51 protein-coding genes and 1 rRNA gene (1 of these 52 cut by a window edge) are annotated in these 55,759 nt (G+C 73.4%); 18 read left to right on the top strand and 34 right to left on the bottom strand.

Features of this window, described 5'->3' with window-relative positions:
• The 7 genes from resB to hemL form a co-directional block, all read right to left on the bottom strand.
• Positions 1-511, bottom strand: the beginning of a protein-coding gene (resB, locus tag ACZ7MY_RS29535; protein ID WP_499606350.1) for a cytochrome c biogenesis protein ResB. 1,262 nt of this gene lie to the left of the window's left edge; 511 of the gene's 1,773 nt are visible here — the first part of the coding sequence; the start codon lies at positions 509-511; its stop codon lies off the left edge, out of view.
• Positions 512-514: 3 nt separating this feature from the next.
• A complete protein-coding gene (locus ACZ7MY_RS29530) occupies positions 515-1,273 on the bottom strand; it encodes a cytochrome c biogenesis CcdA family protein (RefSeq protein WP_499606349.1) in 759 nt (252 codons plus the stop codon).
• Position 1,274: 1 nt separating this feature from the next.
• Positions 1,275-1,892 carry a TlpA family protein disulfide reductase gene (locus tag ACZ7MY_RS29525; RefSeq protein WP_499606348.1) on the bottom strand — a complete coding sequence of 206 codons (618 nt, stop codon included), beginning with the start codon at positions 1,890-1,892 and terminating at the stop codon, positions 1,275-1,277.
• A gap of 87 nt (positions 1,893-1,979) precedes the next feature.
• Entirely contained in the window at positions 1,980-2,552 is a 573-nt protein-coding gene (locus ACZ7MY_RS29520; protein ID WP_499606347.1) for a type 1 glutamine amidotransferase domain-containing protein, read from the bottom strand.
• A gap of 90 nt (positions 2,553-2,642) precedes the next feature.
• Positions 2,643-3,965: a polysaccharide deacetylase family protein gene (locus ACZ7MY_RS29515; RefSeq protein WP_499606346.1), complete on the bottom strand. Its 1,323-nt coding sequence runs from the start codon at positions 3,963-3,965 to the stop codon at positions 2,643-2,645.
• A gap of 259 nt (positions 3,966-4,224) precedes the next feature.
• Positions 4,225-4,899 (bottom strand): histidine phosphatase family protein, encoded by a 675-nt coding sequence (locus tag ACZ7MY_RS29510; RefSeq protein ID WP_499606345.1) that lies wholly within the window; start codon positions 4,897-4,899, stop codon positions 4,225-4,227.
• The gene (hemL, locus tag ACZ7MY_RS29505) at positions 4,896-6,209 is read right to left on the bottom strand and encodes a glutamate-1-semialdehyde 2,1-aminomutase (RefSeq protein WP_499606344.1); all 1,314 of its coding nucleotides are present in this window, start codon (positions 6,207-6,209) and stop codon (positions 4,896-4,898) included. Before hemL ends, ACZ7MY_RS29510 begins: the two co-directional genes overlap by 4 nt.
• Positions 6,210-6,315: 106 nt before the next feature.
• Between hemL and ACZ7MY_RS29500 the strand changes: the two genes are divergently transcribed.
• The gene (locus ACZ7MY_RS29500; RefSeq protein ID WP_499606343.1) at positions 6,316-6,894 is read left to right on the top strand and encodes a hypothetical protein; all 579 of its coding nucleotides are present in this window, start codon (positions 6,316-6,318) and stop codon (positions 6,892-6,894) included.
• Positions 6,895-6,926: 32 nt separating this feature from the next.
• Here ACZ7MY_RS29500 and ACZ7MY_RS29495 read toward each other — a convergent pair whose 3' ends face one another.
• Positions 6,927-7,223, bottom strand: a complete 297-nt coding sequence (locus tag ACZ7MY_RS29495; RefSeq protein WP_499606342.1) for a hypothetical protein — start codon at positions 7,221-7,223, stop codon at positions 6,927-6,929.
• A 556-nt stretch (positions 7,224-7,779) separates the two neighbouring features.
• On the opposite strand from ACZ7MY_RS29495, the gene ACZ7MY_RS29490 reads away from it, so the two are divergent.
• The 3 genes from ACZ7MY_RS29490 to ACZ7MY_RS29480 all read left to right on the top strand — a co-directional run bounded on the left by ACZ7MY_RS29490 (position 7,780) and on the right by ACZ7MY_RS29480 (position 9,239).
• The gene (locus ACZ7MY_RS29490) at positions 7,780-8,007 is read left to right on the top strand and encodes a hypothetical protein (protein WP_499606341.1); all 228 of its coding nucleotides are present in this window, start codon (positions 7,780-7,782) and stop codon (positions 8,005-8,007) included.
• A gap of 79 nt (positions 8,008-8,086) precedes the next feature.
• The gene (locus ACZ7MY_RS29485) at positions 8,087-8,809 is read left to right on the top strand and encodes a hypothetical protein (RefSeq protein WP_499606340.1); all 723 of its coding nucleotides are present in this window, start codon (positions 8,087-8,089) and stop codon (positions 8,807-8,809) included.
• On the top strand, positions 8,799-9,239 hold the full coding sequence (locus tag ACZ7MY_RS29480) for a protein-tyrosine phosphatase family protein (RefSeq protein WP_499606339.1): 441 nt from the start codon (positions 8,799-8,801) through the stop codon (positions 9,237-9,239). Before ACZ7MY_RS29485 ends, ACZ7MY_RS29480 begins: the two co-directional genes overlap by 11 nt.
• Before the next feature lie 154 nt (positions 9,240-9,393).
• Here the strand turns inward: ACZ7MY_RS29480 and ACZ7MY_RS29475 are convergent, their stop codons facing one another.
• Positions 9,394-10,758 carry a M1 family metallopeptidase gene (locus tag ACZ7MY_RS29475; RefSeq protein ID WP_499606338.1) on the bottom strand — a complete coding sequence of 455 codons (1,365 nt, stop codon included), beginning with the start codon at positions 10,756-10,758 and terminating at the stop codon, positions 9,394-9,396.
• Positions 10,755-14,672 carry a Pls/PosA family non-ribosomal peptide synthetase gene (locus ACZ7MY_RS29470; protein ID WP_499606337.1) on the bottom strand — a complete coding sequence of 1,306 codons (3,918 nt, stop codon included), beginning with the start codon at positions 14,670-14,672 and terminating at the stop codon, positions 10,755-10,757. The genes ACZ7MY_RS29475 and ACZ7MY_RS29470 overlap by 4 nt, the downstream gene beginning before the upstream one ends.
• 660 nt (positions 14,673-15,332) lie before the next feature.
• On the opposite strand from ACZ7MY_RS29470, the gene ACZ7MY_RS29465 reads away from it, so the two are divergent.
• Both ACZ7MY_RS29465 and ACZ7MY_RS29460 read left to right on the top strand, forming a co-directional pair.
• Positions 15,333-16,235: an MEDS domain-containing protein gene (locus tag ACZ7MY_RS29465; RefSeq protein WP_499606336.1), complete on the top strand. Its 903-nt coding sequence runs from the start codon at positions 15,333-15,335 to the stop codon at positions 16,233-16,235.
• Positions 16,235-16,663 carry an ATP-binding protein gene (locus ACZ7MY_RS29460; RefSeq protein ID WP_499606334.1) on the top strand — a complete coding sequence of 143 codons (429 nt, stop codon included), beginning with the start codon at positions 16,235-16,237 and terminating at the stop codon, positions 16,661-16,663. The genes ACZ7MY_RS29465 and ACZ7MY_RS29460 overlap by 1 nt, the downstream gene beginning before the upstream one ends.
• A gap of 31 nt (positions 16,664-16,694) precedes the next feature.
• On the opposite strand, the gene ACZ7MY_RS29455 is transcribed toward ACZ7MY_RS29460, so the two are convergent.
• Positions 16,695-17,426 (bottom strand): DUF429 domain-containing protein, encoded by a 732-nt coding sequence (locus tag ACZ7MY_RS29455; RefSeq protein ID WP_499606332.1) that lies wholly within the window; start codon positions 17,424-17,426, stop codon positions 16,695-16,697.
• A gap of 115 nt (positions 17,427-17,541) precedes the next feature.
• On the opposite strand from ACZ7MY_RS29455, the gene ACZ7MY_RS29450 reads away from it, so the two are divergent.
• On the top strand, positions 17,542-18,117 hold the full coding sequence (locus ACZ7MY_RS29450; protein ID WP_499606330.1) for a hypothetical protein: 576 nt from the start codon (positions 17,542-17,544) through the stop codon (positions 18,115-18,117).
• 53 nt (positions 18,118-18,170) lie between these two features.
• Here the strand turns inward: ACZ7MY_RS29450 and ACZ7MY_RS29445 are convergent, their stop codons facing one another.
• A complete protein-coding gene (locus ACZ7MY_RS29445) occupies positions 18,171-19,166 on the bottom strand; it encodes a phosphotransferase family protein (protein ID WP_499606328.1) in 996 nt (331 codons plus the stop codon).
• Positions 19,167-19,199: 33 nt separating this feature from the next.
• Complete coding sequence (locus ACZ7MY_RS29440; RefSeq protein WP_499606326.1) at positions 19,200-19,685, bottom strand: hypothetical protein; 486 nt, start codon at positions 19,683-19,685, stop codon at positions 19,200-19,202.
• A gap of 220 nt (positions 19,686-19,905) precedes the next feature.
• Between ACZ7MY_RS29440 and ACZ7MY_RS29435 the strand changes: the two genes are divergently transcribed.
• Positions 19,906-20,649, top strand: a complete 744-nt coding sequence (locus ACZ7MY_RS29435; RefSeq protein WP_499606324.1) for a hypothetical protein — start codon at positions 19,906-19,908, stop codon at positions 20,647-20,649.
• 58 nt (positions 20,650-20,707) lie between these two features.
• On the opposite strand, the gene ACZ7MY_RS29430 is transcribed toward ACZ7MY_RS29435, so the two are convergent.
• Positions 20,708-21,694 (bottom strand): 2-hydroxyacid dehydrogenase, encoded by a 987-nt coding sequence (locus ACZ7MY_RS29430; protein WP_499606323.1) that lies wholly within the window; start codon positions 21,692-21,694, stop codon positions 20,708-20,710.
• Between the two features lie 246 nt (positions 21,695-21,940).
• Between ACZ7MY_RS29430 and ACZ7MY_RS29425 the strand changes: the two genes are divergently transcribed.
• Entirely contained in the window at positions 21,941-22,696 is a 756-nt protein-coding gene (locus ACZ7MY_RS29425; RefSeq protein WP_499606322.1) for an SDR family NAD(P)-dependent oxidoreductase, read from the top strand.
• Positions 22,697-22,855: 159 nt separating this feature from the next.
• Here ACZ7MY_RS29425 and ACZ7MY_RS29420 read toward each other — a convergent pair whose 3' ends face one another.
• The gene (locus tag ACZ7MY_RS29420) at positions 22,856-24,049 is read right to left on the bottom strand and encodes an RtcB family protein (RefSeq protein WP_499606320.1); all 1,194 of its coding nucleotides are present in this window, start codon (positions 24,047-24,049) and stop codon (positions 22,856-22,858) included.
• A 217-nt stretch (positions 24,050-24,266) separates the two neighbouring features.
• On the opposite strand from ACZ7MY_RS29420, the gene ACZ7MY_RS29415 reads away from it, so the two are divergent.
• The 3 genes from ACZ7MY_RS29415 (at position 24,267) to ACZ7MY_RS29405 (ending at position 27,291) form a co-directional block, all read left to right on the top strand.
• Positions 24,267-25,073 carry a hypothetical protein gene (locus tag ACZ7MY_RS29415; RefSeq protein ID WP_499606318.1) on the top strand — a complete coding sequence of 269 codons (807 nt, stop codon included), beginning with the start codon at positions 24,267-24,269 and terminating at the stop codon, positions 25,071-25,073.
• A 65-nt stretch (positions 25,074-25,138) separates the two neighbouring features.
• Complete coding sequence (locus tag ACZ7MY_RS29410) at positions 25,139-25,843, top strand: DUF3558 family protein (RefSeq protein WP_499606317.1); 705 nt, start codon at positions 25,139-25,141, stop codon at positions 25,841-25,843.
• 119 nt (positions 25,844-25,962) lie between these two features.
• Complete coding sequence (locus ACZ7MY_RS29405) at positions 25,963-27,291, top strand: DUF2637 domain-containing protein (protein ID WP_499606315.1); 1,329 nt, start codon at positions 25,963-25,965, stop codon at positions 27,289-27,291.
• Positions 27,292-27,549: 258 nt separating this feature from the next.
• On the opposite strand, the gene ACZ7MY_RS29400 is transcribed toward ACZ7MY_RS29405, so the two are convergent.
• Both ACZ7MY_RS29400 and lysS read right to left on the bottom strand, forming a co-directional pair.
• Positions 27,550-30,180: an MXAN_6230/SCO0854 family RING domain-containing protein gene (locus ACZ7MY_RS29400; RefSeq protein ID WP_499606313.1), complete on the bottom strand. Its 2,631-nt coding sequence runs from the start codon at positions 30,178-30,180 to the stop codon at positions 27,550-27,552.
• Between the two features lie 331 nt (positions 30,181-30,511).
• Positions 30,512-32,179, bottom strand: coding sequence for a lysine--tRNA ligase (gene lysS / locus ACZ7MY_RS29395; RefSeq protein WP_499606311.1), 1,668 nt, complete (start codon positions 32,177-32,179; stop codon positions 30,512-30,514).
• A gap of 128 nt (positions 32,180-32,307) precedes the next feature.
• Between lysS and argS the strand changes: the two genes are divergently transcribed.
• Entirely contained in the window at positions 32,308-34,056 is a 1,749-nt protein-coding gene (gene argS / locus ACZ7MY_RS29390; RefSeq protein WP_499606310.1) for an arginine--tRNA ligase, read from the top strand.
• A 91-nt stretch (positions 34,057-34,147) separates the two neighbouring features.
• A complete protein-coding gene (locus tag ACZ7MY_RS29385; protein WP_499606309.1) occupies positions 34,148-34,960 on the top strand; it encodes a DUF4253 domain-containing protein in 813 nt (270 codons plus the stop codon).
• 82 nt (positions 34,961-35,042) lie between these two features.
• Here ACZ7MY_RS29385 and ACZ7MY_RS29380 read toward each other — a convergent pair whose 3' ends face one another.
• The 8 genes from ACZ7MY_RS29380 to ACZ7MY_RS29345 all read right to left on the bottom strand — a co-directional run bounded on the left by ACZ7MY_RS29380 (position 35,043) and on the right by ACZ7MY_RS29345 (position 43,319).
• Positions 35,043-35,366 carry a hypothetical protein gene (locus tag ACZ7MY_RS29380; RefSeq protein WP_499606308.1) on the bottom strand — a complete coding sequence of 108 codons (324 nt, stop codon included), beginning with the start codon at positions 35,364-35,366 and terminating at the stop codon, positions 35,043-35,045.
• 633 nt (positions 35,367-35,999) lie between these two features.
• Positions 36,000-37,004 carry a porphobilinogen synthase gene (gene hemB / locus ACZ7MY_RS29375; RefSeq protein ID WP_499606307.1) on the bottom strand — a complete coding sequence of 335 codons (1,005 nt, stop codon included), beginning with the start codon at positions 37,002-37,004 and terminating at the stop codon, positions 36,000-36,002.
• 190 nt (positions 37,005-37,194) lie between these two features.
• Positions 37,195-38,913 (bottom strand): bifunctional uroporphyrinogen-III C-methyltransferase/uroporphyrinogen-III synthase, encoded by a 1,719-nt coding sequence (locus tag ACZ7MY_RS29370; RefSeq protein ID WP_499606305.1) that lies wholly within the window; start codon positions 38,911-38,913, stop codon positions 37,195-37,197.
• The gene (hemC, locus tag ACZ7MY_RS29365; RefSeq protein WP_499606304.1) at positions 38,910-39,887 is read right to left on the bottom strand and encodes a hydroxymethylbilane synthase; all 978 of its coding nucleotides are present in this window, start codon (positions 39,885-39,887) and stop codon (positions 38,910-38,912) included. Before hemC ends, ACZ7MY_RS29370 begins: the two co-directional genes overlap by 4 nt.
• Positions 39,884-41,308 carry a glutamyl-tRNA reductase gene (locus ACZ7MY_RS29360; RefSeq protein WP_499606303.1) on the bottom strand — a complete coding sequence of 475 codons (1,425 nt, stop codon included), beginning with the start codon at positions 41,306-41,308 and terminating at the stop codon, positions 39,884-39,886. The genes hemC and ACZ7MY_RS29360 overlap by 4 nt, the downstream gene beginning before the upstream one ends.
• Positions 41,305-42,075 (bottom strand): redox-sensing transcriptional repressor Rex, encoded by a 771-nt coding sequence (locus tag ACZ7MY_RS29355; RefSeq protein ID WP_499606301.1) that lies wholly within the window; start codon positions 42,073-42,075, stop codon positions 41,305-41,307. The genes ACZ7MY_RS29360 and ACZ7MY_RS29355 overlap by 4 nt, the downstream gene beginning before the upstream one ends.
• 131 nt (positions 42,076-42,206) lie before the next feature.
• A complete protein-coding gene (locus ACZ7MY_RS29350; protein WP_499606300.1) occupies positions 42,207-42,929 on the bottom strand; it encodes a 3'-5' exonuclease in 723 nt (240 codons plus the stop codon).
• Positions 42,930-43,022: 93 nt separating this feature from the next.
• Positions 43,023-43,319, bottom strand: coding sequence for a glutaredoxin family protein (locus ACZ7MY_RS29345; protein ID WP_499606299.1), 297 nt, complete (start codon positions 43,317-43,319; stop codon positions 43,023-43,025).
• 109 nt (positions 43,320-43,428) lie between these two features.
• On the opposite strand from ACZ7MY_RS29345, the gene ACZ7MY_RS29340 reads away from it, so the two are divergent.
• The 3 genes from ACZ7MY_RS29340 (at position 43,429) to ACZ7MY_RS29330 (ending at position 46,868) form a co-directional block, all read left to right on the top strand.
• Positions 43,429-44,358 carry an HAD family hydrolase gene (locus ACZ7MY_RS29340; protein ID WP_499606297.1) on the top strand — a complete coding sequence of 310 codons (930 nt, stop codon included), beginning with the start codon at positions 43,429-43,431 and terminating at the stop codon, positions 44,356-44,358.
• Positions 44,359-44,666: 308 nt separating this feature from the next.
• Complete coding sequence (locus ACZ7MY_RS29335) at positions 44,667-45,461, top strand: ECF subfamily RNA polymerase sigma factor, BldN family (protein ID WP_499606295.1); 795 nt, start codon at positions 44,667-44,669, stop codon at positions 45,459-45,461.
• Positions 45,462-45,677: 216 nt separating this feature from the next.
• On the top strand, positions 45,678-46,868 hold the full coding sequence (locus ACZ7MY_RS29330; protein WP_499606294.1) for a DUF5667 domain-containing protein: 1,191 nt from the start codon (positions 45,678-45,680) through the stop codon (positions 46,866-46,868).
• A 125-nt stretch (positions 46,869-46,993) separates the two neighbouring features.
• On the opposite strand, the gene ACZ7MY_RS29325 is transcribed toward ACZ7MY_RS29330, so the two are convergent.
• The 5 genes from ACZ7MY_RS29325 to ACZ7MY_RS29305 form a co-directional block, all read right to left on the bottom strand.
• Positions 46,994-48,154, bottom strand: coding sequence for a lysophospholipid acyltransferase family protein (locus ACZ7MY_RS29325; protein ID WP_499606292.1), 1,161 nt, complete (start codon positions 48,152-48,154; stop codon positions 46,994-46,996).
• Between the two features lie 26 nt (positions 48,155-48,180).
• Positions 48,181-49,233: an NAD-dependent epimerase/dehydratase family protein gene (locus ACZ7MY_RS29320; protein ID WP_499606291.1), complete on the bottom strand. Its 1,053-nt coding sequence runs from the start codon at positions 49,231-49,233 to the stop codon at positions 48,181-48,183.
• Positions 49,234-49,416: 183 nt separating this feature from the next.
• Entirely contained in the window at positions 49,417-49,515 is a 99-nt protein-coding gene (locus ACZ7MY_RS29315; RefSeq protein ID WP_003948845.1) for a 30S ribosomal protein bS22, read from the bottom strand.
• A gap of 107 nt (positions 49,516-49,622) precedes the next feature.
• Positions 49,623-49,835, bottom strand: coding sequence for a helix-turn-helix domain-containing protein (locus tag ACZ7MY_RS29310; RefSeq protein ID WP_018558718.1), 213 nt, complete (start codon positions 49,833-49,835; stop codon positions 49,623-49,625).
• A gap of 128 nt (positions 49,836-49,963) precedes the next feature.
• Positions 49,964-50,779: a phosphatase gene (locus tag ACZ7MY_RS29305; RefSeq protein WP_499606290.1), complete on the bottom strand. Its 816-nt coding sequence runs from the start codon at positions 50,777-50,779 to the stop codon at positions 49,964-49,966.
• Positions 50,780-50,923: 144 nt separating this feature from the next.
• Between ACZ7MY_RS29305 and ACZ7MY_RS29300 the strand changes: the two genes are divergently transcribed.
• The gene (locus tag ACZ7MY_RS29300; RefSeq protein WP_499606288.1) at positions 50,924-52,477 is read left to right on the top strand and encodes a GMC family oxidoreductase; all 1,554 of its coding nucleotides are present in this window, start codon (positions 50,924-50,926) and stop codon (positions 52,475-52,477) included.
• Positions 52,478-52,527: 50 nt separating this feature from the next.
• On the opposite strand, the gene ACZ7MY_RS29295 is transcribed toward ACZ7MY_RS29300, so the two are convergent.
• The 4 genes from ACZ7MY_RS29295 to rrf all read right to left on the bottom strand — a co-directional run.
• Positions 52,528-53,703, bottom strand: a complete 1,176-nt coding sequence (locus ACZ7MY_RS29295) for an acetoin utilization protein AcuC (protein WP_499606287.1) — start codon at positions 53,701-53,703, stop codon at positions 52,528-52,530.
• On the bottom strand, positions 53,654-54,877 hold the full coding sequence (locus ACZ7MY_RS29290; protein WP_499606286.1) for an MFS transporter: 1,224 nt from the start codon (positions 54,875-54,877) through the stop codon (positions 53,654-53,656). The genes ACZ7MY_RS29295 and ACZ7MY_RS29290 overlap by 50 nt, the downstream gene beginning before the upstream one ends.
• A gap of 43 nt (positions 54,878-54,920) precedes the next feature.
• On the bottom strand, positions 54,921-55,568 hold the full coding sequence (locus tag ACZ7MY_RS29285; protein WP_499606285.1) for an HAD family hydrolase: 648 nt from the start codon (positions 55,566-55,568) through the stop codon (positions 54,921-54,923).
• Positions 55,569-55,667: 99 nt separating this feature from the next.
• Positions 55,668-55,759: ribosomal RNA gene (rrf, locus tag ACZ7MY_RS29280) — 5S ribosomal RNA — on the bottom strand; the annotation flags it as partial.

Below are 55,759 nucleotides of genomic sequence, written 5' to 3'. Positions count from 1 at the left end.
GGCGCGGCGCCGCCGGGGGCTTGGCGCGCAGCTGGCCGACGAACTGCCAGCTGCGCGGGACGATGCAGCCGGCGAGCGAGACGAACAGCAGGATGTAGATCGCCGAGAACCACACCGAGCTGTAGACGTTGAACAGCCCGAGCTTCTCGTAGAGCGGCGTCAGCGTGGTGTGGGCGGCCTTGAAGTCCTGCGCCTTGATCTCGTCGACGCTTGTCTGCGGCACCAGCGAGCCGGGGACGGCGGCCAGCGACAGCAGGAAGAGCAGGATCAGCGCGACCCGCATCGAGGTGAGCTGACGCCACGTCCAGCGCCCCCAACCCACGGCCTCGCGGCCGGTCCAGGCGATGGCGCCGGCCGTGCCGGGCCCGCGGACACCTCCGAAGGAGCCGGGGACGGCCTGGCCCAGGTCCTCGACGGGCGCGGTCGACAGCTGGGCGCCGGCCGCGCCGAGGTCGGCGGCACTGTCCGCCGCCGCGCCGGGGGACGTCCCCGCGGTGTCTTTGGAGCTCATGGATCAGATCCCTGGAGTGAAGCCGGACGACCAGATCTGCATCTGGTAGACGATGTGGTCCCACACGCCGGTGACGAGCAGCAGGCCCACGGCGACGAGCATGCCACCACCGATCCGCATCACCCACACGTAGTGGCGCTTGACCCAGCCGAACGCGCCGAGCGCACGGCGGAAGGCGACGGCGGCCAGTATGAACGGCAGGCCGAGGCCGAGGCAGTAGACGGCGGTGAGCAGAGCCCCGCGGCCCGCGCTGGCCTCGTTGAAGGCGAGCGTGTTGACGGCGGCCAGGGTCGGGCCGATGCACGGGGTCCAGCCGATGCCGAACAGCAGGCCGAGCAGCGGCGCCCCCACCAGGCCCATGGTGGGCCTGCGGTGGAAGCGGAACTCGCGCTGGGTGATACCGCCGACCAGGCCCATGAACGCCAGGCCCATGACGATGGTGAGTGCGCCGAGCACCTTGGTGATGACCGCCTTGTGCTCCTGCAGCGTCCAGCCGAAGTTGCCGAACAGCGCGCCGCCGGAGACGAAGACGGCGGTGAAGCCGAGCACGAACAGCGACGCGCCGGCGAGCATCCGGCCGCGCCGGGCCTCGGCGAGGTCCGTGCCGGTGACGCCGGTCACGTACGACAGGTAGCCGGGGACGAGCGGCAGCACGCACGGCGAGAAGAACGAGACCAGGCCGCCCAGGAGGGCGATCGGCACGGCGGCGATCAGGGCGCCGTTCATCACGGTCTGGTTGGCGCCGGCGGCGAGTGCGCTCACGTCACTTCTCCGCGATCACCGGGTCGAGGACCTCGTGCAGTTCGTCGGCGCCGAGCTCCTTCAGGGCGCGCACCGCGATCTTCCCCTGGCGGTCGATGATCAGCGTGGAGGGGATGGCCTGCGGGTTGACGCTGCCCTTGGGGAAGCGCAGCACCAGGTCGCCGGACGGGTCGTAGAAGCTCGGGAAGGGGATGGCGAACTCCTTCTCGAAGGCCTTGGCCTGGGCGGTCTGCAGGTCCCGGGTGTTGATGCCGAGGAACTGCACGCCCTGGGACTCGGTCTCCTTCGCCACCTTGGCCAGGTGGGGCGCCTCGGCCCGGCAGGGCGGGCACCACGAACCCCAGATGTTGAGGACGACGACCTTGCCCTTGTGGTCGGCGAGGCTGAGCGGGGCGCCCTCGACGGACTTCCCGCTCAGCTCCGGTGCGGCCACCCGGTGCCCCCGGTCGACGGTGGAGATCTCACCGGTGCCGCCGACGTAGTTGGTCCCGGAGCCGGTGCCGTTGGAGGACGCGGTGGAGGTGGAGCAGGCCGTGACGGCCAGCGCGAACGCGGCTGCCCCGGCGAGTGCCGCGGCACCGCGGAGCGGACGGCGTCGGAGGGCGCGCGTAGGACTCATGTGAAAAGTTTCGCATGAGGCCTGGGGCGATCTTGCGCACCCCCGACAGCTTTGCCGAAAGCGGCAAATGCCCCAAGTAAGCGACGGCTAATCGGCGCTCCCGGCCGTTTGCGCGAACTCCTCCACCAGGGCGTCCCGGAAGGCCTTGAGGTCACCGGGCCCACGGCTGGTGACCAGCACGTTCGGGCCGTCGCAGTCGACCACGACCTCCTGGTCGAGCCAGGTGCCGCCGGCGTTGGTGACGTCGGTGCACACGCTGGGCCAGGAGGTGAGGGTGCGTCCGTGCACGACGCCGGCCTCCACGAGCAGCCACGGCGCGTGGCAGATCGCCGCGACCGGGCGGCCCTCGGTGAAGAAGTCCCTGGTGAAGCTCACGGCGTCGGCGTCCGTCCGCAGCAGGTCGGGGCCCGCCAGGCCGCCGGGGAGGACCAGTGCGTCGAAGTCCGCGGCGATCACTTCCCCGAGCGTGTCGTCGACGGGGAAGGTGGCGGCCCGGTCGAGGTGCTCGAAGGCCTGGACCCGGCCGTGGCGGGTGGAGATCAGCCGGGGCGTGCCGCCCGCCTCGCGTACGGCCTCCCACGGGCCGGTGAGTTCGGCCTGCTCGACGCCCTCCGGCGCCACCAGGAAGGCGATCTTCCTCCCGTGCAGGGTCGCGGGCATGGCTTCCGTCCTCCTCGGTCCGGCGCTGCGGGGCGTTCCCGCCCACCACCTCGCCTGCCCGCCGCTATCGGGACGAAACGGATGGACGGGCTAAGAGGGAGAGGAGGGGGCGGAAGGAGAGAGGGAGGAGGAGGGGGACCCGGAGGAAGGAGACCTGGAGGAACGTTCCTGCGCGAGGAAGCGGCGCCAGCCGCCCGCCGGGCGCTGCCCCGGCCCGAGGGTGCGCAGCTTGGCCAGGACCTTCGGTTCCTGCGCGTCCATCCAGTCCACGAACTGGCGGAAGGACACCAGCCGTACGTCCCGGTGGCCGGCCATGCGCCGCAGCGCGTCCTCGACGGCGTCCATGTAGATCCCGCCGTTCCACTGCTCGAAGTGGTTGCCGATGAACAGCGGCGCGCGGTTGCTCCCGTACGCCCGGCTGAAGCCCGCCAGGTAGGCGTCGCGGGCCTGCCGCTTCCAGGCCGGGTAGTGGGCGGGGTTGCCGCGGGTGGAGTTCACCGACTGGTTGGCCAGCATGTTGTAGTCCATCGACAGCACCTCGAAGGAGCGGCCGGGGAAGGGCACCGCCTGCAGCGGCAGGTCCCACAGCCCGTGGCTCTTGCCCGGCCACACCTGCAGACCGCCCGGCCCGCTGGCGTCGTACCGCCAGCCCAGGCGGGCGGCGGTGGGCAGCAGCGAACGCTGGCCCAGCAGGCAGGGGGTGCGGCCGCCGACGAGCTCCTTGCGGTAGTCGAAGGGCAGCGGCGGCAGGTCGGTGAAGCCGGTGTGGGTGCGCCAGTTCTCCACGAAGCCCACGGCCTGGTCGATCTCGCTGCGCCAGTCGGCCGGGCTCCAGCGGCCCACCGAGCCGGATCCCGCGCAGAAGTGGCCGTTGAAGTGCGTGCCTATCTCGTGGCCCTCCAGCCACGCCAGCCGCAGCTGTTCGAGGGTGGCGCGGACGTGGGCGTCGGTGAGGTACCCGATGTCGGAGGCGCCGACGGGGTTGCGCGGCGGCTTGTAGAGCCTCTTCTTCGATTTCGGGAGCAGGTAGACGCCCGAGAGGAAGAAGGTCATCTTCGCGTCGTGCTCGACCGCGAGCTTCCGGAACCGTGCGAAGAGGCCGTTGTCCAGCTCGCCCGCCCCGTCCCAGGAGAAGATCACGAACTGCGGCGGCGTCTGCCCCGGTTCCAGGCGCTCCACCACGGGCTGGTGGGGCTGCGGCCCGGTGTCGGCCGTGGAGCCGTCGCCTATCGTCCGCACCGACGGGGACGGGGAGGGCCGCCCGTGCGTGCTGCTCGCGGAGGGCGACGACGACGGCGTGGACGCCCCGCCGGCGTGCCGTCCGCCCGCGCCCTCCCCGGCACAGCCCGCCAGCCCGGCGGCGGCCGCTCCGGCCGCCAGGCCCAGCACTCCTCGTCGGCTGATGTCCCGCATTCCGCGCCCCAATTCCCGTACCTCGCCTCGGCCTCACCGCGCTAGATGCCGTACGCGCGCGACGGGTTCCTTCCCGGCGGGCGGTATTTCACCGGGACGGGCACGGATCGGGCCGCGCGACGGCGGGCGTCACGGTAGGTGCCGGAAGGAGCCCGTTTCCGTGACCTGAGCCTGCGGGAGGAAGGCTTCGTCCCGACGCGTCCGGCCCGCGCCGGCAGGCTCCCCCGGCCGTTGGCCCGGGGAGCCCGACGGGCGCTGCCTACGCGCCGAAGCCCTTGCTGCCGCCCTTGACCGGCTTCGCCCCGGCCAGCAGGTGTGCCGGGACCAGGTCGCGGGCGGGCTCGGCGTAGCCCACGGAGACGATCCGGTCGTCCTCGAAGGTGAAGGACGTCAGGCTCGCCAGCGTGCACTGCCGCTTGCGCGGGTCGTGCCACAGGCGCCGCTGTTCGACGGCGCTGCGCACGATCCAGATCGGCAGCTGGTGGCTGACGCACACCGCCTCGTGGCCGCGAGCCGCGTCCCGGGCCGCCTCCAGCGCGGCCGTCATGCGGACGACCTGGTCCGCGTACGGCTCGCCCCAGCTCGGCCGGAGCGGGTTGACCAGGTGCTTCCAGTTGGCGGGACGCTTGAGCGCGCCGTCGCCGACGCCGAAGGTCTTGCCCTGGAAGACGTTGTCCGCCTCGATCAGCCGCTCGTCACTCGCGACGTCCAGACCGAGCAGCGCGGCGATCGGCGCCGCGGTCTCCTGGGCGCGCTCCAGCGGGGAGGCCACGACGTGGCGGATGTCGCGGCCCGCGAGGTGTTCGGCGACCCGGTCGGCCATCTTCCGTCCCAGGTCGGACAGGTGGTAGCCGGGCAGGCGCCCGTAGAGGACGCCGGTGGGGTTCTCCACCTCGCCGTGCCGCATCAGGTGGACGACCGTGATCTCGCTCATGCCGTGGCCTCCGCGGCGGCGCGGGCGGCGGCCGGCAGGGCGGCGGCGACGCGTTCGAGGGCGGCCGAGTCGTGCGCCGACGACACGAACCACGACTCGAAGGCGGAGGGTGGCAGGTACACGCCCTGGGAGAGCATCGAGTGGAAGAAGGCGGTGAAGCGGAACGCCTCCTGCTTCCTGGCCTCGTCGTAGTCGGTGACCGGCCGCTCGGTGAAGAACACCGAGAACATGTTGCCCGCGGTCTGCAGGCTGTGCGCCACGCCCTCCTTGGCGAGCGCGGCGGAGACCAGGCCCGACACCTCCGCGGCGACGGAGTCGACCGTCCCGTACACCGCGTCGTCCAGCAGCCGCAGCTGGGCGAGGCCCGCGGCGGTGGCCACCGGGTTACCGGAGAGCGTGCCCGCCTGGTAGACGGGGCCGGCGGGCGCGAGGTGCGCCATCACGTCGGCACGGCCGCCGAACGCCGCGGCGGGGAAGCCGCCGCCCATCACCTTGCCGAAGGTCATCAGGTCGGGGCGGACGCCGTCGATGCCGTACCAACCGGCCTTCGAGACGCGGAAGCCCGTCATGACCTCGTCGGAGACGTACAGCGCGCCGTTCTCCCGGCAGAGGTCGGCCAGGCCCTGGTTGAAGCCCTCCGCCGGCGGCACGACGCCCATGTTGCCGGGCGACGCCTCGGTGATCACGCAGGCGATCTCGCCGGGGTGCGCGGCGAACGCGGCCCGTACCGACTCCAGGTCGTTGTAGGGGAGCACGATGGTGTCGCCGGCCTGCGCGCCCGTCACCCCGGGGGTGTCGGGCAACCCGAAAGTGGCAACGCCGGAACCCGCGGCGGCCAGCAGCGCGTCCACATGACCGTGGTAACACCCCGCGAACTTGATCACCTTGGCCCGGCCGGTGAACCCGCGCGCCAGCCGGATCGCCGACATGGTGGCCTCGGTGCCGGAGGAGACCAGCCGCACCTGCTCCACCGGCGCGACGCGCGCCACGATCTCCTCGGCGAGTTCCACCTCGCCCTCACCGGGCGTGCCGAAGGACGTACCCCGCGCAACCGCCGCCTGCACGGCGGCGATCACCTCGGGGTGGGCGTGGCCGAGGATCATCGGCCCCCACGAGCAGACGAGGTCGACGTATTCGCGACCATCCGCGTCCTTCAGGTAGGGACCGGATCCGGACACCATGAACCGGGGCGTACCGCCCACCGCACGAAAGGCGCGTACCGGGCTGTTCACCCCACCAGGGGTCACGGCGGCTGCTCGATCGAACAAGGTCTGAGAAACTGGCGCTTCGTAGGCGTACGGATAGCTCACAAGCACATGCTCTCAAATGCCGGGCGTTGCGCGACGAGGTATCGACCGTGCATCTGAGACGATGATCGGGTTGCGCGGTTGGGTCTGCGGATGGTCGGGTAGTGGAATGCAGCGCGGTGGCGAACGCGGTGACGTGGGCGGCGGGGCGGACGACCCCGACGCGGAGCACGCCCGCCCCACCGGTCGGCGCCGCCGGCCGCCGAAAGAGCGCGACATGGCCGTTGAGAAAAGCGGGAGCAGGGGTGGCCGAGTGGGGGTGACCTACAAGTACTTCGGCGCACCCGATGGTGCGACCGCCGCGCGGGTCCCCATCTCGATGCGGCCCGAGGAACTGGGCGGCGACGAGCTGGGCCAGGGCATGTACACGAAGGTCAAGCCGGAGACGATGGCCGCGATGGTGCTGACCGGGATCGAGGGCATACCCCCGGCGAAGGTCCCGCCGCTGGAACTCGTCGTGCTCCATCCCGACTACGCCGTCGTCAAACTGCCCCACTCCGTCGTCGAGCCGTTGCGCAAGGCCGACGAGGAGGCCCTCGGCGCCGCCGCCTTCATCTGGTCCACCGTCCCCGACCGCCGTGGCCCCCGGGACGCGTTCGTGATCTACAAGATGCTGCACGAGTGGCAGGACTTCGCCCAGCGCTGCCACGAGAGCGGGCACCAGCTGTACTGCCTGGTGTGGCCGTGACGGGCGCCGGGCGGACGCGGGTTCACTGAGGGTTACAGCACCACCACGACGACGCCGTCGTCGTAGCGGTCGCCGTAGCCGTAGCCGCCGTAACCTCCGAAGCCGTAGCCGTAGCCGCAGTCGTTGGGGAAGTGGTGGTTGTAACGCCACCCGTAACCCCAGTCGCCGTAGCCCCGGCAGCCGTCCCCGTGGGAGACGACGGACTGGTGCGAGGCGGGAGCCGCCTGCTGCGGCGCCGCGCCGGCCGCACCGGCTCCGACGAGGGCGAGGATCGGTGCCGCCAGTGCCGCTGCGGCGACCCGGCGGATGGTCATGCTCTGGACGCGCATGGTCGTTCCCTTCGAGGTGCGGAAACGTCGGCGCCGGTCGCGTACGACCGTGCGCGGGTCGCACCGACGGTGCGCGTGGCACTGGTGCGACGGAAGGTGCGCCCGGGCCTCGGGTGGCGGACGCACCATCACGGACCTGAACTGTCGGACGGGGTGCGGCTCCTAGGAGTCACCCTCTGACATGAACCTTAGGTTCCATTACTCCCCGCAGTCAATACATAGGGTGAAATCCCCTAATTTCGGACGTCATTCATGCGGTAGGAACTTCTCCACTCACGAAGGGTGACGAAGTCGGTGACGGTCCGCCGCCCACCGGTCACCCGGGGGCGCCCCCGGGGCCGGGCCGTTCGGAACGTGCCGGCGACACGGGGCGAGGGCGGGGCGCCGTCCACCGGGGCCGAACTCACCGGAACCGCAGGCGCGTTGGACCGCCCGCCCGGCCCCGTCGGCCACAGCCCGCCCGCCCCCGGCGTGGCGGCGATCGCCGGAGGCGCAGGGCCCGGACATACTGGACCAGCTACCCGATAAAGGACATGACCCACCCGGAGGCACCACGATGCCGGTGTACGAGATGCGCGCGGAGTACGACACCGAGGACGGCGGCCCGGCCGGCGACAGCCCGCTGCGGGCGTGGCACATGGTCGAGGACGGCGCCGCGACGGGGCTGTGCGGGCGGGAGCTCTCCCCCGCGGCGGCCGTGCAGGCGGAGGACGTGTGGGGGACGCCGCAGGCGCAGCCGTTCTGCCACAGTTGCGGCGCGCTGTATCTGCGTCACACCGCCTGAGGCGGCGGAGGATAGCCGCTCGAACGCTTGTCCCGCATGCGGAACCGCGAGATTCCGGAGCGGGTGGAATCATGTGCGGATGCTGCTCACCGAGATCGACGCCGTCAATTGGAATGCCATTCCCACGCCGCGGCCGCGCCCTCGGACCGAGGACGCCCGGGACGGCCTGAGGGCACTCGCCGCCGCGCGCGACCTCGACTCGGTCGCCTCCGCGGTGGAGGCTCTGACCAGTAGTTCCCTGCTGCGTGGACGTACCGGGGAGGTGCTTCCCGGTGCCGTCGTCGCGGCTCCGTTCCTGCTGGACATCGCCGAGCACGGCCATCCGCACGCACGGGAGTCGGCGGTCGTCCTGCTCGACCGCGCGATGCGGTCCGCGCCGCTCGCCGAATTCAGCCGTTTCCGCACGGCGGCCGGACATGACGCGCCGTTGTGCTGCGCGATAGCCGAACTGGTCCGCGCCCGGGGGGATTCCCTGGCGGAATACGGGAGGTCCGGGAAATACCTCCTCAAAGCGAGCGACGCCCATTGGCGTTTCGACATCCGTGAGGCCTCCGGCGCGTCCGGCGACGTCGTCGCCCTCGGCACCCTGCAGGGCGGGCTGCCCGCGCCGTCCTCCACCGGCGAACTCCATCACGTCGGCTCGGTGACCGAGGTCGCCGCCGTGCGGGTCGAGTGCCCGCCTGTGGACGCCACCGCCGAGGCCTGCCTGCGGCTGTCCGGCCTACGGGCGGACGCCGCGGACGACGGCGGCCTGACCGGCGCCGTGCTCTACCCCGCTGCGTGCGGCGACCATGAGCGCTGAGCCCGCCGTCGGCTGGGAGCCGGGCGCACCGGGGGTGCTGCGACTGCCGTCGGGCCGGCTGGTGCGCGGACGGGGTCTGCGGCATCCGCTGCCCGCCGGGCCGCTCCCCGGGTTCGGGCTGTACCTGCTGGGCCACGAACCCCCGGAGACGGCCTGGGAGGCCCGCTGGGTGCGCTGGCCGGACTTCCGGCTGCCTGCGAACCGGGCCGCCGCCGCGGAGGCACTGCGCGGGGCGTGGCGCCGGGCGGCGGACGAGCGGGTGGAGGTCGCCTGCCACGGCGGGGTCGGCCGTACGGGGACGGCCCTGGCGTGCCTCGCGGTGCTGGACGGGGTGCCGTCCGGGGAGGCCGTCGCCTACGTGCGCGAGCACTACGCCCGGCGCGCGGTGGAGACGCCCTGGCAGCGCCGCTACGTGTCGCGCTTCGGCTGACGGCGCGGGCCGGCGCCCGGACCGCGTCGGACACCGGTCGTGGTGGTGCGCGGACCCGTGCGCGGCGCTCGCGCCCACGGCTTCGCGCGGCCGGCCCGAGGGCGGCCGGCCCGAGGGCGGGCGGCCGTCCCTCCCCCGGCCTCCGGCACGTCGCTCACGCTCCCCCGGCCGGCAGGCGGGGCAGCCGCGTCCCGTGCAGCCACGGGTGGAAGACCAGGGCCTCCAGCGGCCGGTCGGTGTGCTCCTGCGCCAGGGCGGTGAACTGCCCGGTGGTCACGGTCCCGTGGCGGTGGGCGGCGGTCCAGGCCCGCAGCAACCGGAAGAACGCCGGGTCGCCCATGACCGTGCGCAGCGCGTGCAGGGTCAGGGCACCGCGCTTGTAGACCCGGTCGTCGAACATGCGCCGGACACCGGGGTCCGCGAGCCGCAGGTCCTGGGGCTGGGCGGCGAGCCTGGCGTGGGCGCGGGCCGCGTTGCGGGCAGCGGTCATCTCGCCGCAGGCTTCCGCCCACAGCCACTCCGCGTACGCGGCGAAGCCCTCGTTGAGCCAGATGTGCCGCCAGTCGGCGAGGGCGAGGCTGTTGCCGAACCACTGGTGGGCGAGTTCGTGGGCGACGAGCCGTTCGGAACCGCGACGCCCGTCCAGGTGGTTGCGGCCGAACACGGACAGCCCGTGCGCCTCGACCGGCACCTCCAGCTCCTCGTCGACCACCACGACCCCGTACTCGTCGAAGGGGTAGGGCCCGAAGAGCTCGGTGAACAGCTCCACCATCCGCGGCTGGCGCCCGAAGTCGTGGGCGAAGTCCGCGGTCAGGCGCGGCGGTACGGCGGCCGGCTGGGGCAGCGGACCGCCGAGGTGGTCGATCAGCTCGTACTGGCCGATCTGCACGGTCGCCAGGTACGGCGGCATCGGCCGCGGCTGGTCGTACACCCAGGTCGTCGTGGAGGCGCCCACCCGGTACGACTCCAGGCCGCCGTTGGCGACGACGGTGTACGGCGAGGGCGCGGTCACCGTGATCCGGTAGCCCGCGCGGTCGCCGAGGTGGTCGTTGCAGGGGAACCAGGACGGGGCGCCGATCGGCTGGCTGGCGACGAGCGCGCCGTCCTCCAGCTGCTCCCAGCCGAGCTCCCCCCAGTCGCGGGAGCGGACGGGCCTCGGGTTGCCGACGTAGCGGACCTCGACCGCGAACGGGCCCTCGGGCAGCGCCTTCGCGGGCCTGACGCGGAGCTTCCCCGCGCGGTGGGTGTAGCGGGCGGGGCGCCCGTCGACCAGGACCCGGTCCAGGCGGAACGCCCCCAGGTCGAGGCTGAACGCGGAGAGGGCCCGGTCCGCCACCGCGGAGATCCGGGCCCGGCCCGACAGGCGGTTGGCCGCCGGGCGGTAGTCCAGTTCCAGGTCGTAGTGGGTGACCCGGTAGCCGCCGTTGCCGTGCTCGGGGAAGTAGGGGTCCGCGGACACCTCCGCCCCGGGCGTGGCGGGGACGACGGCCCCGCCACGCACGCGCTTGCCGTTGCTCACCCTGTGCGGGCCCCCTCTGTGTGCCAGGCGGAGATCGGGTTGCCGAGCCAGCGGGTGCCCTCGGGCACGCCCTCGCCCCGCATGACGAGCGAGGCCGGGCCGATGGCGCTCCGGGCCCCGACCGTCGCGCCGGGCAGCACGATGCCGTGCGGGCCCAGGCTCGCGCCCTCCCCGAGGACGACCTCGTCCATCCGCAGGATCCGATCGTGGAACAGGTGTGTCTGTACCACGCAGCCGCGGCCGACGGTCGCGCCGTCCCCGACCCGGACCAGGTCCGCCTCCGGCAGCCAGTACGTCTCGCACCATACGCCGCGCCCGATCCGCGCCCCCATGCACCTCAGCCACAGGTTCATCAGCGGGGTGCCGCCGACCGCGCCGACCAGCCACGGCACGGCCAGCACCTCGACGAAGGTGTCGGCCAGCTCGTTGCGCCACACGAACGAGCTCCACAGCGGGCGTTCGCCCGCCCGCACCCGCCCGACCAGCAGCCACTTCATCACCACGGCCACCGCGCACGCGGCCGCCCCGGCGCCCGCGAGCAGCGCCCCGCCGGCGGCGAACGCCACGGGCACCCCGTACCGGCCCGCGACCGCCGCGTACCCGGCGAGCACCAGCACCACCAGCGCTACCGCGCACATCACGGGCACGATCCGGCACAGCTCGACGGCCGCGCGGGCCAGCACGAGCCGCCGGGGCGGCGCGAAGGTGCGGCTGCGGTCGCCCTCCTCGGGGACCCGGGGCAGCCGCATCGGCGGCATGCCCAGGTACGAGCTGCCCGCCTTGGCGCCCTTGGGCGTCGCCGAGAGCACGCCGACCAGGCCGTTCTTCGGCACCGAGCGGCCGGGGGCGGTCATGCCGGAGTTGCCGAGGAAGGCCTTCTTGCCGATCCGGGCCTCCGCGATGCGCATCCGGCCGCCGCCCAGCTCGTAGCTGCCCACCATGGTGTCGTCGGCGAGGAAGGCCCCGTCGCCGACGGTGGTCATCGTGGGCAGCGCCAGGACGGTGGACGCCTCCACGTGGCGGCCGACCTTCATGCCGAGCGCCCGCAGCCACACCGGCGTCAGCAGGCTGGCGTAGAACGGGAACAGGTGCGCGCGGGCCCGGTCCATCAGGCGGGCCGTCGTCCACGCCTGCCAGGCCACGCGGCCGTGCACGGGGTGGTGACCCTCGCGCAGCCCGACGCCCAGCAGGCGCACCCCGGCCAGTACCAGCAGGGCGTACGTCAGCAGCCAGGCGAGCGTGGCCAGGGGGACGGCCGCGAGCGCGGCGGTCAGCGGCGCGGCGCCGGTGCCGTGGAGGAACCAGGCCGTCACCAGCAGGGCGGGCAGCGCCGACACCGCGGGCAGCAGCTCCAGGAGGAAGGCGGTCACCTCGTACGCCGCCGCCCAGCGCAGCCGCCGTGGCGGCCGGGCGTCGCCGCCGCGGTGCGGGGCCTTGCCGGTGCGGACGGCGGGCACGCCGCCCCAGCGCTGCCCGGCCCGGACCGCGCCGACGACGCCGGAGCCGGGGGCGATCTCGGCGCGCTTGCCGATCCGGGCGCCGGGCAGCAGGGTGCTGCGCGAGCCGACCGTGGCGCCCGCCCCGACGCGGATCTTGCCGATGTGCAGCAGGTCGCCGTCGAGCCAGTGCCCGGACAGGTCGACCTCGGGCTCGACGGCGCTGCCCTTGCCGAGCTTGAGCATGCCGGTCACCGGCGGCAGCGAGTGCAGGTCGGCGCCGTCGCCGACCTTGGCGCCCAGCGCGCGGGCGTAGTGGCTCAGCCAGGCACCGGTGAGGTTGACGGCGCCGCTGACCTGCGCCAGGCGTTCGGCGGCCCACAGGCGCAGGTGCACCGCCCCGCCGCGCGGATAGGTGCCGGGGCGCACCCCGCGCAGCAGCAGCCGGGCGCCGCCGGCGGAGATCGCGACCCGGGCGGCGGGGCTGATGAGCAGCGCCCAGCCGGCCAGCACCCACCACCAGGAGACGGCCGGGACCCACGGCAGCGGGCCGGCCAGGAGCAGCGCGTTGCCGATGGCGGCGGCCACGACGCCCCAGCGCAGACCGGCCAGGACGAGCAGCGGCAGCATCAGCGCCAGCTGGGCGGTGGCGGCCCGCCGGGGCACCGGCCGTACCGGGCGCGCGGCGGTGCGGCGCGCGTCGGCCTCGTCCAGGCGGGCGGCGAGCGCCCCGAGGGTGGGGTGCTGGTAGATGTCGCCGACGGCGGCCGCGGGGTAGCGGGTGCGCAGCTGGGAGACGAGGCGGGCGGCGGTCAGGCTGCCGCCGCCGAGCGCGAAGAAGTCGGCGTCGGGCCCGGTGACCGGGGCGCCGAGGATCTCGCCCCACATCCCGGCGAGCAGTCCCTGGGTGCCGGCGAGGTCCGCGGCGGGTACGTCCAGCCCCGGCAGCGGCCAGGGCAGCGCGTTCCGGTCGACCTTGCCCGAGGTCCGGGTGGGCAGGGTGTCCACGACGGCGACCAGCGGGACGAGCGCCGCGGGCAGCGCCTCGCGGAGCCGGGCGAGCGCGTCGGCCTGGTCGAAGTCCTCGGTGACCGCGACGTAGCCGACCAGGATCTGGTTGCCGCCCTTGGTGGTGCGCACGGCGGCGGCCGCGCCGGCCACGGCGGGCAGCGCCTGCAGGGCCGCGTCGATCTCGCCCAGTTCGATGCGCCGGCCGCCGAGCTTGACCTGCTCGTCGGCACGGCCGACGAAGACCAGGCCCTCCCGGTCCGCGCGGACCAGGTCGCCGCTGCGGTAGGCGCGGTCCCAGCCGAGGGCGGGCAGCGGGGCGTACTTCTCGGCGTCCTTGGCGGGGTCCAGGTAGCGGGCGAGTCCGACGCCGCCGATGACCAGCTCGCCGGTCGCGCCCATGGGCAGCGGTTCACCGTGGGCGTCCACTACGGCCAGTTCCCAGCCGTCCAGGGGCAGCCCGATGCGGACCGGGCCCTCGCCGGTGAGCTGGGCGGCGCAGGCGACGACGGTGGCCTCGGTCGGGCCGTAGGTGTTCCACACCTCGCGGCCCTCGACGGCCATCCGCTCGGCCAGTTCCGGCGGGCAGGCCTCACCGCCGAAGATCAGCAGACGGACGTCGTCCAGCGCCTCGACGGGCCACAGCGCGGCCAGCGTCGGCACGGTGGAGACGACGGTGATGCCCTGCTCGACCAGCCACGGGCCGAGGTCCAGGCCGGTGCGGACGAGGGAGCGGGGCGCCGGCACCAGGCAGGCGCCGTGCCGCCACGCCAGCCACATCTCCTCGCAGGACGCGTCGAAGGCCACCGAGAGCCCGGCCAGCACCCGGTCGCCGGGGCCCAGCGGCTCCTCGGCGAGGAAGAGCCGGGCCTCGGCGTCGACGAACGCGGCGGCCGAGCGGTGGGTGACCGCGACGCCCTTGGGCCTGCCGGTGGAGCCGGAGGTGAAGATGATCCACGCGTCGTCGTCCGGGCCGGGGCGGCGGCCGACGGTGCCGTGGGGCTCGGCGTACGGGGTGATGGTGAGGTGCTCGCCGATGACCGCGCACACCTGCGCCTCGGAGAAGACCAGACGGGCGCGTTCCTCGGGGTCCTCGGCGTCGACCGGGACGTAGGCGGCGCCCGCGGAGAGCACGCCGAGCACGGCCACGTACAGGTCGGCGGTGCCCGAGGGGACCCGTACGCCGACCCGGTCGCCGGCGCCGATGCCGGCCTCCGCCAGGCGGCGGCGCAGGCGCTCGGTCGCGGCGGCGAGGGTGCGGTAGCTCAGCGTCGTGGTGCCGTCGTCGACGGCGGGCGCGGTGGGGTGTGCCCGGGCGGTGGCGGCCAGGACCCCGAGCAGGGTGCGCTCGGGGGCGGCGTCGCCGGCCCGGAAGAGCGCCGGAGCGGGGCCGGGTGCGCACAGGACACCGGTGACGCCCGCGGGCGCGGGCTCCTCCCGGAGCGGGAGGGGCGACTCGACGAGCGTCATGCGGCGCTGCCCGGCTCGGGCGAGCCGGGGGTGGGTGGCGCGGCGGCGGACGTGCGGGGCATCTTGTTCCGGTCGCTCAGGGCCAGAGACGGACGCATGTCAAACCCTCCAAAGGCTCAGGACCACTGCGGTGCCGGGTGGCTTCGGCCGGCCGGCCGGGGACCACGGCGTCCCTGCGCGCGGGCTCGTCCCCGCGTTCGGCGTACGCCCGGTGTCCCGTACCGCGGCCGTCCCGGACGGACGGGCGACGGGTCCTCCCACCTGGCGTCACATATGGCGGACAGGCAGTTTACCGGGGCTTAATCCCCGCGGCCTGTCGAAAAGAGGGCAAGTGGTCCCTCTCACAGCCGTGCCGGGCCTCGGCGGGGCGCCGGAAACCGCCTCCTCGCGCGTCCGGTCCGGCCGTCCCGGCACGCACGGGACCACCGGCGGGGAGCGGCGCATCCCCCGCGCGGCGCATCCGGGACGCCCCCGGGACGGCCGGACCGGGCCCGGTGATCACCCGCCCGTCACATCGCGTTGACGGACGGGCGCTTACGGGCAGCTCCGGCGTACCCGCGGTCGTTCCCCGCGCGATCCCGGGCAGAGTCGGTCCCGCCTGGCGGTCCCGCCCCGCGCGCTCCTAGCCTCGGCAGCTCGGAAACCTGGGGGTGAGCACGGATGCCTGCCGCGGATGTGCGGGTCGTGCCGGTGCAGCGGATGCGCTCCGGCGACCACGCGTTCGTCAGTTACGACGGCGACGACACACGCTGGGACGTCCTGGCCGCCTTCGCCCGGCTCGGCCTGGCCGCGGGCGAACGGGTCATGGTCTTCGCCGCCCCCGGCGTGCCGGACCGGGAGGTGCTGGCGCACCTGGGGCCGGCCGACGACGCCGGGCGGGCCGGGGACGCCGACGTGTGGGTGCGGTCGGCGCGGCGGCGCGGACAGCTCGTGCTGAGCAGCATGCGCGAACTGGTGAGCCCGGACCGCGATTTCACCGCCGTACGGCAGCAGGGCCGGCTCGCCGAGGAGACCGACCGCGCCGTCCGCGACGGGTACGCGGGCCTGCGCGCGTACATCGACATGCACTGGGTGCGCGACATGGGCGCGCCCATCGACGCGATGGTGCACCGCGAGACGCACGCCGAGCACCTCTTCGCCGGACGCCCGTACGCGGAGGTCTGCGCCTACGACCGCCGGTGGTTCACCGGGGACGTGCTCGACGCGATGGCGCAGGCGCACCCCCGCAACCTGCTGACCCGGCTCGGCGCGCTCCACGCGACGCGCGCCGAGGGCCTGCTGCGGCTGCTCGGCGAGGCCGACCTCAGCACGCGGCAACGGTTCCGCGGCGCGGTCGGGGACGCGCTGCGCCGCACCGCGGAGGGCGGGCGGCTCGTGCTGGCCCTGCGCGACCTGCACTTCCTCGACGTGGGATGCGCGGCGGAGCTGCTGACGCTGGTGGCCGCCGCCGGGGAGCGGGGGGTGCGGGTGGAGGTCCGCTGCTCGGCCTTCCACCTGACGCTGCTGCGCAGGCTGGGCGCGCCGTCCCTGCCGGGGCTGACGCTGATCGAGGTGAGCGGCTGATGCTGGACGAGCTGCGCGAACCGTCCGCCGGCGACCCGGCTGCCGGCGGCTGTTGGCTGGAGCACGACTTCGCGGAGGGCGACCTGCCCCGGCTGCGGGTGCTGACCGAGGAGTTCGCGACGTGGGCGGGCCTCCCGGCCGCGCGCCGCGGGGAGTTCGTCCTGGCGGTGAACGAGGTGGCCTCCAACGCGATCGTCCACGGCGGCGGCCGCGGCCGCCTGATGCTGCGCCGGGCCGACGGCGAGGCGCAGTGCCGGGTCGTCGACCACGGCCCCGGCTTCGACGCCGCGGTCATCCCGGAACTGCTCCCGGGCCTCGACTCCCGCCCCGGACGCGGCCTGTGGCTCGCCCGCCTGGTCACCGACCGCCTCACCATCGGTCCGGGACCGGTCGGCGCGGTCGTCACCCTGGCCATCCGCCTCCACTGAACCGGCCGTGCCCGCAGCGGGACGGCGGACGCTACGGGAGGTCGGGCAGCGTGGCCGCGTGGGGGACGTGGATCCAGCCCTCGACGCCGGCCGCACGGACCTGCTCGGGACCGGACGGGGCGCGGGTGAGCCCCCGCTGGACGGCGCGGGCGGCCAGGGCGGCGATCAAGGCGTCGAAGGCGTGCTCGCTGCCGTCGTACGCGGCGCGTTCGGCCGGCCCGCAGCGCAGCCAGGGCGCGGCCGCGAGGAGTGCCGCGGAGGAACGCTCGGGTCCCAGGCCCCACCGTCTGCGGGACGCCGCCGGATACACCTCGGCGATCCGGCCGGAGCCGTCGCGGGCCACCGGCCGCCCCCGGGCGGCGAGTTCGTCGGCGAGGTGGGCCCAGCGGGCGGCGGTGGCGCCGAGCCGGTCGAAGGCGACGGACAGCGGCCACCGGCCGCCGAGTTCCTCGTGGGTGAGGATGTCGGTGCGGCGGTGGCGCAGGGTCGCCCGGTGGGCGGTGCTGTCGGTGCCCCGCCCCGGCCAGGGCGTACCCGCCGCGTGCGCGGCGACGGCCTCGACGAAGGGGATCGGCCAGCCGAAGGGGCAGTCCACCCCGGCCCGTTCCCCCGGTTCCAGGCCGCACAGCAGGTCCACCAGCACGTCGTCGGCGCAGCCGAGCAGCGGCGGGGCGACGGCGGCCGTGCCGTCCCCGGGCCAGGTGACGACCGCGACCGCGGTCGTCCGGGGGCTCGCGGCGAGGTCGATGCCGAGGGTGCGCACGCTCCCATCATCCCCGCCGCGCGGCGGGCGCCGCGCGGGCGCGGGCTGAACGTTCCGGTGCCGGGGTGCGTATCCCCTGGCGTACCGCACTGCAGCCGACGGTGAGGACCGGCCGATGAACACTCAGAGCAACGTCCCCTTCCAGGGCCTCCAAGCGCTCCCCGACGGCGAGGCGGAACTGCCCCTCGTCGTGCACCTGCGGTGGGAGGACCTCGCGGCGCTGGGCCGTGAGGCGAGCCGGCTGGCGGTGCGGCTGCAGCGGCCCGTGAGCCTCGACGAGGCGGCCGGGCACCACCTGCGGACCCGGTTCGGGGTGAGCCACGCGCCCGACAAGGACGAGCACCCGAAGACGGAGGCCACCCGCGCGGTCACCGCGGCGGTGCCCTCCGCCGCCCCGATGGCGATCGCCCCGGGCACCGCCCAGCAGTCCGGCGGCGCCCACGCGGCCCCCACCCCGCACACCGCCCCGGCGCACACCTCCGGCCACGCGGCCGGCCACACCTCCGCCCACACCTCCGCCCACGCGGCCGGCCACGCCTCGGCCCACACCGCCTCCCCCGCCTCCGCCCCGTCGTCCCTCCCGGCGTCCGGCCCGGGGCTGACGCCCGGTCAGCCGGCGGACCCGTCGGGCAGGGTGGCACCGCTCGGCGGCCGGAACGTGGTGGAACAGCCCACGAGCGCCGCGGGGTAGCTCCCGCCGAAGGGGGCTCGGCCCAGGCGGTGTCCGCCGCTTCGGCCGGGGATTCAGGCCCCGGACACCTCGTCCCGCGTCACGGTCCCGAGTTCCGCGAGCCACCCGCCGAGGACGCCGCGGACGTGGTCGGCATGGTCGGCGGGGTAGCCCCGCGGACCGCACTCGACGACGAGGATCAGGCCCAGGTAGACCCGGTAGAGGGCCAGCCGGTGCAGCGTGGAGGGCCCGAAGTCCAGGGTGCCGCCCGCCTCCCGGTAGCCGGCGACGAGGTCGCTGCCGGGGCCGGCGTCACCGCCGAGGGCCAGGGAGACCAGTTCGGCCACCGGGTCGCCCCAGAAGGCCCGCTCGTGGTCGATGAGTCCGGTGACGGCGGAGCCGTCGTCGGCGACGAAGACGTTGCCGGGCCACAGGTCGAAGTGGACCAGCCGCGGCTCGGTCACCTCCGCGAGGACGTCCGCGCCCTCCGCGACGAGCGCGCGGACCTCGCCGGGGGCGACGCCGAGCGGGATGCCCCGGCGCCCGGCCTCCTCCAGCATCGCGTCCACCATGGCGGCGAACGCCGTCGGCCAGTCGGCCGCCGACAGTCCGGCCTCGGGGGCCGGGTAGCCGTACCGGCCGTCCTCCGGGGCGAGCGTGTGCAGCCGCGCCACGATCCGGCCGAGTTCACGGCGCAGCGCTGCCTGCCGGTCCGCGGGGATGCGGTCGGCCGCCTTGTCCCAGGCGGTGCCGGGCAGGACCGACAGCGCCATGAAGTCCGGCGCCGCGTGCAGCAGTTCCGGCAGCGGCACGTCGCCGAGGGCGGCGATGCGGCGGTGCGCCATGACCTCGGTGGCCATGATGCCGCGCTCGTAGCGCAGCACGTCGGCGTCCGGCGGCGGGGCGATCTTCACCACCGCGGGACGCCCGTCGTCGAGCCGCACCCGGTAGGCGGCGTTGAACCAGCCGTCGGTCAGCTCGGCCTCCACGCTGCAGTCCAGCCCCGCCGACTCCCGCAGCAGGGCGGCAAGTTGGTCGGCGGACAGCTCACGCTTGGTCAGGCTCCTCATGCCCCCGCATGCTAGGAGAGCGCTCCCACGCTGTCACCGGTCGTGCCGGACGGCGATCCGGTCCGCGCCCGGTTCGTACCACAGGACGGCCATCGCCTCGCCGCCTCCCTCCGGGCACAGGAAGACGGTCCTGTCCAGGCGGCGGCCGATCGCCCGGAGGAAGCCGCAGAAGGCGTCCAGCCCTTCCTGGTCCCGCAGTTCGTACAGGTCGACGTCGAAGTCGATCACCTCGTCGGACAGGAAGCGGAAGACCGCGTGGAACCCGGGTCCCGGGCCGACGCGTACGCACAGGTTCGGCACCTCGCCGTCGGCCGGCCGGGCCAGGACCCGCGCGGCCGTGGGCAGGGGCAGGACGCGGCCGCCCTCGTCGTACGCGTACCACCAGCCACGGTCGACGACCAGGTCGAGCAGGGCCTGCCACCCGGCCACCCCGACGCCAGGGATGTACAGGTCAGGCAGCCGGCCCATGTCGGCCGGGTCGAAGACGTCGGCCACGTCGTCCCACAGCGGGTCCGTCATGACGCCATCCTGGGGCGCCGCGCGGCCCCGGCGCACCCGTATTCCGGGGGCGTGCGGCTACACCCGTCACGCCGGGTGCCGCAACCCCTACACGCCTGGTCTGTTCCCGGGCCACTTTCATATGGCAATCTCATCTTCACGTCGTACGCTCAGGCCCCACGTCCCCCACGTTCACCTCCTCTGCCCCAGGTTCCTCAGGATCGACGAAGAGAAGACCGCCGTGGCGTCCCTGCCCCTCACCCTGGCGGCTCGTCTGCTGCCCACCGCCATCCTCGCCATCGTCGGCTGGACGATGGCCTCCTCGTCCCACGAGGAGGCCGGCCGCACGTCGGCGAACGGATCCCAGACCGGCTCCGCCGCACCGTCCGGGTCGGACTCCGGCTCGGGCCCGGACTCCGGTTCCGGCTCCGGCGGTTCCGACTCCGGATCGGACGGCTCGAAAGACGTGCCCGCCACCTACTCCAAGCCGCCCGCGCCGTGCACCGCGATCAAGACCGCGACCATCAAGAAGCTGGTGCCGGAGGCCAAGACGGCGGGCAAGCAGCTGTCCCTCACCGACCCCTCGCACCGCACCGGCTGCTCGTGGAACGCCCTGAAGGGCTTCGACTACCGCTGGCTCGACGTGACCTTCGAGGTGTCCACGACCAGCGGCGGCCAGGACGGCGAGTCGGCGGCGAAGGCCTCGTACAAGCGCCTGAAGAAGTCGATCGCGGCCCCCGGCATCGGTGACGAGGCGTCCCTGTCGGTCGAGTTGTCCACCGAGGACAAGCAGCAGACCCGCGAGGCGGTCGTGGTGTTCCGCAAGGGCAACGCGGTCGTGACCGTCACCTACAACGGCAGCGACTTCGAGAACAAGAAGGCGCCGGACGACTCCGAGGTCCGCGACGCCGCCCTGGCGGTGGCCAAGGACGCGCTCGCCGGTCTCGGCCCGGGCACCAACGTGGAGGGCGACCAGAGCGCCTGAGGCGTGCCGCGGCCCGGTCAGGCCTCCGCGGCGGTCACGACGTCCCGCGGCCTCCCGGTCAGGCCTCCGCGGCGGTCACGACGTCCCGCGGCGGACGGCCGTCGAGGAAGTCCACGACGTTGCGGACGGCGGCCTGCGCGATCCGCACCAGGGTGTCCCGCGTCGCCCCGCCCGCGTGCGGCGACAGGACGACGTTCGGCGCCCGCAGCAGGCGCGTCCCGGCGGCCGGGGGCTCGGGGTCGAAGACGTCGAGCCCGGCACCGGCCAGGCGCCCGGCCTCCAGGGCGTCGGCGAGCGCGTCCTGGTCGACGACCGCGCCCCGGGCGGTGTTGACCAGGAAGGCCGTGGGCTTGAGCAGCGCCAGGCGTGGGGCGTCGAGCAGGTGCCGGGTCGCGTCGCTCAGCGGGACGTGGACGGAGACGTAGTCGCCACCCGCCAGCAGTTCCTCCAGCGGCACGCCGCGGGCCCCGAGCAGCCGCTCGGTCGCGGCCGGCACGGGCCCGCGCGAGGTGTAGAGGACGGTCATCCCGAAGGCGGCGGCCCGCCGGGCCACGGCCTGCCCGATCGCCCCGAAGCCGATCACCCCGAGGACCCGGCCGTCCAGCCCGGTCAGCGAGCGCTGCAGGTCCGGCAGGGGCCACTCGCCGCGCGAGAGCGCCTCGTGCCCGGGGACGATCCGCTTGGCGAGGGCGAGCATCAGCGCGAAGGCCTGCTCCGCGACGCTCTGCGTCTCCACCCCGCTGGAGCCGATGGTGCACACGGGCACGCCCCGGGCCCGGGCGGCGGCGACGTCCACGTGCTCGTGGCCGTGACTGGTGCACTGGACGAGTTCCAGGACGGGCGCACGGGCCAGGTGCCCGGCCGTCACGGGGGCCAGCGCCGTCATGATCACACGGGCCGCGGCCAGCGCGTCCGGGTCCTCGTCCGCGGACTCGACGACGGTGACGGCAGCCCGCCCCTCGAGGAGCCCGGCCAGGGCGGCCCCGATGCGACGGCCCCCGACGTGCGGCGCGACCACCGCGAGGACGTTCTTCGGTCCATCCATGCGCCGTCACTCCGTCCGTTCGCCGGTCCGCTCGCGCGGACCGCCGGCGGGGCGGTCGCACCCGGCGGTGCCGGGACCGCCACGCCGATGGGCGCCCGAGGTGTCCGTGCTCCGGTCCACCCGGCGGACCGCACCGAGAGGGCGCGGCGCCACCGCGCCTATGCTGCAAGCGTAGGCGGGCACTTGCCCCTCCCGACCCCCTGACCTCGGACCTCCGACCCCCGACCGGCGAAAGGCAGCACGACCATGAGCCCCCGTACCGCAGTCGTGACCGGCGCGAGCAGCGGCATCGGCGCCGCCACCGCCCGCAGGCTGGCCGAAGCCGGCTACCACGTCGTGCTCACCGCCCGCCGTGCCGACCGCCTGGAAGCGCTCGCCGAGGAGATCACCGCCGCGGGCCACTCGGCGGCCGCCGTCGCCCTGGACGTCACCGACCGCGACGCAGTCGACGCGCTCGCCGCCTCGCTCGACCGGGTGGACGTCCTGTTCGCCAACGCCGGCGGCGCCCTCGGCGCGGACCCGGTCGCCACCGCCGACCCCGCGGAATGGCGCACGATGTACGAGGTCAACGTCCTCGGCGTGCTCCACACCGTCCAGGCCTTCCTGCCCGGGCTGATCGCGTCCGGTGACGGCACCGTGGTCGTGCTCTCCTCCACGGCCGCCCTCACCCCGTACGAGGGCGGCGGCGGCTACGTGGCGGCCAAGCACGGCACCCACGCCCTCGCCGGCACCCTCCGTCTGGAGCTGCTGGGCGAGCCGGTCCGCGTGATCGAGATCGCCCCCGGCATGGTGAAGTCCGAGGGCTTCGCCCTGACCCGCTTCCACGGGGACGAGGAGAAGGCCGCCGCCGTCTACGCGGGCGTGGCCGAGCCCCTCACCTCCGACGACGTCGCCGACACCGTCACCTGGGCGGTGACCCGCCCGTCCCACGTCAACGTCGACCTGCTGGTCGTCCGCCCCCGCGCCCAGGCCGCCCAGCACCGGGTGCACCGGGAGCCGTAGGGGTGACGGGGTCCGCGAGGGAGGCGAACGGCGCCGCCGGCGCGCGGGACCCGGACTCGGTGCCGTTCCGGTACCCCCCGAAGGAACGGCGCGGCCGGGTGCGGACCACGTGGTCCGCACCCGGCCGAACGGCGCACGACACGGGCCGCCCCCGCCCGCTCAGCCCTTGACGCAGACGACCTGCTTGAGCTTGGCGACGACCTCCACGAGGTCCCGCTGCTGCTCGATCACCTTCTCGATCGGCTTGTACGCGCCCGGGATCTCGTCCACCACGCCCGAGTCCTTGCGGCACTCGACGCCCTTGGTCTGCTCCTCCAGGTCCCGCGTGGAGAACCGCTTCTTCGCCGCGTTGCGGCTCATCCGGCGGCCCGCGCCGTGCGAGGCGGAGTTGAAGGAGTCGCTGTTGCCGAGGCCGCGGACGATGTACGAACCCGTGCCCATGGAGCCCGGGATGATGCCGTGGTCGCCGCTGCCGGCCCGGATCGCGCCCTTGCGGGTGACGAGCAGGTCCATGCCGTCGTAACGCTCCTCCGCCACGTAGTTGTGGTGGCAGGAGATGACCTGGTCGAAGGTGACCCTGGCCTTGCGGAACTCGCGCCGCAGCACCTCCTGGAACAGGGCCATCATGATCGCGCGGTTGCGCTTCGCGTAGTCCTGCGCCCAGAACAGGTCGCGCCGGTAGGCCGCCATCTGCGGGGTGTCCGCGATGAAGACTGCCAGGTCGCGGTCGACCAGGCCCTGGTTGTGCGGCAGTTTCTGGGCCTCGCCGATGTGGTGCTCGGCGAGTTCCTTGCCGATGTTCCGCGAGCCGGAGTGCAGCATCAGCCAGACCGCGCCGTCCTCGTCGAGGCAGACCTCGATGAAGTGGTTGCCGGAGCCGAGCGTGCCCATCTGCTTCGTCGCGCGCTCCTGGCGGAACCTGACGGGCTCGGCGAGGTCGTCGAAGCCGTCCCAGAAGCGGTCCCATCCGGCCGCGGACAGGCCGTACAGCCGGGCGGGGTCGACGGCGTCGTCGTGCATGCCGCGGCCGACCGGGATGGCCTGCTCGATCTTGGAGCGGAGCCGCGAGAGGTCGCCGGGCAGGTCGTTGGCGGTCAGCGAGGTCCGCACCGCGCTCATGCCGCAGCCGATGTCCACGCCGACCGCCGCCGGGCAGACCGCGCCGTGCATCGCGATCACCGAGCCCACCGTGGCGCCCTTGCCGAAGTGGACGTCGGGCATGACCGCGAGCCCCTTGATCCACGGCAGCGAGGAGACGTTGCGCAGCTGCTGCATGGCGACGTCCTCGACCGCGGACGGGTCGGTCCACATGCGGATCGGCACCCGCACTCCGGGCACTTGTGTGTACGACATCTCGATCCCCCCTGGGACGGACGGTGGAATCCATCAGGACGACGCGAACAACACGTCGCGATGGAAAGCGAAATAAAGGACGAAGTCAGCCATACAGACCGGTGATCCGGCGACGGCCGCAGCGTGTGCGGTAGACATTGTGTCTACCCGTCGCCCACCCCCGCCAAGGGATTTACGCGGGCGCCGGACCGATCGCCGGAGGAAGGGGCCACCTCAAGTGCAGCCAACGGGAGACCGTGTCCACCGGGTCCGTGGCCTGGTGGCCGCGGCGTGCACGACCGCGCTCGCCGTCGCCGCACTGGCGGGGTGCACCGGGTCGGGCGGCACCGGGGACGGCGCGCGCAACGGCGACACCCCGGACGGCAGGCAGTCCAGCCCGGCGGCCCCTCCCGGCCGCTACCGGGTGCTGCCCGAGCCGTGCGGTTCGATCGCCCCGGACACGCTGGCGAAGTTCGTGCCGGAGGCGGACGACGACGCGGGCGAGGCGACCGTGACGTTCGACACGGACCGCAAGGTCGGCTGCAAGTGGACCGGCCGCACCGACCTCGGCAACCGCTACCTCCACATCGACCTCGAGCGGGTCGTGTCGTACGACACATCCGTCAGCGACGAGAACCAGGCCACGGCGGACTACGACAGCCGGGTCGCGGAGGCCCACATCCCGGCCGCCACGGCGCCCGCCGACGCCGCCGCCTCCGCCTCGGCCACCGCGAGCCCGCCCGGCTCACCCAGTGGCGACCCGGCGCCCTCCGACACCCCCTCGCCCTCCGTCACGGCCACCGGCGACATCTCGCCGCGCACCCTCGACGACCTCGGCGACGGCGCCTTCCTCGACGACGTCCTCAAGAACCAGGGCTCCGGACTCCACCGCGACATCACCGTGGTCTTCCGCATGGCGAACGTCCTGGTCACCGTCGAACTCTCCCAGTGGTCCACGGACAAATCGGTCGAACCACCCAGCGAGGAGCTGCAGCTGGGCGCCCGGAAGGTGGCCGCGGAGCTGGCAGATCAACTCGACGAATGAGACGAAGCGCGTAGTCTGGCCGTTTGTGCCATGACATGACACGCAACGAAATGAGCGAAGGATCCATGCACCGATCAGCCCCGCACCTCGCCCGCCTGCTCGTGGGCGCGGCCGTGCCGGTGATGCTCGTCGCCGGCTGCTCCTCCGGCTCGGACTCGTCGAAGGACGACGCGCGGAAGGCGGCCACCGCCTCCGCACCCGCGTCGAAGTCCGCGTCACCGTCGGCCCGCGCCGTCGCCGCGAAGTTCGCCGAACTCCCCGACCCCTGCGAGGTCATCGGCGCCAAGACGGTCACGTCGCTCGTCCCCAAGGCGAAGAAGCCCGCGGGCACCCCCGCCCACTCCGCCGAGCGCGACGAGCGCGGCGGCTGCTCGTGGAACGGCCTGGACGGCTACCAGTACCGGTGGCTGGACGTCTCGCTCCAGCGCTACGACACGGTCGCGGGCCTCGGCTCGGCCGAGGAGCAGGCGAAGCGGCGCTACGCCGAGCAGGTCGCCGAGGCCGGCCGGGCGAAGGGCGCGAAGAGCGCTCCGGTCACGGTGGACGGCGTGTGGGACGCGGGCACCGCGGTCACCTCGACGGTCAAGAAGGACAAGGAGGAGTACCGGGACGTCACGGTCGTCGCCCGCACCGGGAACGCCGTGCTGGTGCTCACCTACAACGGCGCGGGCCTCGAGGACGCGAAGACCCCGGCCGGGTCCGGGCTGAAGGCCCGCGCGCTCAAGGCGGCCAAGGAGGCGGCCACCGCGGTCGCGGCGGCGAACGCGTAACAACTGCGGGATCCGCTGTACCGATACACCCCGTTTGGGCAACCTGCCCGTTGCCCCGTGTGGCAGGCTGGGCGGGCCAGTTTCCGAGCCTGGGAGGGTCGCGGGTGTCCGCGATACGCATGAACCGGACGCAACGCATCCTGGTCGGTGTGGTGGTCGCCGGAGCGGTGATCATCGCAGCGATCGGCTTCGCGGGCTCGTACGCGGCGGTGCGCGAACTCGCGCTCGCCAAGGGATTCGGCTGGTTCGCCAACGTCTTCCCGGTCGGTGTCGACGCGGGGATCGTGGTCCTGCTCGCGCTGGACCTGCTGCTGACCTGGCTGCGCATCCCCTTCCCGCTGCTGCGCCAGACCGCGTGGCTGCTGACGGCGGCGACGATCGCCTTCAACGGCGCGGCGGCCTGGCCGGACCCGCTGGGCGTCGGGATGCACGGCATCATCCCGATCCTCTTCGTCGTCTCCGTGGAGGCGGCCCGGCACGCGATCGGCCGGATCGCCGACATCACGGCCGACAAGCACATGGAGTCGGTCCGGCTCGCCCGCTGGCTGCTGGCCCCGTTCGCGACCTTCCGCCTCTGGCGGCGCATGAAGCTGTGGGAGCTGCGCAGCTACGACGAGGTCATCCGGGTCGAGCAGGAACGTCTCGTCTACCGCGCCCGGCTGCGCGCCCGCTACGGCCGGGCCTGGCGCCGCAAGGCCCCCGTCGAGTCCCTGATGCCGCTGAAGCTCGCCCGGTACGGGGTCCCCATGGAGCAGACCGCGGCCATCGGCCTCGCCGCCGCCGGCATCGACCTCCCGGCTCCGGCCCCCGCCCCTGCCCCTGCCGCGGCCCCGGCCAGCCTCACGGCGGCAGGAACCGAGCCGCGGCTACGGCCCGCGCAAGCAGTGGCTCCTGCCGTCGTAGTGCCCGATCCCGAGTCCAGGGCCGCCCGGGCCATGACGCCCGCACAGGCACCGACGCAGGCAGATGTGGCGGAAAAGCCGAGCAAGTGGTTCGCCGCTCCTGAGCCCGTGCAGTACCGGGGCGGCTACGCCCCGAACAGCGAGCCTTCTGCATATCCGCCGCCACAGCATCAGGCCTTCGCCAATGGACGGATGCAGCAGGCCCCGGTACCGCAGCCGCGCGCTCCCGAGCCGGAGCCCACTCCGGAGCCAATGCCCGTGCCGGTCCAGGAGCAGGCGCCGGAGCCGTCCGTACAGGTGCCGAACGGCGCAGGTGGGACGCGTCCTCTCGGCGAGGGCATAACGGACGCGATGCCGTCGGACGAGGACCTGTACCGGGTGTTCCGGCAGTCGATAGAGGGCGAGGGCATGCCCACACCCGGTGCTTTCGCCGCGAACATCGAGGCCGTGTACGGGGTCCGCTACTCCGGTCGCGAACTGAGCACCATCCACGACCGGCTCACGGCCCGTCTCAACAGTCAGCTGATGGAAGACCACATCGCGTAAGGCTGACGGAGTCTGGGCTGTTCGGCGCCCGATGATTGGTCTGCAGCCCCAGCCCTTTGATGAGGCCTGCCGAATCACGTGCCGGCAGGCCTCACGGCGAGGACCCCGTGTTCCCCACGGCCTTCCATACGCTGGACGAGCCGAACGCGCACTCGCCCAGGCACATGGGAAGGCCCCTCTTGCGGCCGGGCGGACAAGAGTGCGCCGGGTCGGCAACGCCCGCCCCGCGTACGACCGTAGAGACCGCGACTCAGCGCCTCACCCGGCCGCCGGGGCCGGGGTCGGGGTCAGGGCGGCGACGACGTCCGCCGCCGACCGCAGCCGCACCCGCGCCGCGTCCAGCCCCGCCGGGTGCAGCGCGAACACCTCAGCGCCCTCGGCCGGTTCGAGGTCCCCCCGGAGCAGCCAGGCCAGCCGCACCCGTCCGAGCTCCGCGGGCACGTCGACGTCGCCGTCCGCGTCCGGCGACCCGATCCGCGCCGCGAACCCCGCCACAAGCTCCCCGGCGCGGCGCCGGTACGCCGTCACCGAGCCGTCCGCGTGCCGCAGCAGCACGGTCGCCGCACGGGCGGCCGCCTGCCACACGGCCAGTTCACCCAGGCCCACGCGGGCCCCGGAGGCGAACTGGGCGGTCAGGGCCTTGCCGAGCAGGGCGAGGTCGTCCCCGTGCCGCGCGACCGAGTGGTGCGTGCCGGTGACGCCCCTCGTGATGTCCAGCCAGCGCATCGTGCGGTTCACCACGTCGACCACCAGCGGCACGCTCGCCGAGGCCCGGCCGGTCAGGTCGTAGCGCTGTTCCACGGCGCGTGCGTCGAAGACCGGCCCCCGGTCCCCGGGCAGGTCGCGGACCATGAGTCCGGCGAACGCCTCGGCCAGCGCCTCGAACGGGACGCTGTTGAACGAGAAGACCACCGCGACCACATGGCGGACCCCTGCGGCCGCGAGCGCGTCCAGGTCGAGGTCCACGAACTCCGCCGCGCCCTGCGGCGCCGGGGCGCTGGTGAGGTCGCCCGAGTGCACGGCGGCGTCCGCCCCGAACCGCAGGCGCGTGTAGTCGCAGTGGCCGACCGCGTTCCACTCGGCGTCGAACATGGCCGTGGACAGGTCCAGGTCGGTCCGGCCGGACTCCTCGCTCTCCATCCAGTGCAGGAACAGCCGCAGGGTCCGCCCGTCCGGGACGGGCAGTTCGCTGCCGCGCGGCAGCGTCACCAGGGCGCGCGAGGCCGTGCGCTCGGTGAACGGCGCGATCACGCCGTCCAGGCCCGCGTCCACGACGGCGACGTCGGCGGCCTCCCCCTGCGCCGCCCGCCGCAGCACCTCGGCCTCCAGCAGGGCGACGGCCCGCGCGACGACGTCCGCCCCGATCGGCAGCCGGTCGTCCTCCACCAAGTGCGCCCTGGCGGTACCGCCCTTGGGGAAGAACACCCGGGTGGGGACCGCGTGGGGGCGGCTGCGCAGCTCGCCGAGCGCGGACAGCAGCACGGCGGGCGAGACCCGGGTCACCGCCGGCTCCAGGGCCGCCAGGACGGTGTCTGCGTCCTCGGCGTCATCGGCGACCGACAACCGCAGCAGGTGGTCGAGGCGGCGCACGAACTCGCCCGGCCGCTGCGCCAGCAGTACGACGGCCGCCGGCACGTCCATGGCGTGCAGCGCGGCCTCGACCCGGCCCGCCCAGCCGCGCACGCGGACCGTGGTGCCGGTCGCGTCGACCCGCGCGTCCGCGCCGGCCGCCGTCCGCAGGGTCGCGGTGAGCGCGTCGCCGTCCGCGAGCCGGGTGTCGCGCAGCGCCGCGACGGCCAGTGCCGCCCGGGGGAAGCGGTCCGCGTACTCGAAGGGGTGCAGCAGTTCGGCGACCCGCAGCCACGCGTGCCGGTGCCGGCGCATGTCCTGCACGGCGAGGTCGGGGGCCACGCCCTCCAGCGCCCCGAGCAGGGCGCGCCGCAGCGGCCGGGGCACCGAGACGAAGCGCGGCAGGTCGACCAGGCCGGGGTCGCCGCCGGAACGCACGGAGAGCAGCCGCAGGATGTCGGTCGCCGTGTCGATGCGGGCGGTCACGGCGGGGACCGTCGTCCCGTGGGCGGCGGCGTCCGCCAGCAGCCAGGCCAGGACGCGGGCCTTGGTCTCGCGGCCGGGGACGTGCTCCGGCAGCCAGGAGACGTCCGCCCGGTCGCGGGTCTCCAGCAGCGCCGCCAGATCGTCGGCGTCCTGCGGGCTCAGGGCGCCGGGCCTGGCGAGGAGCCCGTGGAGCTCGCGCAGCGCGTCCGCGTCCCGGGCGGCGAGGTCGCCGCCGTGGTGCAGGACGCGCAGCCGCTCGGGCAGGGCGCGCCGGCGGCCGCCGAAGCGGCGCGGCCGGCGGGGCCGCAGGAAGGGGTCGTCGGCCTTGATACGGCGGTGGCAGACGGGGCACGCGGAGAAGTCCGCGCCGTCGAAGCAGCTCCGGCACACCAGGTGCGCGCAGGGCGAGACGGCGTGGACGGTACCGTCCGTGCCGCACAGGACACACGGCTGCTCCGGGTGCTGGAAGAGCAGGGTCAGCACGCGGTCGACGTAGAACGCGAAGGTGTCGGCCGGCGTGCTCATGGGGAAGTCGCGGAACAACGGCACGTGCGACCGGTCCGCGCCGAGCGCCTCGTCGATGTCGTCCAGCAGCGCGCGGCCCGCGGCGGCCAGCGCGGTCTCGCCGCGCCCGGCGAGCGCTTCGCGCAGCGCGGGGGACATCAGGTAGCCGCGGTCCAGGAGGTCGGCCTCCAGCAGCGCCGCACCGGCAGCACTGCCGAGCGACCCGCCCGCCGGGGCGGAGGGCAGGTAGACGGCTCCGCGGCGGGCGAGCATGACGGCCGCGAGCGGACGCGGAGCGGTCGTGGCGGGTGCGGTCGTGGTCGTGAACATCGCTGTGTCTCCCCCTGGTTGACCTCAGGGCGGGAAGTGGGCGCGCTGAAATCCATCGCAAGAATGCGACTTCGCAGTGAGAAGGAAGCACGCCCAGGAGCCGCCCCGGGTCCGGTCCGGTCGCCGGACCGGTGACGCCGGTTGCGCGCGCGGGGCGGGAAGGGGGTGCACTCGGTTCATTTGGAGTGAAGAGAAGGAAGCACACCGGGAGCCGCCCCGCGCCCGACGACCATAACGCGCCGCGCGCCACGACGCGTTCGAATATTCGCCCCGGAACGCGCGACGGCGGCGGGTGGCATGGCCACCCGCCGCCGTCGTGTACGAGCCGGGGTCAGCTGCCCGCGAGCAGCTCCCGCACCCGGTCCTGGCCCACGGCCAGCAGCAGGGTGGGCAGCCGCGGTCCGGTGTCCCGGCCGACCAGCAGCTTGTAGAGCAGGGCGAAGAAGGACCGCTGGGCGACCTTCATCTCCGGGGTCGGCTTGGCGTCGGGCGCGAAGCCGGCCTGGATCTTCGGCACGCCGTAGACCAGGGTGGTCAGCCCGTCCAGCGACCAGTGCTCGGGCAGCCCGTCCACCAGCAGCTTCAGGGCCTCCCGCTCCTCGCCGGACAGGGCCGCGAGGGACTCCGCGTCGGGCTCGGTGCGCACCCGGGTACGGGCCTCCGGCTCGACGTGGGTGTTCACCCAGCGCTCGGCGCAGTCCAGCCGCGGCCGGGCCTCGTCCAGGGAGGCCAGCGGCCGCTCCTGGTCGAGGTCGCGCAGGATGCGCAGCGTCTGCTCCTCGTCCCCGGTCGTGATGTCCACGACGGAGGCGAGGGTGCGGTACGGCAGCTTGCGCGGGGTGGTCGGCAGCTCGCCGCCCGCGGTGCGCGCGGCCCGCGAGTGCACCGCGAGGTCCACCGGCGCGGCCGCGCCCTCGGCGACCTTGCGCTCCAGCGCGTCCCACTCGTCGTAGGTGCGGGAGATCTCGTCGCCGAAGGAGATGTTGAACGCCTGGTTGGGCCGGCGGCGGGCGTACAGCCAGCGCAGCAGCTGCGGCTCCATGATCTGCAGGGCGTCGGCCGCGATCGGCACGCCGCCCTTGGAGCTGGACATCTTGGCCATGCCGCTGATGCCGACGAAGGCGTACATCGGGCCGATGGGCGGCTCGGCGCCGAAGATCTCGCGCACCAGCTGCTGGCCGACCATCCACGAGGAGCCGGGCGACTGGTGGTCGACGCCGGAGGGCTCGAAGTCCACGCCCTTGAAGGCCCAGCGCATCGGCCAGTCGACCTTCCACACCAGCTTGCCGCGGTCGAACTCGCTCAGCCGGACCGTCTCGCGGTTGCCGCAGGCCTGGCACTCGTAGGTCAGCTCGGTGGTGTCGTCGTCGTAGGCGACGACGGTGGTGAGGTCCTTGTCGCAGGCCGTGCAGTACGGCTTGTACGGGAAGTACTCGGGGGCCTGCGCGAGCGTGGCCTCCTCGTCGTCCTGCTCCTCGCCGCCGGCCTTCTTCTTCGTCCGGTAGCGGCCGAGCACCTCGTCGATCCGCCGGCGCTCGCGCATCGCGTGCAGGATCTGCTCGCGGTAGGTGCCGGAGGTGTACTCGACGGTCTGGCTGATCTCGGTGACCTCGACGCCGAGCGCCGCCAGCGCCTCGCGGAAGGGCGCCTTGAAGTGGTCGGACCAGCTCTCGTACGCGCTGCCCTCGGGCGCCGGGACGGCGGTCAGCGGCTTGCCGATGTGCTCGGCGTACGACGGGTCGTAGCCCGCCGGCACCTTGCGGTAGCGGTCGAAGTCGTCCCAGGACAGGATGTGCTCGCAGGGCACGCCGCGCCGCTTGATCTCGTCGGCGACCAGGTGCGGGACCATGATCTCGCGCAGATTGCCCAGGTGGATCGGCCCGGACGGGCTGATCCCGGAGGCGACGGTGATTTTCTTGCCCGGAGCCCGCCGCTCGGCTTCCGCGATGACGTCGTCCGCGAAGCGGGCGACCCAGTCGGCCTCGGTGCTCTGAGCCACTGTCTCGACTTCCTTCCACCTGTGCAGCGGGTAGCGCGGTACCCGGCAATTGTCCCAGAGAAAAATGAGTGGTAGCGCGTGGGATACTGAGGGTTGATCTCCGATCCCTCTCAGGAAGCACCCATCCCATGGCCTCGGTCAACTCGCTTTCCGCCACGATCCAGCAGCGCGTCGCTGACGCCCTCGGTGCCGACCCGCTGCTGCGACGTAGCGACCGGGCCGACTTCCAGGCCAACGGTGTGCTGGGCCTCGCCAAGCTCCACCAGGCGAACCCGCGCGAGCTGGCCGCCGAGGTCGTGGCCGCCCTCCCGAAGGACGACGGCCTCATCGCCGACGTCGAGGTCTCGGGCCCCGGCTTCCTGAACATCACCGTCTCCGACGCCGCGATCACCCGGACGCTGGCCGCCCGGGCCGCCGACGACCGGCTCGGCGTGCCCGCCAAGGCGGACCCCGGCGTCACGGTGATCGACTACGCGCAGCCGAACGTGGCCAAGGAGATGCACGTCGGCCACCTGCGGTCCTCGGTGATCGGCGACGCGCTCGTCAAGATCCTGGAGTTCGAGGGCGAGACGGTGGTCCGGCGGCACCACATCGGCGACTGGGGCACCCAGTTCGGCATGCTCATCCAGTACCTGGTCGAGCACCCGCACGAGCTGGACCACGGGACGTCCGAGGCCGGCGAGGAGGCGGGCGAGGCCTCCATGTCGCGCCTCAACCGGCTCTACAAGGCCTCCCGGACGGTCTTCGACTCCGACGACGACTTCAAGACCCGGTCGCGCAAGCGGGTCGTGGACCTCCAGGCGGGCGAGCCGGAGACGCTGGCGATGTGGCAGCGCTTCGTGGACGAGTCGAAGATCTACTTCAACTCGGTCTACGACAAGCTGGACATCGAGATCCGCGACGAGGACGTCGTCGGCGAGTCCGGCTACAACGACATGCTCGTCGAGACCTGCAAGCTGCTGGAGGAGTCCGGCGTCGCCGTGCGCTCCGAGGGCGCGCTGTGCGTGTTCTTCGACGACGTCAAGGGCAAGGACGGCGAGCCGGTCCCGCTGATCGTGCAGAAGGCCGACGGCGGCTTCGGCTACGCCGCGACCGACCTGTCCGCGATCCGCAACCGCACCGCCGACCTGCACGCGAACACGCTGCTGTACGTGGTGGACTCCCGGCAGGCCCTGCACTTCAAGATGGTCTTCGAGACGGCCAAGCGGGCCGGCTGGCTGACCGACGAGGTCAAGGCGCTCCACATCCCGTTCGGCACGCTGCTCGGCAAGGACGGCAAGCCGTACAAGACCCGGTCCGGTGAGACCTTCCGGCTGGTCGACCTGCTGGACGAGGCCGTGGAGCGGGCCGCGACCGTCATCCGGGACAAGTCCCCCGATCTGACGGACGAGGAGGTCGCCGACCGGGCCAAGGAGGTCGGCATCGGCGCGATCAAGTACGCCGACCTGTCCACCTCGCTCGGCCGGGACTACGTCTTCGACCTCGACCGGATGGTCTCGCTCAACGGCGACACGAGCGTGTACCTGCAGTACGCGTTCGCGCGTACCCAGTCGATCCAGCGCAAGTCGGGCGGCGCACAGCCGGTCGCCCACCCCGAGCTGCCGCTGGCCCCGGCCGAGCGGGCGCTCGGTCTGCTGCTGGACGGGTTCGCGGAGACCCTGGCGGGCGTCTCGGAGACGTACGAGCCGCACAAGCTGGCCTCGTACCTGTACGCGCTGGCCTCGGCGTTCACGACGTTCTACGACCAGTGCCCGGTCGTGAAGCCCGAGCCGGCCCCGGACGTCAAGGAGAACCGCCTCTTCCTCTGCGACCTGACCGCCCGCACCCTGCGGCAGGGCATGGCGCTGCTCGGCATCCGCACGCCCGAGCGCCTCTGACGCGCCCCGCGTCCGTACGTCGGCGGCCCCGGCAGGAGTCATCACTCCCCCGGGGCCGCCGCTGTCGGTGGGCACCCCTAGATTCACGGCCATGGCGATGCTCCCCAACCAGCTCCCGAAGCTCGCGCAGGACCCGGCCGGCCGGTCCCTGGGCCTCGACCTCCCGCCCGGCACGCTCGTCGACGCCACGCGCGACGGCCGCAGCCACGAACCGCTGCTCTGGCACGCGGAAGGGCCCGCCGAACCCGCCTCCTGGGAACGGCTGCTCCCCGCGCGGATGACGGCGGGTCTGCTCCCGGTGCTGCTCTCCATGGACGGGGCGCTGCCCACCACCAGGGACCTGGACCCCGGGGCGATGTCCTACCCCGGCGACCACGACGCCGACGAGGTCCTCGCCGGCTTCTGGGAGGGCGAGTGGGAGGAGGATCCCGGCGAGGACGACGGCGACCTGGTCGCCCCGTTCGGCCGGACGTGGCCCGGCCTCGCGCCCGCGCGGGAGTTCGAGGCCGACCCGGACGTCAGGGCGGCCGAGGTCGCCGCGTCCGTGGTCGAGGCGGGATGGATCAAGGACCCCCGAGCGGCCCTCGTCCCCGCCCGGCGCAGCGCCGACGTCCCCGCCGCCATCGGCTGGACGGGGCCGTGCAACCACGAGTACGACGTGGCCCGGCTCTGTTCGGTGCTGCGCTCCTGGGAGGAGCGCTTCGGCGTGCGCGTCGTGGCCGTCGGCTTCGACGTGCTCTTCGTCTCCGTGGCCGCGCCGCCGGCCACCGTGGCGGAGGCTGAGGCCGTGGCCGCCGAGCACTTCGCCTTCTGCCCGGACAACGTCACCCAGGGCGACGGCTCGCTGCGCGCGTACGCCGGGTCCCTGGTGGACGCCCCCGTCTGGTCCTTCTGGTGGGACTAGGCCGGCTTCCGGCCGGGCCCGAGGTACGGGTGTCCTTCCCCGCGGTGGAAGGACACCCCCGAGACAACCCGGTCAGGACCGCTCAGCGGTGGAAGTGCCAGCGGTGGTCGTGACGGTGGTGGCGGTGGTGCCAGCGCGGGTGGTGCCGGTGGTGGCGGTGGTGCCAGCGGCCGTCGCGCCCGCCGCGGCGGTACTCGCGTCCGTCACGGCCCCGGTCACGGCGGAACTCACGGCCGCCCCGGCCGCGGTCACCGTCGTACCGGTACTCGCCGCCCCGGTCGTTTGTCGCCTGGGTCGTCTGCGACACCGCCGCCGTGGGCGGCGTTGCGGCGCCGGCAGCGCCGGCGCCGCCCAGCAGGACGGCGGCAGCGACGCCCAGCGCGGCGGCGAATCGGGGAATCCGCATCGCGGTTCTCCTTTCACGGCGGAGGCCCTTGTGCCTCCGCCTGCTGTGGACTTGCTGTGAATTTCCCACCTACTTAGGCCGTTAAGTCCGAATCGACACCAACGCCACTTGATGTAATGAAATGCCGGAGGACCTGGAACCGCGCCGTCCGCATCCGCGTCCTGCGCGCGATCATCTGTGGGCACCGCGTCCGGGCAGGGCGGGAAGAACGCCGCCCTGCCACCTTCGGCAGGTGACCGTCCCGGCTGCAGACCCGGCCGGGCATGATCACTCCACTGCCGCCGGTCACACCCGGCCGGCGGGCCCACGGCTGCGCGACGGCCGCGCCCACGCTGAGGGGGCGTCACGTCCCGTGCCCTCCGCGCCCCGACAGGGCCCCGGACCCGAAGAGCCGCGACCCTTGGGAACGGACGAAGGGCCCGCCCCTCACGGGGGCGGGCCCTTCCACATCCGTCCGCGGTGCTCAGCCGCGCCCGTGCACACGCACGGACGGGCCGGAGATCGTCGCCGGTCCCGCGACGGGCCGGACTCGCGTGCCCGGTACTGGTGTTCGCCGGACGCGGCACCACGCCGCGCCGTGGGCGTCCGGTGCGCGGTGGCGACCGGTACCCGCGAGCCGGGCGGCCGCAGACGTCAGAGCTGCGAGGCCACCTCGGTCGCCCAGTAGGTGAGGATCAGCTGCGCACCGGCGCGGCGGATCCCGGTCAGGGTCTCCATGATGGCGCGCTCGCGGTCGATCCAGCCGCGCTCGGCGGCCGCCTCGACCATCGCGTACTCACCGCTGACCTGGTACGCCGCGACCGGCACGTCGACGGCCTCGGCGACCTTCGCCACCACGTCCAGGTACGGCAGCGCCGGCTTCACCATCACCATGTCGGCGCCCTCGGCGATGTCCAGCGCCAGCTCGCGCAGCGACTCGCGCAGGTTCGCCGGGTCCTGCTGGTACGTCTTGCGGTCGCCCTTCAGCGAGGAGCCCACGGCCTCGCGGAACGGCCCGTAGAACGCCGAGGCGTACTTCGCCGTGTAGGCCAGCATGGAGACGTCCTGGTGACCGGCGGCGTCCAGCGCCTGCCGCACCACGCCCACCTGACCGTCCATCATGCCGCTCGGGCCCAGCACGTGCACGCCCGCGTCGGCCTGCACCCGCGCCATCTCGGCGTAGCGCTCCAGGGTCGCGTCGTTGTCCACCCGGCCCTCGGCGTCCAGCACTCCGCAGTGGCCGTGGTCGGTGTGCTCGTCCAGGCACAGGTCGGACATGACCACCAGCGCGTCCCCGACCTCGCTGATCACGTCCCGGATCGCCACCTGCAGGATCCCGTCCGGGTCCGTGCCGGGCGTGCCGACGGCGTCCTTCTTCTCGTCCAGCGGCACCCCGTAGAGCATGATCCCGCCGACGCCCGCCTCGGCCGCCTCGACGGCCGCCTTGCGGAGGGTGTCTCGGGTGTGCTGGACGACGCCGGGCATGGCCGTGATCGGCACGGGCTCGTGCACGCCCTCACGGACGAAGGCGGGCAGGATCAGCTCGGCGGGGTGCAGCCGGGTCTCCGCGACGAGGCGGCGCATCGCGGGCGTCGTGCGCAGCCGGCGGGGCCTCGTACCGGGGAACTGACCGTGTCCGCTTCCGCTTCCGCTCGTCATCGCGCCGCGCCTTTCTCCGTCCCGGGCCGTTTTCCGCGTTCCACGGTACGCCCGTGGGCGCCGTGCTCATGCCGACCCGTTGTCGGCCCGGCACTGGTCCCGGAACGCAGCAGCCCCCGGCCCCGGAACGCAGCGGCCCCCGGCTCCGGGAGGGAGCCGGGGGCACGGAGCGAACGGGGCCGGGGTGGCCTCAGACGCGGGCCCTGCGACGGGAGCCGGGACGCCGCTCGCTGGGCCGCGTGACGGGGTCTCCCGCGGCGATCGCCGTCTCGCGCCGCCGGACGCCGAAGTCCGCCAGCGCCTGCGCCAGCGCGTGGACGGACGGCTCCGGGGCCATCACGTCCACCCGCAGCCCGTGCTCCTCCGCGGTCTTCGCGGTGGCCGGGCCGATGCAGGCGATCACCGTCACGTTGTGCGGCTTGCCCGCGATGCCGACGAGGTTGCGCACCGTGCTGCTCGAGGTGAACAGCACCGCGTCGAACCCGCCGCCCTTGATCGCCTCACGGGTCTCCGCCGGCGGCGGGGAGGCCCGCACGGTCCGGTAGGCGGTGACGTCGTCGACCTCCCAGCCGAGCTCCACGAGCCCGGCCACGAGCGTCTCCGTCGCGATGTCGGCGCGCGGCATGAAGACCCGGTCGATCGGGTCGAAGACGGGGTCGTAGGGCGGCCAGTCCTCCAGCAGGCCCGCGGCGGACTGCTCGCCGCTGGGCACCAGGTCCGGCTTCACGCCGAAGTCCACCAGCGCCGCGGCCGTCTGCTCGCCCACCGCCGCGACCTTGATCCCGGCGAAGGCGCGCGCGTCGAGCCCGTACTCCTCGAACTTCTCACGGACGGCCTTGACGGCGTTCACCGAGGTGAAGGCGATCCACTCGTACCGCCCGGTGACCAGGCCCTTCACCGCGCGCTCCATCTGCTGCGGGGTGCGGGGCGGCTCCACCGCGATCGTGGGCACCTCGTGCGGCACGGCGCCGTAGGAGCGCAGCTGGTCGGAGAGCGAGGCGGCCTGCTCCTTGGTGCGCGGGACGAGCACCTTCCAGCCGAACAGCGGCTTGGTCTCGAACCAGGAGAGCAGGTCGCGCCGCGTGGTCGGCTCGCCGACCACGGCTATCGCCGCGATCGGGCCCTCCGGCGTGGGCAGCGCCTTCGTGGCCTTCAACTCGGCCGCGATCGTCGACAGGGTCGCCGTCCAGGTGCGCTGGCGGGTCGTCGTGCCGGCGACCGTCACGGTCAGCGGGGTGTCCGGCTTGCGGCCCCCGGAGACCAGCTCCGCCGCGTTGGCGGCGACCGTCTGCAGGGTGGTGGAGACGACCAGGGTCGCGTCGCTCGCGCCCGCCTCGTTCCAGCACCGCCCCGACGCGGTCGCGGCCTCCACGAAGCGCACGTCGCCGCTGAGCGGCACACCCGCGTACGCGGGCACGCCCACGGCCGCGGCCACGCCCGGCACGACCTCGAAGGGAATGCCGGCCTGCGCGCAGGCGAGCATCTCGCCGGCGGCCGCGGAGTCGAGTCCGGGGTCGCCGGCGATCGCACGGACCACCCGCTTGCCGGTGCGCGCGGAGGCCATGAAAAGCTTGGCGGCAGCGGCCGAGGGGCTCAACTCCCCTTCGGCGTCGCCCGGCTGTGCCGTGTCCACGCCCGGCCGGGCATGGGTCGTCACGACGTCCAGCACGTGCTGGTCACCGATCAGGACGTCGGCGTGGGCGAGCGCCTCGACGGCGCGCAGGGTCAGCAGCCCGGGGTCACCGGGCCCGGCACCGAGGAAGGTGACGTGCCCGAGGACGGAACCCGGGGTTCCCGTGCCCGCGGTCCCGGTGCGGCCCGCGGTGGCCGTCCGGCCTGCCGGTCCTGCCGGCCCGGCCGCGGTGGCGTCTGCGGTCGTGTTGGTCGCTGCGGCGGCGGTGGGGCTCAAAGTTCGCGCTCCCCCATAAGACCGGCCGCGCCCTTGGCGAGCATCTCGTCGGCGAGCTCGCGGCCGAGGGCCACGGCTTCGTCCCGGGATGCGGGGGTCGGACCGGTGATGGACATCTGCACCAGCGAGGAGCCGTCGGTGGTCCCGACGACACCGCGCAGGCGCAGCTCGGTGATGGGCTCGCCGACGCCTTCGAAGGCAGGCTCGGCCAGCGCGCCCACGGGCGCGGAGCAGCCGGCCTCGAGGGCGGCGAGCAGTGCGCGCTCGGCGGTCACGGCGGCCCGGGTGAACGGGTCGTCGAGCTCGGCGAGCACGGAGACGAGCCCTGCGTCGTCCGCAGGGCATTCGACGGCCAGCGCTCCCTGTCCGGGAGCGGGCAGCACGACGTCGGCGGAGATCAGCTCGGTGGCCTCCGCGAGGCGCCCCAGCCGGCTGAGCCCGGCGGCGGCGAGCACGACGGCGTCGAGGTCGCCCGAGGCAACGTATCCGATGCGCGTGTCGACGTTGCCGCGGATCGGCACGGTCTCGACGCGCACCCCCATCGAGCGGGCCCAGGCGTTGAGCTGCGCCATGCGGCGCGGCGAGCCGGTGCCGATGCGGGCTCCCCGGGGGGAGGCGGCCAGCTGCTCGAAGGTGAGGCCGTCGCGCGCGATCAGCGCGTCGCGCGGGTCCTCACGGAGCGGGACCGCGGCGAGGGTCAGGCCCTCGGGGTCGGCGGTCGGCAGGTCCTTGAGGGAGTGGACGGCGAAGTCGATCTCGCCGCTCAGCAGCGCGTCGCGCAGGGCGGAGACGAAGACGCCGGTGCCGCCGATCTGCGCCAGGTGCTCGCGCGAGACGTCGCCGTAGGTGGTGATCTCCACCAGTTCCACGTCACGGCCGGTGATCCGGCGGACCTGCTCGGCCACCATGCCGGACTGCGCCATCGCCAGCGCGCTGCGCCGGGTTCCCAGTTTCAGTGCGGTTGGGCTCGTCATGCCCGCCCTCGATTCGAGTCACTCGTTGCTGAAGCAGCCGACGCCACCGGCGGTACGGCCGAGGCGGCGGAGGGGATCACCGGCGTGCGCGGTGAGTCGGCCCTGCTGACCGCGGCGACCGCCTGGGGGTCCAGGTCGAAGAGTTCGCGCAGCGCGTCGGCGTACCCGGCGCCGCCGGGCTCTCCCGCGAGCTGCTTGACCCGCACAGTAGGCGCGTGCAGGAGCTTGTCGACGACGCGGCGCACGGTCTGGGTGACCTCCGCGCGCTGCCGTTCGTCCAGGTCGGGGAGGCGGCCGTCGAGGCGCGCCAGTTCGGTGGCGACCACGTCGGCGGCCATGGCGCGCAGCGCGACGACGGTCGGCGTGATGTGCGCGGCGCGCTGGGCGGCGCCGAAGGCGGCCACCTCAGCCGAAACGATCTTTCGCACCTCGTCGACGTCCGCGGCCATCGGGGCGTCGGCGGCGGCCTCGGCGATGGTCTCCAGGTCGATGACGTGGGCGCCGTCCAGGGAGTGCACCAGCGGGTCGATGTCGCGCGGCAGGGCGAGGTCGAGCATCCCGATGGGCGCCACCGGCTTGCCGCCGGAGCGCAGGGCCCGGGAAAGCGTGGCGCGGGCCACGGTGTCGGCGGTGAGCACCAGCCCGGTCGCCCCCGTGCAGGAGACGACGATGTCCGCGGACGACAGCTCGCCGGCCAGGTCCTCCAGGTACGCGGCACGGCCGCCGACGCTCTCGGCGAGGCGCTCGGCACGCTCGTGGGTGCGGTTGACGACCACGATCTCGCCCGCCCCCGCGCGGGCGAGGGTGGCCGCGGCCAGCGAGCTCATCGATCCGGCGCCGACGACCAGGGCGCGCTTGCCCTTGCCCCACTCCTCGAAGGGGACGCCGCCGACCGCCTGGGCCATCTGCTCCAGGCCGAAGGTCACCAGCGACTGCCCGGCCCGGTCGATGCCGGTCTCGGAATGCGCGCGCTTGCCGACCCGCAGCGCCTGCTGGAACAGGTCGTTCAGGGAGCGGCCCGCGGTGTGCAGTTCCTGGCCGAGGCTCAGGGTGTCCTTGATCTGGCCGAGGATCTGGCCCTCGCCGACGACCATGGAGTCCAGGCCGCAGGCGACCGAGAACAGGTGGTGGACGGCCCGGTCCTCGTAGTGCACGTACAGGTGCGGGGTCAGCTCGTCGAGACCGACGCCGCTGTGCGTGGCGAGCAGGGTGGACAGCTCGGCGACGCCGGCGTGGAACTTGTCCACGTCCGCGTACAGCTCGATGCGGTTGCAGGTGGACAGCACCGCGGCCTCGCCCGCGGGCTCGGCGGCCATCACGTCCAGCAGCAGCTTGCCCTTGGTGTCCTCACCCAGCGCCGCGCGCTCCAGGACGCTGACGGGGGCGGTGCGGTGACTCAGTCCGACGACGAGGAGGCTCATGCCGGCATCACGGCGGGGACGTCCCCGTCAGGTCCCGGACGGCGACCGCCGTCACGGCCCGCCTTGGCCGCCGCCGGGGGCGCCGCGAGGCTGCCCTCCAGCTCCTCGCCGGCCTTCCGCTGTTCGTGGAAGGCGAGGATCTGCAGCTCGATGGAGAGGTCGACCTTGCGGACGTCGACCCCGTCGGGGACGGTCAGCACGGTCGGGGCGAAGTTGAGGATCGAGGTGACCCCGGCGCCCACCAGGCGGTCGCAGACCTCCTGCGCGGCCCCGGCCGGCGTGGTGATCACGCCGATGGACACCTGGTTGTCCTCGACGATGCCCTCCAGCTCGTCCGCGTGCCGTACGGGCAGCCCGGCGATGAGCCGGCCGGTGAGCTGGACGTCCGCGTCGATGAGCGCGGCGATGCGGAAACCGCGGGAGGCGAAGCCGCCGTACCCGGCGAGCGCGGCCCCGAGGTTTCCCATGCCGACGATGACGACGGGCCAGTCCTGGGTGAGGCCCAGCTCACGGGAGATCTGGTACACGAGGTACTCGACGTCGTAGCCGACGCCGCGGGTTCCGTAGGAACCGAGGTAGGAGAAGTCCTTGCGCAGCTTGGCGGAGTTCACCCCGGCGGCGGCCGCGAGTTCCTCCGAGGAAACGGTGGGCACCGATCGCTCGGACAACGCGGTCAGGGCCCGCAAGTACAGCGGGAGCCTGGCGACGGTGGCCTCGGGAATCCCTCGGCTGCGGGTCGCCGGTCGGTGAGTTCGGCCAGTTGCCACGATGCTCCTGCGGGTAGAGCTGGGCTGCGAGCGGCACCCTTCGTCGGGACCGCCCCGTGCACGCCAGGCTATGTCTTTGTGAACGCGTGCACAAAGATGGTGTCCGATTTGCCCGGGGGAAGTGACCGGCATCACGCACCCCCATTACGGACATAAGAAACCTTCTGCTGCGACGGAACGTTCCACGCCGGCGCCCGCTCCGCACTCCGGCGTCCCACCCACAGCGCGTCCGCCCCGGCCAACTGCGGCCACTCGACCGCCCCCGCGCGCGCCAGCGCCTTCTCCGCCTGCGCGGGTCCACCCGGGTGGTCCAGGACGTACGAGGCGAACAACCGGGCCGTGGCGCGGGCGTCGCCGAGCGCCGTGTGCGCGGTCCAGCCGGTCAGCCCGGCCGCCTCGGCGCACGCCAGCAGGCTCAGCCCGCCCGGCGCGGGTTCGCGCAGCGCGGCCATCCGCATGGTGCACAGTTCCGGCACGACGGGGAACTCCACCCCGAGCCGGGCGTACTCCGCCGCCAGGAACGCGCGGTCGCAGCCGACGTTGTGCCCCACCAGCACCCTGCCGCGCAGCAGCCCCAGCAGCCTCGGGGCGATCTGCCCGAACAGGGGGGCGCCGACCGCCTCGACGTGGCGGGACTCGATGCCGTGGATGTGGGTGGGCCCGACCGGCCCCTCGGGGTCCACGAGGGTGGAGAACTCGCCCTCGTACCCGAAGTCGCGGTCCAGCAGGACCACGGCCAGTTCGACCACCCTGTGGCGCCGCGAACTGGCACCGGTGGCCTCGAGATCGACCACGGCGAAGCCGCCGCGCGTCTGAAGCCTGCCCGGGAGCACGCAGTCACCGTCCTTACTCACGCACCCCCGCTGTACACAAAACGCCTTGATGGTAATCGAGCACACGCGTCCAGAGGAACACGCGCAAATCGCCCACCTGTCGCACCAGGGCCCTCAGGCGCCCAGCCCGCGCCGCAGCCTGGCCTCGTCGACACGCCAGAAGGTGTGCTGCTCACCGTCGATGAGGACGACCGGGATCTGCTCCCAGTACCGTTCGTGCAGCTCCTCGTCGCGCGTGATGTCCCTCTCCTCGAAGCGCGCGCCGAGGTCGTCGACGACCCTGCGGATCACTGTCCGCGCGTCGTCGCACAGGTGGCAGCCGGGTTTGGCGATCAGCGTCACCGTCCGGCCGGCCGGGTCCTTCGGGGCTTCGCGCGCTTGGCGTCCGAACAGAGGGCTCATGCCGGCCATTCTGCCCCCGTCAACTCCCGACCCGCGGTAACACCCTCGTCGCGAGGAGTTCATTCACCTGCTCCATCGGTGCACCGGAGTTGCCCAACGAACTGGCTATGCTCGCCCCATGGCCGCTCTGCGATGGCTCACCCCCCGTAAGCGCTCCGCCACCGCGCGCAGCGTGCTGGCCGGCGAGGCCGCGGCGGAGGCCGCGCTCGCGGCTCCCGCGGCACCCGCGGGGAAGAAGGACGACCCGGCGGGCGCCCCCGCGTTCCCGGTGGCCGGCGATCCGCACGCGGCCGCCTTCTTCGACCTGGACAACACCGTGATGCAGGGCGCCGCGATCTTCCACTTCGGGCGCGGCCTGTACAAGCGGAAGTTCTTCCAGAGCCGCGACCTCGTGCGCTTCGCCTGGCAGCAGGCGTACTTCCGGATCGCCGGGTCCGAGGACCCCGAGCACATGCAGGAGGTGCGGGAGAGCGCGCTCACGATCATCAAGGGGCACCGCGTCGAGGAACTCATGTCCATCGGCGAGGAGATCTACGACGAGTACATGGCCGACAAGATCTGGCCCGGCACCCGTGCGCTCGCCCAGGCCCACATCGACGCCGGCCAGCGGGTCTGGCTCGTGACGGCCGCCCCGGTGGAGACCGCCACGATCATCGCCCGCAGGCTCGGCCTCACCGGCGCCCTCGGCACGGTCGCCGAGCACGTCGACGGCGTCTACACCGGCCGGCTGGTCGGCGAGCCGCTGCACGGCCCCTCCAAGGCCGAGGCCGTCAAGGCGCTCGCCGCCGCGGAGGGACTCGAACTCTCGCGCTGCGCCGCGTACAGCGATTCGTCGAACGACATCCCGATGCTGTCGCTCGTCGGACATCCATATGCGATCAATCCTGATACGCGTCTGCGCAAGCACGCACGCGAAAAGGGCTGGCGCCTGCGCGATTACCGTACGGGCCGCAAGGCGGCGAAGATCGGCATCCCGGCGGCCGCGGGAGTGGGCGCCGTGGCGGGCGGCGCGGCCGCCGCGATGGCCCTGCAGCGCCGCCGCCGCTAGGGCCCCGGGCGACACGCCCGGGGTCACCCTCTGGCACCCCGTCAGTTCACGGTGAGCCACACAGCCACAACACGCTCTCCACGCGAGCATTTCACGACGCTATGTGGTCAACACTGTTTCGGTGTTCGATAATTGATCGATCACCATTCCGCCAGAGAGTGGGCGGAACCGACGATTTCAGCAACTCGGTGTAGCGTCGCCTGTACGAAGCGTTATTCTCCTCAGACGCAAGCCGGTACCCACACGTCGCCACGACGGGTGAACGGTTCCGTACTGCACGTGATGGAAGTTCTGCCTCTGGGAGTCCCGTGTACCCACACACCGGGGTTGACGCCTCTGGCCTGGCTACGCTGCGCGCACTGGTGGCTGAGCACCTGCTGCGCGTCGTCCCCGCGTACGCCGTGCCCGTCCCCGCACTCGCCACGGCGGCAACGCCCGCCGGCCGCGCCTACGCGCTGGCCGACGGCCGGGCCACGGTCGGCAGACGTTCCCGCAACACCCAGCAGGCCGACCGGACCACGGGCGCCACCCCGCGCCGGCCGGCGGCCGACAGCGACAGCGGACGCATGATGGACCTGGTCGAGCGCGCGCAGGCGGGCGAGACCGAGGCCTTCGGGCGGCTCTACGACCACTACTCCGACACGGTCTACCGGTACATCTACTACCGGGTCGGGGGGAAGGCCACCGCCGAGGACCTGACCAGCGAGACGTTCCTGCGCGCGCTGCGCCGCATCGGCACCTTCACCTGGCAGGGACGCGACTTCGGCGCCTGGCTGGTCACCATCGCGCGCAACCTGGTGGCCGACCACTTCAAGTCCAGCCGGTTCCGGCTGGAGGTGACCACCGGGGAGATGCTCGACGCCAACGAGGTCGAGCCCAGCCCGGAGGACTGCGTCCTGGAGGCGCTGTCCAACGAGTCGCTGCTCAGGGCCGTCCGCAAGCTCAATCCCCAGCAGCAGGAGTGCGTGACGCTGCGCTTCCTGCAGGGGCTCTCGGTCGCCGAGACGGCCCGCATCATGGGCAAGAACGAGGGCGCGATCAAGACCCTGCAGTACCGGGCCGTACGGACCCTCGCCCGGCTGCTCCCCGACGACGCGCGATGAGCGCGATGGATGGATCTTCATCTTGCGACTGCCTCCACGGTCCGATCATCATGACTGCGTAACCCAACTCGGGCGGCACTCGTTGCATCACATGCGGACCCCCCAATGCCGTGCCCTGCCCGCTTCCGATCACTCGATCGGGTGGAAAGGCTCAAGGTGCACAACCTTGAAGGCACTCCGGGGAGTCGAGGTGGATGACGAGAGGAGGTGCCGCCCGTGATCGCGAATCCAACGGCGCACCGGCGGGCCAACGCCTTCGCCGACGCCCTCGAGGGCGAAGGCCCCCAGACGGGTGCCGGCGTACAGCACGGTGCCCACGCCGCGGACCGGCATGCGGATCCGGACCAGGGCACGTTCCTGGCCCTGGCGGACGCCCTGCGGGACGTACCGCGACCGGTGCTGGAACCGGAGACCAAGACCGTCCAGCGTGCCCAGTTGATCGCCGCCATGGAGGCGGCGCTCGCCGACGGCACCCTGACGGTTCCCGTACAGCGTGACGGCGGCCGGGGCACGCACCGCGCCGGCGGCCGCGGTCTCGGCAAGCTGAAGCCGCGCTCCGCGTGGTCGCGCAGGCTCGCCGCCGGCGGTCTCTCCGTCGGTGTGGCGGCCGGTGCCCTCGGCGGCGTCGCCGCCGCCAGCACGGACGCGCTGCCCGGCGACACCCTCTACGGCCTCAAACGGGGCATGGAGGACATGCGCCTCAACCTCGCCGACGACGACGCCGACCGCGGCAAGGTCTACCTCGACCTCGCCTCCACCCGGCTCCAGGAGGCCCGCCGCCTCATGGAACGCGGCCGGGGCGGCGAGCTCGACGACGAGTCCGTGGGCGAGATCCGCAGGGCGCTGTCGGGGATGCAGCAGGAGGCCACCGAGGGCCACCGGCTGCTCGCCGCCGCGTACCGCAAGGACGGTTCGCTGAGGCCGATCGAGACGCTGTCCGCGTTCTCCAGCAACCACCGCAAGGGCTGGACGGAGCTGCGCGGCCGGCTCCCCTCCCGGCTCGACGACATGGGCAACCGGGTCACCTCGGTCTTCGACGCCATAGAGGACGAAGTGGCCCCGCTGCAGAAGCTGTTGCCGCCCGACACCGGCTCCGGCCACGGTGACGGCCGCGGCCTGCCGGGCAGCGGCAGCCGCTCCGCGAGCGGCACCCGGGGGCCCTCGCCCTCGGTCAGCGGTTCCGCCAGCGGCTCGGCCGACGAGCGCGGCGGCGACAGGTCCAGCCCGTCGGCGTCCCGCAGTGCGGAGGGCGGCCTCATCGGCGGCACGGGCGATCTACTCGACCCCACGCCGAGCAGCGGCTCCCCGGGCGGCGACGGCACCCAGCCGTCGGTCACCCTCCCGCCGCTGCTGCCCGGGCTGCTCCCGGGCCTCGGGCTCAGCGCCGAGGACGACAGGGACGACTGAGCGAGCACCTCACGGCGGTGGGCCGGGGCATCACGCCCCGGCCCACCGCCGTGTCCGGGCCACGCGGGCCTGCGGCCCCGGCCCCCTTCGTCCTGGATCCCGCGTCGTCTGGAACCCGAGTCGTCCTAGAAGAAGACCGACCGGCGCTGCACCAGCAGCTTGTAGAGGGTGTGCTGGATGGTCTCCCGTACCTGGTCGGTCAGGTTGAACACCAGCATCGGGTCCTCGGCCGCCTCCGGCGCGTAGCCGTCCGTCGGGATGGGCTCGCCGAACTGGATCGTCCACTTCGTCGGCAGCGGCACCATGCCCAGCGGACCCAGCCACGGGAAGGTCGGCGTCAGCGGGAAGTACGGGAAGCCCAGCAGCCGCGCCACCGTCTTCGCGTTGCCGACCATCGGGTAGATCTCCTCCGCGCCCACGATGGAGCACGGGACGATCGGCACCCCGGTCTTGAGCGCGGTCGCGACGAAACCGCCCCGCCCGAAGCGCTGCAGCTTGTAGCGCTCGGAGAAGGGCTTGCCCAGCCCCTTGAAGCCCTCGGGCATCACCCCGACGACCTCACCTCGCTCCAGCAGCAGCTGCGCGTCCTCCGCGCAGGCCAGGGTGTGCCCGGCCTTGCGGGCCAGCTCGTTGACGAGCGGCAGCACGAACACCAGGTCCGCCGCCAGCAGGCGCAGGTGCCGCCCCGCGGGGTGGTGGTCGTGGACGGCGACCTGCATCATCAGCCCGTCCAGCGGCAGCGTCCCGGAGTGGTTGGCCACCACCAGGGCCCCGCCCTCGGCCGGGATGTTCTCGATGCCCTTCACCTCGACCCGGAAGTACGACTCGTACAGCGGCCGGAGCAGCGACATCAGGACCTGGTCGGTGAGCTCCTCGTCGTAGCCGAAGTCGTCGACCTCGTAGTCGCCGGTGATCCGGCGCCGCAGGAAGGCCAGCCCGTGCGCCACCCGGCGCTCCCAGGGCGCGCCCAGCAGCCGGTCCGCCGCCGAGCCGAGGGCCGCCGCCAGCGGGGTGCCCACGGCGCCCTCCGGGGCGGTCCCGGCGGCCTCGGACGCCTCACCGGCACCACCGGTGCCCGGCGCGTCCGCGGAGGCCGTCACGGCGCCCTCGGCGGCGCCGGTCCCGGCCGCCGCGTCCGCGGTCCGCTCCTCGACCGGCAGCGCGGCCACCGGGTTCCCGGTGTCGCCGGCCGCCTTGCCGCGGGCCGCGGCCCGCCCGCGCGAGCGCGGCGTCCCCCTCCGTGTCCGCGTGTCCTCGTCGAACGGGATGACCTTGGCGTCCGCCATGGTGCGGTTCCTCCTCGCAGCAGTGCTCACGAGCTCAGTCCTCGGGGGCTGCCCGCCGGGACCAGCGCGGCGAGCCGGTCGACGGCCTCGGCGAGCCGGTCGGGCGGCAGCAGGCCGGGGCCACGACTGCGGGCGAAGTCGCTGAAGGTCTCGGCGGTCGTGTACTTCGGGGCGAACCCGAGCGTCTCGCGCATCTGCGTGGTGTCCACGACCCTGCCGTGGGTCAGCAGCCGGATCTGCTCACGCGAGAAGTCGGTGACGCCGGCCGTGCGCAGCACCTGCCCCACCCAGGTGACCGCGGGCAGCAGCACCGGCACCGTGGGCTTGCCCAGCCGCCGCGCGGTCTGCGACAGCAGGAGCACCCCGTCACCGGCGATGTTGAACGTGCCGCTGTTGATCGTCCCGTTGCGCTCGTCCCGCAGGGCCAGCATCAGGACGTCGACGACGTCGTCCTCGTGGACGAACTGCAGCCGCGGGTCGTAGCCGAACACGGTCGGCAGCACCGGCAGCGCGAAGTACTCCGCGAGGGGCGTGTCGGCCCGGGGGCCCAGGATGTTGGCGAACCGCAAAACCGATACGGCAACGTCCGGGCGACGTCGGGCGAAGCCGCGTACGTAGCCCTCGACTTCGACCGCGTCCTTCGCGAAGCCGCCGCTGGGCAGCGACTTGGGCGGCATGGACTCGGTGAAGACCGCGGGGTCGCGGGGCGCGGACCCGTAGACGCTCGTGGTGGACTTCACCACCAGGCGGCGCACCGTCGGGGCCTTCTGGCACGCGCCGAGCAGCTGCATCGTGCCGATGACGTTGGTCTCCTTGACCGCGGTCCGGCTGCTGCGGCCCGGCAGGGTGCCGCTGACGTCCATGTGGACCACCGTGTCCACCGAGTGCTCCGCCAGCACCTTCGCGATCATCGGGTGCCTGATGTCGGCACGGACGAACTCGGCACCGCCCAGTTGGTGCGTGGTCGGCATCGTGTCGACCGCGATCACCCGGTCGACGTCGGGGTCGCGCATCACACGTCGTACCAGCCGGCCGCCGAGCCGGCGGGCCACTCCGGTCACCAGCACCACTTTGCCCAAGATCAGCGCCTTCCCTCGCACCGCATGTACGCACCGTATCGGTTCGATGTTGCGCCGTGATGACGCCCGAACGTACGAGCACCGTCAAGGGGGCACGGCCCGCCGGCCCCGGGAACGCCACTGCCCTCCCGCCCCCACGGTCCGTGGGGGCGGGAGGGCAGCGAGGTGCGACGCGTAGCTCGCTTACTTCTTGTTGCGACGCTGCACACGCGTACGCTTCAGCAGCTTGCGGTGCTTCTTCTTGGCCATACGCTTGCGCCGCTTCTTGATGACAGAGCCCACGACTACCCTCGCTTCGTTTTCACTCGGTGCGGGGCGTCCGAGCCCACACGACCTACGTCGGCACAGCCTACCCGTCCGCAAGCGCCGAGCAGAAACCGAGGCGGTCGTCAGGCAGTTTCCCCCACCCCCACGTAGGACTCCCGAAGATAGTCATGGACGGCCTGCTCCGGGACCCGGAAGGACCTCCCCACCCGGATCGCCGGCAGATGACCACTGTGCACCAGCCGGTACACGGTCATCTTGGACACTCGCATCACCGCGGCGACCTCTGCCACGGTCAGGAACACGACCTCGTTGAGAGGCCTCTCGCTTGAAGCCATGACACACCTGAACCTTCCGCACATGACGGGCACCGGCTTCCCCTCCGGTGACTCCCTCTCGCACGTGCGCTCCTCCCCAGATTAGGTGCGGGTGATGCAAGTGGGGAAGAGGAGTAGCGATCGGTTGACTACTGTGACAGACACGCTCGATTGAGTACATAGCGCGTAAGCGGTCGGTAGTAATCGGACCGCACAGCGTCATCAAGCGGAACCACGACCGAGACCCTGCCCTCCGTCTCCGCGACGAACACCGCCGGGTCGTCCGAATCGGCCAGTCCGATGGCCTCGATGCCCAGCTGACCTGCTCCGCAGACCCAGCCGTGGTCTCCCACCACGAGGCTCGGCAGCAGCCCCCCGCGTCCTGCCGCACCCGCCAGCGCGGCCCGAACCGGGAGCGGGGAGTGCGTGTGCACCGCCGGCGCACCACGGGCGCCCCCACCCGGCGCATCCCGGACCGTCGCGACGCCCCCTACGTACCAGAGGTTGTACGTGCGTAGGCCGAATCGGGTCGCCATGTCGATACATCGGCCATGCGATGGGGTGAGGACGGGACATCCCGCCGCCGACAGGGCGGCCGCCAATCCGGCGTAGAACCCGAGCAGCCGATGCGGGTGACCAGTACCGATGAGGACGGGCTCCCTGCGCTGCGCGGCCTCCCCCAGCCGTACGGCGAAGGCCTCCAGCCCCGCGAGCGTACGGTCCGGGTCGATCACATCCTGCCCGGAAGTGTGCCCCGGGTCAGGCGAAACCCCACATCGGTCGGCCATCAACCGCAGGAGACCGGTCTGCGTCCAGGGCCGCGCCGGCTCCAGCCCCAGCGTCTGCCGCGGATCGCCCGCCACGAACAGCCGGTAGCTGCGCAGGCTCTTCTCCCGCGGTGTCGTCACGACCCCCGCGATCCCCGCCCCCACCAGATGCGCGCGCAGCGCGGCAACAGTCACCACGCAGCGATGGTGGCCGTCCCCGCCCGCCCACGTGCCGGAACGGCCCGAACATCACTCCCGAGGGGCGGTTGTTCGGGTCGGCGCCCGCAGTGGGGCCCTCCGTACAATGCAGGCATACCGCGCGACAGCGAGGGGAGGTCCACCGTGGCCGACACCTCCGCCGGCGCCGGCGGGTTCGACTACGTCGTGGTGGGGGCGGGTACCGCGGGCTGCGTGCTCGCCGCCCGCCTCTCCGAGGACGACGCGGCCCGCGTACTGCTCCTCGAGGCCGGCGCGGCCGACCACCCCCCGGAGGTGTCCGTCCCGGCGGCCTGGCCGGGCCTGCTCGGCACCTCCCTCGACTGGGCGGACCGCACCGTGCCGCAGACCGAGACCGGCCTCACCGTCCCGTGGCCCCGCGGCCGCGTCCTGGGCGGCAGCTCGGCCGTCAACGCCATGAACTTCCTGCGCGGCCACCGCTCCGGCTACGACGCCTGGACCGCCGAGGGCGCCGACGGCTGGGGCTGGGACGACCTGCTGCCCTTCTTCCGCCGCAGCGAGGACCTCACCGGCGTCCCGGACCGCGACCCGCGCCTGCGCGGCACGGACGGCCCGCTGCGGGTCGGCCCAGCCGTCGAACGCCACCCGGTCGCACGGGACTTCCTGCGCGCCGCCCTCGGCACCGGCCAACCCCAGGCGCACGACCTCGCCGGCGGCCTGGAGGAGGGGTTCGGCTGGGGCGACCTCAGCATCGCCGACGGCGTACGCCAGGACGCCGCCACCGCCTACCTCCGCCCTGTACTGCACCGGCCGGGCCTGCACGTGGTGACCGGGGCCCTCGCTCACCGGGTCCTCCTGGCCGGCGGCCGCTGCACGGGCGTGGAGTACACCGTCAACGGGCAGCCGCGCACCGCACACTGCTCCCCCTCGGGGCAGGTCGTCCTGACCGCGGGCGCGGTCGGCACCCCCCAGGTGCTGATGCTCTCCGGCATCGGCCCCCGCAACCACCTGCGCCACTGGGGCATCCCCACCGCCGTGCACCTGCCCGGCGTCGGCTCCCACCTGCTGGACCACGTGCTCTCCGGCGTCGTCGTACGCTCCCCCAGGCCCGTCCCCCCGGGCGCCAACGGCCACGGCGAGGTCCAGGGACTGATCCGCACCCGGCCCGACGCACCGGGCCCCGACGTGCAGTTGCAGGTCGTCGACGTACCGGTCCGCGAGGAGAGCCTGCCCGGGCCCGCCGCCGGCGAGGGCTGGACGGTCATGGTCGCCCTCATGGCGCCGTACGGCCACGGAACGGTCCGGCTCTCCGGCACCGCCCCCGGCGCGCCACCGCTGATCGACCCCCGCTACTACGCCGACGTCCGCGACCTCGACACCATGGCGCGGGGCCTGGACGCGGCGCGGGAGATCGCCGCCGACCCCGCGCTGGCCGACTGGTACGGCGAGGAGGTCCTCCCCGGCCCGGACACCACCGGCGCGACGGAGCTGCGCGCCTACCTCCGCCGCAACCTGCGCTCCTACAACCACTACGCCGGCACCTGCCGCATCGGCACCGACGCCTACGCCGTCGTCGACCCCCAGTTGCGGGTACGCGGCGTCGAGGGCCTGCGCGTGGCCGACGCGTCCGTGATGCCGGCCCCGGTCTCGGCGAACACCAACGCCACGGTCCACGCCATCGCCGAACGGGCCGCGGAGCTACTGCGTACCGGCGCCTGACCGCGCCTGACCGCGCCTGACCGCGGGAGCGCGTCCTGCCCGGGAAGGGCTCAGGGCAGCAGCCCGTGCAACGGGAAGACCGCCCGCCGGGTCGCCAGGATCGCCTGGTCCAGCCGGTCCGCCGGGTCGTATCCCGCGTCGTGGAAACCGGTGAACGCCGCGTCCCGCCCGTCCGTCATCCGCAGCGGCCCCATCTGGCGCGTCCTGCGGTACACCTCCGCCCGCCACTCCTCGGGCGTCGCCGTCTCCGGCGCGACCGGCCGCCCGGCGGCGATGCCCACCAGGTGCGTCCACGTCCGGGGCACCACGTCCACCACCGCGTAGCCGCCACCGCCCAGGGCGACCCAGCGGCCCTCGGCGTGCTCGTGCGCCAGGCCGTGCAGCGCCTCCGCCACGGCCCGCTGCGCGTCCAGGCTCACCGCGAGGTGCGCCAGCGGGTCCTCGAAGTGCGTGTCCGCGCCGTGCTGGGTCACCAGAGCCTGCGGCCGGAACGACGCCAGCAGCTCCGGGACGACCGCGTCGAACGCCCGCAGCCAGCCCTCGTCCCCGGTGCCGGCCGGCAGCGCGACGTTCACCGCGCCGCCCTCCGCGGCCGCGCCGCCGGTCTCCTCCGGCCAGCCGGTCTGCGGGAAGAGCGTGCGGGGGTGCTCGTGCAGCGAGATCGTCAGCACGCGCGGGTCGTCCCAGAACGCCGTCTGGACGCCGTCCCCGTGGTGCACGTCCACGTCCACGTACGCGACGCGCTCCGCGCCCAGCTCCAGCAGCCGGGCGACGGCCAGCGCGGCGTCGTTGTACACGCAGAAGCCCGAGGCCATCCCGGGCATCGCGTGGTGCAGCCCGCCCGCGAAGTTCACCGCGTGCGACACCTCGCCCCGCCACACCGCCTCGGCGGCCCCGACCGACTGGCCCGCGATGAGCGCCGAGACCTCGTGCATGCCCTCGAACGCCGGAGTGTCCTCGGTGCCGAGGCCGTACGCCAGTTCCGTCATGCCCTTGGGGTCGGCCGAGGCGCGGCGCACCGCCGCCACGTACTCCGCGTCGTGCACCAGGCGCAGCGTCGAGTCGCCGGCCACCGGGGCGGCGGTGACCGTGACCGCCCGGTCGAGTCCGAGCGACCGGACCAGCCCCATGGTCAGCGCGAGCCGCACCGGGTCCATCGGGTGGCCGCGACCGAAGTCATAGCCCGTTACCTGCTCGTCCCACATCAGCTGTGCGCGGCCGCTCATGGTCGACACCGTATCGGGCGGGGTCCGCCCCGAACGAGCGGGCGTACAGCAGCGTCGCCGCCACCAGCACCATCGGCACCAGCATCGCCCCCCGGTAGCTCCAGGCGTCGCCGAGCGCGCCCACCAGGGGGGAACCGACGAGGAAACCGACGTAGTTGAAGATGTTCAGCCGCGCGATCGCGGTGTCCGACGCCCCCGGGAAGAGCCGCCCGGCGGCCGCGAACGTCTGCGGCACGATCACGCACAGCCCCAGCCCCAGCAGCGTGAACCCGGCCATCCCGGCCCACGCGCCCGGCGCGGCCGCGACCACCGCGAAGCCCGCCGCCGCCAGCAGCGCGCCGGCCCGCACCACCGCCGCCGCCCCGAAGCGCCGCACACCGAGGTCGCCGACCGAACGGCCCAGGAGGGTGGTGACCATGTAGACGTTGTACGGGACGGTGGCCAGTTGCTCCGAACCGCCGAGCACGTCCTGCAGGTACTTGGCGCTCCAGTTGGAGACGGTGGAGTCGCCGATGTACGCGAACGCCATCACCAGGCAGAGCGGGAGCAGCAACCGCATCGCCACCGGCGCCGCGACCGGTGCGTCCGGGCCGTCCTCCGCCTGCGCCCTCCGGTCGACGTACCAGCGACTGGCCACCAGCGTCAGCGGGATCAGCACCGCCACCACCGGCCCGTACAGCACCGCCAGCGACAGGTGCCAGTGCGCCCCCGCCCAGGCCAGCGACGCCCCCAGGATGCCGCCGAAGCTGTACGCGGCGTGGAAGCCCAGCATGATGCTGCGCCCGTACGCGCGCTGCAGGCTCACCCCGAGCATGTTCATGGACGCGTCCAGGGCACCGACGCATATCCCGAACACGGCCAACGCCGCCGCCAGTTGCCACAGCGCGCTCCCGGCACCGGCGCCCAGCAGCGCCAGGCACACCACCGGCTGCACCCAGCGCAGCACCACGCTCGGCCGCACCCGCTTGACCAGGTGCTCGGTGGCGACGCTCCCGACGCCCGCCAGTACGGGCACCGCGGCCAGGAACGCCGGCAGCAGCGCGTCACTGACGCCGTAACGGTCCTGCAGGGCCGGGATCCGGGTCACCAGCAGCGCGAAGGCCGCCCCCTGCGCGAAGAAACCGACGGCCAACGAGGCCCGTCCGTGGCGCAAACCGCCGTCGATGCCGTCCATGAGCGTGCAGCGTAGGGCCGCACGCTACGCACGGGTAGGGAGATCACACGAAGAGTTTCCCGGGCAGCTCGGCCATGTCCACGAACAGCTCCCGCGCCCCGGCCAGCTTCTCCGCGGGCGTCATCGCCGTGAACGCGTACGCGTCCATCCCGGCCGCCACCGCCGCCCGCACCCCGAGCGGGCTGTCCTCCACCACGGCGCACCGCTCCGGCGCCACACCCATCGTGCGCGCCGCGTGCAGGAACAGGTCCGGCGCCGGCTTCCCCCGCCCGACGTCCTGCGAACTGAAGATCCGCTCCTCGCCGAAGTACCCGTACAGTTCGGTCTTCTTGAGCGCCACCCGGATCCGCTCGTGGCTCCCGGAGGACGCCACGCAGAACGGCACCCCGTCCGCCACCAGCTTGCCCAGCACGGTCGCCACGCCCGGCACCGGCTGCAGTTCACGCCGGAAGCCCTCGAAGACCCGCGCGTAGTAGGTCGCGTCGAAGTCCTCCGGCAGCCGTTGCCCCGTGCGCTCTGCCACCAGGTCGTGGACGCGGTGCATCGCGGCGCCCATGAAGTCGCGGACGGACTCCTCGTACGTGGTGGGGTGGCCCAGCTCCGTCAGCAGGCCGGCCAGGATGCGGTTCGAGAGCGGCTCGCTGTCCACGAGCACGCCGTCGTTGTCGAAGATGACCAGGTCGTAGCGCACCGCCCCACTGTAGTCGGGCACACGATCCGGCCCTGCGGGTGCCGAACGCAAAAATGCCTCAGCCCCCGAGTATCAACTCGGGGGCTGAGGCTAAAAATTGTTCGGCGGCGTCCTACTCTCCCACAGGGTCCCCCCTGCAGTACCATCGGCGCTGAAAGGCTTAGCTTCCGGGTTCGGAATGTAACCGGGCG

Source organism: Streptomyces sp. NPDC111520, from assembly GCF_055635295.1.
Note: the sequence above shows the minus strand (reverse complement) of the source record. Positions and strands in the feature narration are given on the sequence as shown.

Excerpts from the sequence above, each read along its gene's own strand:
- ACZ7MY_RS29295 (WP_499606287.1), bottom strand. The coding sequence starts at position 53,703 with ATGAGCGGCCGCGCACAGCTGATGTGGGACGAGCAGGTAACGGGCTAT.
- hemC (WP_499606304.1), bottom strand. The coding sequence starts at position 39,887 with ATGACGAGCCCAACCGCACTGAAACTGGGAACCCGGCGCAGCGCGCTG.
- ACZ7MY_RS29515 (WP_499606346.1), bottom strand. The coding sequence starts at position 3,965 with ATGCGGGACATCAGCCGACGAGGAGTGCTGGGCCTGGCGGCCGGAGCG.
- ACZ7MY_RS29420 (WP_499606320.1), bottom strand. The coding sequence starts at position 24,049 with ATGTCGTACACACAAGTGCCCGGAGTGCGGGTGCCGATCCGCATGTGG.
- argS (WP_499606310.1), top strand. The coding sequence starts at position 32,308 with ATGGCCTCGGTCAACTCGCTTTCCGCCACGATCCAGCAGCGCGTCGCT.
- ACZ7MY_RS29430 (WP_499606323.1), bottom strand. The coding sequence starts at position 21,694 with ATGGATGGACCGAAGAACGTCCTCGCGGTGGTCGCGCCGCACGTCGGG.
- ACZ7MY_RS29440 (WP_499606326.1), bottom strand. The coding sequence starts at position 19,685 with ATGACGGACCCGCTGTGGGACGACGTGGCCGACGTCTTCGACCCGGCC.
- ACZ7MY_RS29445 (WP_499606328.1), bottom strand. The coding sequence starts at position 19,166 with ATGAGGAGCCTGACCAAGCGTGAGCTGTCCGCCGACCAACTTGCCGCC.
- ACZ7MY_RS29310 (WP_018558718.1), bottom strand. The coding sequence starts at position 49,835 with ATGGCTTCAAGCGAGAGGCCTCTCAACGAGGTCGTGTTCCTGACCGTG.
- ACZ7MY_RS29470 (WP_499606337.1), bottom strand. The coding sequence starts at position 14,672 with ATGACGCTCGTCGAGTCGCCCCTCCCGCTCCGGGAGGAGCCCGCGCCC.
- ACZ7MY_RS29495 (WP_499606342.1), bottom strand. The coding sequence starts at position 7,223 with ATGCGCGTCCAGAGCATGACCATCCGCCGGGTCGCCGCAGCGGCACTG.
- ACZ7MY_RS29460 (WP_499606334.1), top strand. The coding sequence starts at position 16,235 with ATGCTGGACGAGCTGCGCGAACCGTCCGCCGGCGACCCGGCTGCCGGC.
- ACZ7MY_RS29400 (WP_499606313.1), bottom strand. The coding sequence starts at position 30,180 with ATGTTCACGACCACGACCGCACCCGCCACGACCGCTCCGCGTCCGCTC.
- ACZ7MY_RS29525 (WP_499606348.1), bottom strand. The coding sequence starts at position 1,892 with ATGAGTCCTACGCGCGCCCTCCGACGCCGTCCGCTCCGCGGTGCCGCG.
- ACZ7MY_RS29520 (WP_499606347.1), bottom strand. The coding sequence starts at position 2,552 with ATGCCCGCGACCCTGCACGGGAGGAAGATCGCCTTCCTGGTGGCGCCG.
- ACZ7MY_RS29490 (WP_499606341.1), top strand. The coding sequence starts at position 7,780 with ATGCCGGTGTACGAGATGCGCGCGGAGTACGACACCGAGGACGGCGGC.
- ACZ7MY_RS29450 (WP_499606330.1), top strand. The coding sequence starts at position 17,542 with ATGAACACTCAGAGCAACGTCCCCTTCCAGGGCCTCCAAGCGCTCCCC.
- ACZ7MY_RS29290 (WP_499606286.1), bottom strand. The coding sequence starts at position 54,877 with ATGGACGGCATCGACGGCGGTTTGCGCCACGGACGGGCCTCGTTGGCC.
- hemB (WP_499606307.1), bottom strand. The coding sequence starts at position 37,004 with ATGACGAGCGGAAGCGGAAGCGGACACGGTCAGTTCCCCGGTACGAGG.
- ACZ7MY_RS29385 (WP_499606309.1), top strand. The coding sequence starts at position 34,148 with ATGGCGATGCTCCCCAACCAGCTCCCGAAGCTCGCGCAGGACCCGGCC.
- ACZ7MY_RS29410 (WP_499606317.1), top strand. The coding sequence starts at position 25,139 with ATGCACCGATCAGCCCCGCACCTCGCCCGCCTGCTCGTGGGCGCGGCC.
- ACZ7MY_RS29340 (WP_499606297.1), top strand. The coding sequence starts at position 43,429 with ATGGCCGCTCTGCGATGGCTCACCCCCCGTAAGCGCTCCGCCACCGCG.
- ACZ7MY_RS29465 (WP_499606336.1), top strand. The coding sequence starts at position 15,333 with ATGCCTGCCGCGGATGTGCGGGTCGTGCCGGTGCAGCGGATGCGCTCC.
- ACZ7MY_RS29500 (WP_499606343.1), top strand. The coding sequence starts at position 6,316 with ATGCAGCGCGGTGGCGAACGCGGTGACGTGGGCGGCGGGGCGGACGAC.
- ACZ7MY_RS29360 (WP_499606303.1), bottom strand. The coding sequence starts at position 41,308 with ATGAGCCTCCTCGTCGTCGGACTGAGTCACCGCACCGCCCCCGTCAGC.
- ACZ7MY_RS29405 (WP_499606315.1), top strand. The coding sequence starts at position 25,963 with ATGAACCGGACGCAACGCATCCTGGTCGGTGTGGTGGTCGCCGGAGCG.
- ACZ7MY_RS29325 (WP_499606292.1), bottom strand. The coding sequence starts at position 48,154 with ATGGCGGACGCCAAGGTCATCCCGTTCGACGAGGACACGCGGACACGG.
- ACZ7MY_RS29425 (WP_499606322.1), top strand. The coding sequence starts at position 21,941 with ATGAGCCCCCGTACCGCAGTCGTGACCGGCGCGAGCAGCGGCATCGGC.
- ACZ7MY_RS29510 (WP_499606345.1), bottom strand. The coding sequence starts at position 4,899 with ATGAGCGAGATCACGGTCGTCCACCTGATGCGGCACGGCGAGGTGGAG.
- ACZ7MY_RS29485 (WP_499606340.1), top strand. The coding sequence starts at position 8,087 with ATGCTGCTCACCGAGATCGACGCCGTCAATTGGAATGCCATTCCCACG.
- ACZ7MY_RS29480 (WP_499606339.1), top strand. The coding sequence starts at position 8,799 with ATGAGCGCTGAGCCCGCCGTCGGCTGGGAGCCGGGCGCACCGGGGGTG.
- ACZ7MY_RS29345 (WP_499606299.1), bottom strand. The coding sequence starts at position 43,319 with ATGGCCGGCATGAGCCCTCTGTTCGGACGCCAAGCGCGCGAAGCCCCG.
- ACZ7MY_RS29380 (WP_499606308.1), bottom strand. The coding sequence starts at position 35,366 with ATGCGGATTCCCCGATTCGCCGCCGCGCTGGGCGTCGCTGCCGCCGTC.